At 63.4% G+C, this 56,434-nt stretch carries 49 protein-coding genes and 2 pseudogenes (2 of these 51 cut by a window edge); 36 read left to right on the top strand and 15 right to left on the bottom strand.

The genetic code is table 11. The features are described 5' to 3' along the window. A protein-coding gene (locus tag AC3ANQ_RS17060; RefSeq protein WP_488305359.1) for an amino acid permease crosses the window boundary here: on the bottom strand, window positions 1–271 show its start. It extends 1,160 nt beyond the left edge of the window; only the first 271 of its 1,431 coding nucleotides appear in the window; it begins with the start codon at window positions 269–271; its stop codon lies beyond the left edge, outside the window. A 219-nt stretch (window positions 272–490) separates the two neighbouring features. On the opposite strand from AC3ANQ_RS17060, the gene alr reads away from it, so the two are divergent. Together alr and AC3ANQ_RS17070 are read left to right on the top strand one after the other, a co-directional pair. Next, the gene (gene alr / locus AC3ANQ_RS17065; RefSeq protein ID WP_488302126.1) at window positions 491–1,726 is read left to right on the top strand and encodes an alanine racemase; all 1,236 of its coding nucleotides are present in this window, start codon (window positions 491–493) and stop codon (window positions 1,724–1,726) included. Continuing rightward, window positions 1,716–3,323, top strand: a complete 1,608-nt coding sequence (locus AC3ANQ_RS17070; RefSeq protein ID WP_488302127.1) for a PucR family transcriptional regulator — start codon at window positions 1,716–1,718, stop codon at window positions 3,321–3,323. The genes alr and AC3ANQ_RS17070 overlap by 11 nt, the downstream gene beginning before the upstream one ends. Here the strand turns inward: AC3ANQ_RS17070 and AC3ANQ_RS17075 are convergent. Continuing rightward, entirely contained in the window at window positions 3,320–4,114 is a 795-nt protein-coding gene (locus AC3ANQ_RS17075) for a nitrilase-related carbon-nitrogen hydrolase (protein WP_488302128.1), read from the bottom strand. The genes AC3ANQ_RS17070 and AC3ANQ_RS17075 overlap by 4 nt on opposite strands. Window positions 4,115–4,355: 241 nt before the next feature. Here AC3ANQ_RS17075 and AC3ANQ_RS17080 point away from each other — a divergent pair, with 241 nt between their 5' ends. The 10 genes from AC3ANQ_RS17080 (at window position 4,356) to AC3ANQ_RS17125 (ending at window position 17,322) form a co-directional block, all read left to right on the top strand. Continuing rightward, window positions 4,356–5,546 carry an ROK family transcriptional regulator gene (locus tag AC3ANQ_RS17080; protein WP_488302129.1) on the top strand — a complete coding sequence of 397 codons (1,191 nt, stop codon included), beginning with the start codon at window positions 4,356–4,358 and terminating at the stop codon, window positions 5,544–5,546. Between the two features lie 138 nt (window positions 5,547–5,684). Next, window positions 5,685–7,241, top strand: coding sequence for a multiple monosaccharide ABC transporter ATP-binding protein (gene mmsA, locus AC3ANQ_RS17085; protein WP_488302130.1), 1,557 nt, complete (start codon window positions 5,685–5,687; stop codon window positions 7,239–7,241). 44 nt (window positions 7,242–7,285) lie between these two features. Continuing rightward, window positions 7,286–8,554 carry a multiple monosaccharide ABC transporter permease gene (mmsB, locus tag AC3ANQ_RS17090; protein ID WP_488302131.1) on the top strand — a complete coding sequence of 423 codons (1,269 nt, stop codon included), beginning with the start codon at window positions 7,286–7,288 and terminating at the stop codon, window positions 8,552–8,554. 51 nt (window positions 8,555–8,605) lie between these two features. Continuing rightward, on the top strand, window positions 8,606–9,706 hold the full coding sequence (locus AC3ANQ_RS17095) for a substrate-binding domain-containing protein (protein WP_488302132.1): 1,101 nt from the start codon (window positions 8,606–8,608) through the stop codon (window positions 9,704–9,706). 201 nt (window positions 9,707–9,907) lie between these two features. Beyond that, window positions 9,908–11,320: an ABC transporter permease gene (locus AC3ANQ_RS17100; RefSeq protein WP_488302133.1), complete on the top strand. Its 1,413-nt coding sequence runs from the start codon at window positions 9,908–9,910 to the stop codon at window positions 11,318–11,320. Between the two features lie 2 nt (window positions 11,321–11,322). Beyond that, complete coding sequence (locus AC3ANQ_RS17105) at window positions 11,323–12,024, top strand: ABC transporter ATP-binding protein (RefSeq protein ID WP_488302134.1); 702 nt, start codon at window positions 11,323–11,325, stop codon at window positions 12,022–12,024. A 108-nt stretch (window positions 12,025–12,132) separates the two neighbouring features. Continuing rightward, a complete protein-coding gene (locus tag AC3ANQ_RS17110; RefSeq protein WP_488302135.1) occupies window positions 12,133–13,203 on the top strand; it encodes a Gfo/Idh/MocA family protein in 1,071 nt (356 codons plus the stop codon). 201 nt (window positions 13,204–13,404) lie between these two features. Further along, window positions 13,405–14,385: a hypothetical protein gene (locus AC3ANQ_RS17115; protein WP_488302136.1), complete on the top strand. Its 981-nt coding sequence runs from the start codon at window positions 13,405–13,407 to the stop codon at window positions 14,383–14,385. Window positions 14,386–14,504: 119 nt separating this feature from the next. Beyond that, the gene (locus AC3ANQ_RS17120) at window positions 14,505–15,740 is read left to right on the top strand and encodes a DUF320 domain-containing protein (RefSeq protein WP_488302137.1); all 1,236 of its coding nucleotides are present in this window, start codon (window positions 14,505–14,507) and stop codon (window positions 15,738–15,740) included. A gap of 1,075 nt (window positions 15,741–16,815) precedes the next feature. Then, window positions 16,816–17,322 (top strand): uracil-DNA glycosylase family protein, encoded by a 507-nt coding sequence (locus AC3ANQ_RS17125; protein WP_488305360.1) that lies wholly within the window; start codon window positions 16,816–16,818, stop codon window positions 17,320–17,322. On the opposite strand, the gene AC3ANQ_RS17130 is transcribed toward AC3ANQ_RS17125, so the two are convergent. Continuing rightward, a complete protein-coding gene (locus AC3ANQ_RS17130) occupies window positions 17,319–17,765 on the bottom strand; it encodes a DoxX family protein (RefSeq protein ID WP_488302138.1) in 447 nt (148 codons plus the stop codon). The genes AC3ANQ_RS17125 and AC3ANQ_RS17130 overlap by 4 nt on opposite strands. 228 nt (window positions 17,766–17,993) lie before the next feature. Here AC3ANQ_RS17130 and AC3ANQ_RS17135 point away from each other — a divergent pair. Both AC3ANQ_RS17135 and AC3ANQ_RS17140 read left to right on the top strand, forming a co-directional pair. Continuing rightward, a pseudogene (locus AC3ANQ_RS17135) lies at window positions 17,994–18,068 on the top strand (hypothetical protein); the annotation flags it as partial. A gap of 65 nt (window positions 18,069–18,133) precedes the next feature. Continuing rightward, a complete protein-coding gene (locus AC3ANQ_RS17140) occupies window positions 18,134–18,553 on the top strand; it encodes an FAD-dependent oxidoreductase (RefSeq protein ID WP_488302139.1) in 420 nt (139 codons plus the stop codon). 68 nt (window positions 18,554–18,621) lie between these two features. Here the strand turns inward: AC3ANQ_RS17140 and AC3ANQ_RS17145 are convergent, their stop codons facing one another. Beyond that, on the bottom strand, window positions 18,622–20,841 hold the full coding sequence (locus tag AC3ANQ_RS17145) for an NADP-dependent isocitrate dehydrogenase (RefSeq protein WP_488302140.1): 2,220 nt from the start codon (window positions 20,839–20,841) through the stop codon (window positions 18,622–18,624). A gap of 210 nt (window positions 20,842–21,051) precedes the next feature. Between AC3ANQ_RS17145 and AC3ANQ_RS17150 the strand changes: the two genes are divergently transcribed. Continuing rightward, window positions 21,052–22,044, top strand: coding sequence for a trypsin-like serine peptidase (locus tag AC3ANQ_RS17150; RefSeq protein WP_488302141.1), 993 nt, complete (start codon window positions 21,052–21,054; stop codon window positions 22,042–22,044). Window positions 22,045–22,205: 161 nt separating this feature from the next. On the opposite strand, the gene purH is transcribed toward AC3ANQ_RS17150, so the two are convergent. Next, window positions 22,206–23,876, bottom strand: coding sequence for a bifunctional phosphoribosylaminoimidazolecarboxamide formyltransferase/IMP cyclohydrolase (gene purH / locus AC3ANQ_RS17155; protein WP_488302142.1), 1,671 nt, complete (start codon window positions 23,874–23,876; stop codon window positions 22,206–22,208). A 120-nt stretch (window positions 23,877–23,996) separates the two neighbouring features. On the opposite strand from purH, the gene AC3ANQ_RS17160 reads away from it, so the two are divergent. The 3 genes and pseudogenes from AC3ANQ_RS17160 to AC3ANQ_RS17170 all read left to right on the top strand — a co-directional run. Further along, entirely contained in the window at window positions 23,997–24,923 is a 927-nt protein-coding gene (locus AC3ANQ_RS17160) for an N-acetylglucosamine kinase (RefSeq protein ID WP_488302143.1), read from the top strand. Continuing rightward, a complete protein-coding gene (gene murQ / locus AC3ANQ_RS17165) occupies window positions 24,907–25,863 on the top strand; it encodes an N-acetylmuramic acid 6-phosphate etherase (protein ID WP_488302144.1) in 957 nt (318 codons plus the stop codon). Before AC3ANQ_RS17160 ends, murQ begins: the two co-directional genes overlap by 17 nt. Window positions 25,864–25,883: 20 nt before the next feature. Then, window positions 25,884–26,063 (top strand): annotated as a pseudogene (locus tag AC3ANQ_RS17170) (MFS transporter); the annotation flags it as partial. 159 nt (window positions 26,064–26,222) lie between these two features. Here the strand turns inward: AC3ANQ_RS17170 and purN are convergent. Continuing rightward, window positions 26,223–26,795: a phosphoribosylglycinamide formyltransferase gene (purN, locus tag AC3ANQ_RS17175; protein WP_488302145.1), complete on the bottom strand. Its 573-nt coding sequence runs from the start codon at window positions 26,793–26,795 to the stop codon at window positions 26,223–26,225. A 38-nt stretch (window positions 26,796–26,833) separates the two neighbouring features. Between purN and AC3ANQ_RS17180 the strand changes: the two genes are divergently transcribed. Beyond that, window positions 26,834–27,256 carry a hypothetical protein gene (locus tag AC3ANQ_RS17180; protein ID WP_488302146.1) on the top strand — a complete coding sequence of 141 codons (423 nt, stop codon included), beginning with the start codon at window positions 26,834–26,836 and terminating at the stop codon, window positions 27,254–27,256. 30 nt (window positions 27,257–27,286) lie between these two features. Here AC3ANQ_RS17180 and AC3ANQ_RS17185 read toward each other — a convergent pair whose 3' ends face one another. Then, window positions 27,287–28,618, bottom strand: a complete 1,332-nt coding sequence (locus AC3ANQ_RS17185) for a cell division protein PerM (protein ID WP_488302147.1) — start codon at window positions 28,616–28,618, stop codon at window positions 27,287–27,289. Window positions 28,619–28,928: 310 nt separating this feature from the next. Here AC3ANQ_RS17185 and AC3ANQ_RS17190 point away from each other — a divergent pair, with 310 nt between their 5' ends. Continuing rightward, the gene (locus AC3ANQ_RS17190) at window positions 28,929–29,393 is read left to right on the top strand and encodes a DUF4383 domain-containing protein (protein WP_488302148.1); all 465 of its coding nucleotides are present in this window, start codon (window positions 28,929–28,931) and stop codon (window positions 29,391–29,393) included. Between the two features lie 156 nt (window positions 29,394–29,549). Here AC3ANQ_RS17190 and AC3ANQ_RS17195 read toward each other — a convergent pair whose 3' ends face one another. From AC3ANQ_RS17195 to AC3ANQ_RS17210, 4 genes are all read right to left on the bottom strand, one after another. Then, window positions 29,550–30,281 carry a maleylpyruvate isomerase family mycothiol-dependent enzyme gene (locus AC3ANQ_RS17195; protein WP_488302149.1) on the bottom strand — a complete coding sequence of 244 codons (732 nt, stop codon included), beginning with the start codon at window positions 30,279–30,281 and terminating at the stop codon, window positions 29,550–29,552. After that, on the bottom strand, window positions 30,281–31,117 hold the full coding sequence (locus AC3ANQ_RS17200) for a fumarylacetoacetate hydrolase family protein (RefSeq protein WP_488302150.1): 837 nt from the start codon (window positions 31,115–31,117) through the stop codon (window positions 30,281–30,283). The genes AC3ANQ_RS17195 and AC3ANQ_RS17200 overlap by 1 nt, the downstream gene beginning before the upstream one ends. Continuing rightward, window positions 31,114–32,244, bottom strand: a complete 1,131-nt coding sequence (locus AC3ANQ_RS17205) for a cupin domain-containing protein (protein WP_488302151.1) — start codon at window positions 32,242–32,244, stop codon at window positions 31,114–31,116. Before AC3ANQ_RS17205 ends, AC3ANQ_RS17200 begins: the two co-directional genes overlap by 4 nt. Before the next feature lie 171 nt (window positions 32,245–32,415). Continuing rightward, window positions 32,416–33,216: an IclR family transcriptional regulator gene (locus AC3ANQ_RS17210; RefSeq protein WP_488302152.1), complete on the bottom strand. Its 801-nt coding sequence runs from the start codon at window positions 33,214–33,216 to the stop codon at window positions 32,416–32,418. Between the two features lie 47 nt (window positions 33,217–33,263). Here AC3ANQ_RS17210 and AC3ANQ_RS17215 point away from each other — a divergent pair, with 47 nt between their 5' ends. From AC3ANQ_RS17215 to AC3ANQ_RS17230, 4 genes are all read left to right on the top strand, one after another. Beyond that, window positions 33,264–34,592 carry an MFS transporter gene (locus AC3ANQ_RS17215; RefSeq protein ID WP_488302153.1) on the top strand — a complete coding sequence of 443 codons (1,329 nt, stop codon included), beginning with the start codon at window positions 33,264–33,266 and terminating at the stop codon, window positions 34,590–34,592. Then, entirely contained in the window at window positions 34,585–35,910 is a 1,326-nt protein-coding gene (locus tag AC3ANQ_RS17220) for an FAD-dependent monooxygenase (protein WP_488302154.1), read from the top strand. The genes AC3ANQ_RS17215 and AC3ANQ_RS17220 overlap by 8 nt, the downstream gene beginning before the upstream one ends. Window positions 35,911–36,019: 109 nt before the next feature. Beyond that, window positions 36,020–37,456: a flotillin family protein gene (locus AC3ANQ_RS17225; protein ID WP_488302155.1), complete on the top strand. Its 1,437-nt coding sequence runs from the start codon at window positions 36,020–36,022 to the stop codon at window positions 37,454–37,456. Between the two features lie 8 nt (window positions 37,457–37,464). Then, entirely contained in the window at window positions 37,465–37,710 is a 246-nt protein-coding gene (locus AC3ANQ_RS17230) for a hypothetical protein (protein ID WP_488302156.1), read from the top strand. Between the two features lie 43 nt (window positions 37,711–37,753). Here the strand turns inward: AC3ANQ_RS17230 and AC3ANQ_RS17235 are convergent, their stop codons facing one another. Continuing rightward, window positions 37,754–38,461 (bottom strand): glycoside hydrolase family 25 domain-containing protein, encoded by a 708-nt coding sequence (locus tag AC3ANQ_RS17235; RefSeq protein ID WP_488302157.1) that lies wholly within the window; start codon window positions 38,459–38,461, stop codon window positions 37,754–37,756. Between the two features lie 425 nt (window positions 38,462–38,886). On the opposite strand from AC3ANQ_RS17235, the gene AC3ANQ_RS17240 reads away from it, so the two are divergent. From AC3ANQ_RS17240 to AC3ANQ_RS17250, 3 genes are all read left to right on the top strand, one after another. Next, window positions 38,887–40,146 (top strand): glycosyltransferase family 4 protein, encoded by a 1,260-nt coding sequence (locus AC3ANQ_RS17240; protein ID WP_488302158.1) that lies wholly within the window; start codon window positions 38,887–38,889, stop codon window positions 40,144–40,146. Then, entirely contained in the window at window positions 40,143–41,582 is a 1,440-nt protein-coding gene (locus AC3ANQ_RS17245; protein ID WP_488302159.1) for a UDP-glucose dehydrogenase family protein, read from the top strand. The genes AC3ANQ_RS17240 and AC3ANQ_RS17245 overlap by 4 nt, the downstream gene beginning before the upstream one ends. A 300-nt stretch (window positions 41,583–41,882) precedes the next feature. After that, window positions 41,883–42,305 (top strand): hypothetical protein, encoded by a 423-nt coding sequence (locus tag AC3ANQ_RS17250; protein ID WP_488302160.1) that lies wholly within the window; start codon window positions 41,883–41,885, stop codon window positions 42,303–42,305. 12 nt (window positions 42,306–42,317) lie between these two features. On the opposite strand, the gene AC3ANQ_RS17255 is transcribed toward AC3ANQ_RS17250, so the two are convergent. Then, window positions 42,318–44,642, bottom strand: a complete 2,325-nt coding sequence (locus tag AC3ANQ_RS17255) for a helix-turn-helix transcriptional regulator (RefSeq protein ID WP_488302161.1) — start codon at window positions 44,640–44,642, stop codon at window positions 42,318–42,320. 926 nt (window positions 44,643–45,568) lie between these two features. On the opposite strand from AC3ANQ_RS17255, the gene AC3ANQ_RS17260 reads away from it, so the two are divergent. Beyond that, window positions 45,569–46,165: an excalibur calcium-binding domain-containing protein gene (locus AC3ANQ_RS17260; protein WP_488302162.1), complete on the top strand. Its 597-nt coding sequence runs from the start codon at window positions 45,569–45,571 to the stop codon at window positions 46,163–46,165. Between the two features lie 54 nt (window positions 46,166–46,219). Here the strand turns inward: AC3ANQ_RS17260 and cspE are convergent, their stop codons facing one another. Further along, a complete protein-coding gene (gene cspE / locus AC3ANQ_RS17265; RefSeq protein ID WP_028266315.1) occupies window positions 46,220–46,423 on the bottom strand; it encodes a transcription antiterminator/RNA stability regulator CspE in 204 nt (67 codons plus the stop codon). Window positions 46,424–46,764: 341 nt separating this feature from the next. On the opposite strand from cspE, the gene AC3ANQ_RS17270 reads away from it, so the two are divergent. The 8 genes from AC3ANQ_RS17270 to AC3ANQ_RS17305 all read left to right on the top strand — a co-directional run bounded on the left by AC3ANQ_RS17270 (window position 46,765) and on the right by AC3ANQ_RS17305 (window position 56,245). Then, window positions 46,765–48,207, top strand: coding sequence for a DUF3375 domain-containing protein (locus tag AC3ANQ_RS17270; protein WP_488302163.1), 1,443 nt, complete (start codon window positions 46,765–46,767; stop codon window positions 48,205–48,207). Beyond that, complete coding sequence (locus AC3ANQ_RS17275; RefSeq protein ID WP_488302164.1) at window positions 48,204–48,830, top strand: DUF4194 domain-containing protein; 627 nt, start codon at window positions 48,204–48,206, stop codon at window positions 48,828–48,830. The genes AC3ANQ_RS17270 and AC3ANQ_RS17275 overlap by 4 nt, the downstream gene beginning before the upstream one ends. Next, complete coding sequence (locus AC3ANQ_RS17280) at window positions 48,827–52,234, top strand: ATP-binding protein (RefSeq protein ID WP_488302165.1); 3,408 nt, start codon at window positions 48,827–48,829, stop codon at window positions 52,232–52,234. The genes AC3ANQ_RS17275 and AC3ANQ_RS17280 overlap by 4 nt, the downstream gene beginning before the upstream one ends. Next, complete coding sequence (locus AC3ANQ_RS17285) at window positions 52,224–53,492, top strand: Wadjet anti-phage system protein JetD domain-containing protein (RefSeq protein WP_488302166.1); 1,269 nt, start codon at window positions 52,224–52,226, stop codon at window positions 53,490–53,492. The genes AC3ANQ_RS17280 and AC3ANQ_RS17285 overlap by 11 nt, the downstream gene beginning before the upstream one ends. Beyond that, complete coding sequence (locus tag AC3ANQ_RS17290; protein ID WP_488302167.1) at window positions 53,467–53,814, top strand: type II toxin-antitoxin system Phd/YefM family antitoxin; 348 nt, start codon at window positions 53,467–53,469, stop codon at window positions 53,812–53,814. The genes AC3ANQ_RS17285 and AC3ANQ_RS17290 overlap by 26 nt, the downstream gene beginning before the upstream one ends. Next, window positions 53,811–54,203 (top strand): type II toxin-antitoxin system VapC family toxin, encoded by a 393-nt coding sequence (locus tag AC3ANQ_RS17295; RefSeq protein ID WP_488302168.1) that lies wholly within the window; start codon window positions 53,811–53,813, stop codon window positions 54,201–54,203. Before AC3ANQ_RS17290 ends, AC3ANQ_RS17295 begins: the two co-directional genes overlap by 4 nt. 43 nt (window positions 54,204–54,246) lie before the next feature. Beyond that, window positions 54,247–55,011 (top strand): alpha/beta fold hydrolase, encoded by a 765-nt coding sequence (locus AC3ANQ_RS17300; protein ID WP_488302169.1) that lies wholly within the window; start codon window positions 54,247–54,249, stop codon window positions 55,009–55,011. Window positions 55,012–55,153: 142 nt separating this feature from the next. Then, window positions 55,154–56,245: a thioredoxin domain-containing protein gene (locus AC3ANQ_RS17305; RefSeq protein WP_488302170.1), complete on the top strand. Its 1,092-nt coding sequence runs from the start codon at window positions 55,154–55,156 to the stop codon at window positions 56,243–56,245. 14 nt (window positions 56,246–56,259) lie between these two features. On the opposite strand, the gene AC3ANQ_RS17310 is transcribed toward AC3ANQ_RS17305, so the two are convergent. After that, a protein-coding gene (locus tag AC3ANQ_RS17310; protein ID WP_488302171.1) for a MarR family winged helix-turn-helix transcriptional regulator crosses the window boundary here: on the bottom strand, window positions 56,260–56,434 show its final stretch. It continues 278 nt past the right edge of the window; 175 of the gene's 453 nt are visible here — the last part of the coding sequence; its start codon lies beyond the right edge, outside the window — the gene reads right to left on this strand; it ends in the stop codon at window positions 56,260–56,262.

The following is a 56,434-nucleotide window of genomic DNA, read 5'->3' on the forward strand; positions in this document are numbered from 1 at the left end:
CCATCGTGGCGTAGGAGTAGGAATAGCTGGAGCCGGCAACGGGCACCAGGCCCGCCATTTCGGCGTAGGACACGGCCGAGAACAGGGCAGCGAGGCCGGCCACCACGAAGGAAATCCAGACTGCGGGTCCGGCCAGTGGCACGGACTCGCCAAGGATCACCAGGATGCCCGTGCCCAGGGTGGCGCCGACACTGATCATCGTCAGTTGGAGGACACCGAAGCTGCGGACCAGCGGCGTGCCGCTTTCGCTGCTTCCGGCTTCGCTGACCATCTGTCCGATCGGCTTGCGGCGCAGGAGCTGAGACCCGAGCCCCGGGCGCCGGGCGGCGTTGCCGGCATCTGTATTCGTGGCGTGCGTTGGCTTGGTCTGGGTGGAGGTAGGCACAGTCACCGTTGACGTCCCTTCAGAGTAGTTGGCGGATTCCCCTGACCACCGTAAGCCTGTGAGCCAGCTCTCACGGCGGTGCAAAATGACCTATAGTGATCAACCATGAGACGTATTGCACAATCAGAAACGACGCCGGAAGCGGCGCTTTCCGGGCAGGTCAGCGTTGATCTGTCTGCGATTTCAGACAACATCAAAGCCCTCAAAAAGCGCACCGCCGCGCCACATTTCATGGCCGTCGTCAAGGGGAACGGCTACGGTCACGGCCTCGTGGATGTTGCCCGCACGGCGGTGGCTGCAGGAGCTGATTGGCTCGGAACCGCCCAGTTGAGCGAAGCCATCACCTTGCGTCAGGCGGGCATTACCGTGCCGGTTCTTTCGTGGCTATATCTGGCATCCCAGACCAGCGCAACCATCCGTGAGGCACTCGAGTACGACGTCGACGTTTCGCTCGGGAGCGTCGGCCAGCTTGAGGTCCTGGCGGGTATCGCGAGGCAGCTGGGGCGCCCCGCCGTCGTACATCTGGAACTGGACAGCGGCCTCAGCCGCGGCGGCGCGCGAAAGGAAGACTGGCCAGAGCTGGTGGCCCACGCGCGCAAGGCCGAACAAGACGGCACCGTGCTGGTCCGCGGCATCTGGACCCACCTGGCCTGGGCCGATGTTCCCGCGCACCCGGGCAACGCGGCCGCCGTGGCGGAATTCGAGGATGCCGTGCGCGAAGCGCGGGCCGCCGGACTGGACCCGCAACTACGGCACGTCTCCAGCTCGGCCAACATCCTGGACCGGCCCGAATTCCACTTCGACATGGTCCGTGCGGGCCTGGCCATCTACGGCCTGGCGCCCGCGGATCACCTGGATCCCGCCGACTTCGGACTGCGCCCCGCCCTGAGCGTCACCGCGCCGCTCGTCATGGTCAAGAAGGTCCCTGCCGGGACTGGCGTCAGTTACGAACACCAGGCCATCACGCATGAGCCGCGCTATCTCGGCCTGATTCCCTTGGGCTATGCCGACGGCATCCCCAAGGGAATCAGCGGCCGCAGCCTGGTCCAGATCGCCGGACGGAAAGTCCCCGTGATCGGCAAGGTATGCATGGACCAGTTCATGGTGGACCTGGGGCCCGATGCGTCCGGGATCGAGGTTGGTGACACGGCGGTCCTGTTCGGCGATCCGGCAGGAGGGGCTGCGAGCGCAGACGATTGGGGCGCCGCCATCGGAAGCCACGGGGACGAGATCATCAACCGGATTGCGCCGCGCCTCCCGCGCGTGTATGAGTCCAGCGCCTACCAGTGCCCCGATTACCAGGATCTCGCAGCCAGGGAGGCACCGAGCGATGTCGCCTGAGCCGAGCCAGGGCCGCCTGAGTTTTGTCACGCTCGATCAGTTCCTCAAGCAGCTGCCGCCCGAGTTGGAGATACTCCACGACGGCGGCAGCGGCGGGGAACTGCTGCGTTGGGTTGAGCCCAGCGAACTGGACGATCCCACGCCCTACCTCCCGGAGGGAGAGTTCCTGCTGACAGCGGGGCTCCCCTTCCTGGGCGACGGCGGCTCCCAGGAGAACGTTAACGCTTACGTGAAGCGGCTGGTGGGGGCCAAGGTGGCGGCCCTGGGGTTCGGGATCAGGCCGTATTTCGACGCCGTTCCGTCCGAGCTGCTGAAGGCTTGCCGCCGGCACAAGCTCACCCTAATTGAGATCCCGGAATCCATCCCGTTCGCCGCGATCGGGCTGGAGTTCTCCCAGCTCCTGGAATCGGACAACGCGAAGGTTTTCCGCCAACTCGCGGACACCAACAGGCAACTCATGCGGGCAGTTCTCTCCCCTCGGCCTGAACACGAGCTGCTCGCCGCGCTGGTCCTAAAGGCGCCTGTGTGGGCCCTACTGGTAGGCGCGGACGGGCGGATCCGTGCGCGCGCCCACGCCGCCGGCGGCAGCACCGGCGTCGAGCATTCACTTCTGGAGCCAATGCTGGAGCGGCTCCTTTCGGGCAGCGGGCCCCGCGTTGAGGTGGACGGCTTTGAGAAGCCGGGGTCCGCGATGGTTTTCGGCCACCCGCTGCGGAGCACCAAGGATGCCAACCTGGGCGCCCTGATTCTGGGCTCGGACGTTGCCCTGACTCCCGCCCAGAACAGCGTGGTGCAGTCCGTGGTGGGGCTGCTGGAGTTGCTGGTCCGGCAGCGGACCAGCGGCTCGCTCGCGCCGAGCCAGCTGGCCACCGCATTGCTCCTGCACCCGGAGAGCCTCGCCGCGGGCAGTACGCGGCACATCAACGGGCTCAAGGACCTCCTCGCGCAAAGCTTGTCCTCCACGCGCTCCGCTCCCCTGCGCGTCGTTCAGGGCATCAAGGTGGACTCTCCCGATTGGCCGGCCGGCGACAGCCCAGTGCGCGAGCTATTGCAATGGCGGCGCCTCTTCGACACCAAACTAGTGGAAATCACCGATTACGGATTCGCTGCGATCACGAGGCTCAAGGTTGATGACTCCCTGCTGGCGGACATCGAAAGACTCGGTTGGCGGCTGGTCATCGGGGATCCCACGGAATTGACAGGGCTCGCGGCAGCACATCAGCGCGTGACGTCGCTCCGCAGCCGCGTGCAATCGAGTGGCAGGAGCGCCCGGGTCGACGAGGTGACTTGGTCCGTGACCGGACTCCTTGGACGTGAGGCTGGGTCCATGTTGGCCGCGCGGCTGCTTGAACCGGTACTCGCCTTGGAGCCCGAACGGCGGGATCCGCTGTTGGCCGTGCTCCGGGGCTGGTTGAACGAGAACGGCAGCTGGGACGCCTCCGCCAAACTCTTGGGACTGCACCGCAACAGTGTGCGCCGTCAGATTGGTCTGCTCGCCGAGCTTCTTGATACCGACTTGAACCAGGCCCAGGTGCGCGCAGAACTTTGGATCGCGCTGCAGTACACGGATGAGTTGGTGCGTGGAGCGGACGGCTAACCTTCCCACTCGCGGTAAAGCTCAGGGCGGCGTTCGCGCAGGTACGGCACTTGTTCCCGGGCAGCCTTGACGCTTTCCGTGGAGATCTCAGCGAACAGCAGTGCTGCCCCGTCACCGGCGGCGGCCAGCAGTGAGCCGTCGGGACCGGCGACTACGCTTCCGCCGAGGAAGTCGCAGCCGTCCTCGTGCCCGCTGTGGTTGGCGTAGGCAACGTTCAGCTGGCTTTCCAGAGCGCGCGCACGGATCAGTACCTGGGGTACGGCCTCGAAGCCTGCGGACAGGGCGGTGGGAACCAGCAGAAGTTCGGCGCCCCGTGTTGCCGCGGCGCGGACGGCCTCCGGAAATTCGACGTCGTAGCAAATCAACAGCGACGCCTTGACGCCGTTGAAGTCGACGACGGCGGGAGCTGCTTGGGCGGCAGAGAACGCCTTGCGCTCCTCTTCGCCGAAGAGGTGCACCTTGTTGTAGTCCAGGAGAACGGTTCCGCGCGCGTCCAGGAGCGTGGCGGAGACATGCCAGCCGCCGTCGACGGCCGGGGCGGGGAGGCTGTAGACCAGTCCGATTGCGTGTGTGCGGGCGATATCCGCAAGGCGCGCCCGGATACCGGGCAGAGCCGCCGGGTCAAATTCGCTGTGGAGCCGCAGCGGCGCATAGCCCACGGGAAAGAGCTCCGGGGTCAACAGAAGGGCGGACCCGGCTGCGGCAGCGCGTTGTGCCGCCGCGTCGATTGCCTCCAGATTGGCGTCGATGTCCAGGACAACAGCGTTGGCCTGCAAGACAGACAGCAGCATCTTTACCACCTCAATAGCACCTTGCATCCCCCGGCAAGCATTCTTGGGAGACGTACCCGGGATACCTTCGTAATTCCAGCGTAGCCAGCAGCAGACCGCCCACGAAGGACAAATGGACCTGCGAAGGGCCGCGCGGGGATGGTTCGTACAAATCGGGCGCATAGCTCATGATGCCGACGCAACTTTGGGCCGTTGCGTTAACTTCTTGACTGCAACCGTGATTTGGGGCACGCTTCATGTCATGCCTGCAACATCGCGCTCGACGAAGAGCCACCGCAAAAACCCCGGCTCACAATCAGCGCTGCGCCACCTGAACCAACAGCGGCTCATCGAATGCCTGCTGAGCGGTCCATCCACCCAGGCCGAGCTCGCCAGGCAAACCGGCCTTTCCACGGCCACAGTGTCCAACATCGTCAAGATCATGCAGGGCGCCGGGCTTGTCTCCACCGAGCCGATCACCAGCTCCGGACGCCGGGCCTTGAACGTCAGGCTGAATAGCAACGGCGCCGTGGCTGTCGGAATCGATTTTGGCCGCCGCCACCTGCGGGTCGTCCTGGCGTCACTGGGCTATCACATCATCGTCGAGGAAACGGTCACCCTCCCCCTTGGCCACCACGCCGAACAGGGCATCAGCGCCGCCGTCGCGCTCCTTGACAAACTGCTATTGGAAAGCGGGGTGGACCGGAGCGCGGTAGTGGGCGCCGGCGCCGGCATCGCGGGCCCCATCGACCGCCGTTCCGGCACGGTAGCGCAGGGTGCCATCCTGCCCGAATGGGTGGGAATCCAGATTCTCGAACGGCTCGAGGAAGCCCTCAATCTGCCCGTGTACGTTGACAACGACGCCAATCTGGGGGCCCTGTCCGAGGTCACGTGGGGGCCGCACAGCGGGATCAGCAACCTCATGTTCCTCAAGATCGGTTCCGGCATCGGCGCGGGCCTCATCATCAATGGCGCGCCCTACTACGGGGCGGTCGGAATCACGGGAGAGATCGGCCATGCGACCATTCATGAATACGGGGCCATCTGCCGCTGCGGCAACCGGGGCTGCTTGGAAACCATGGCCTCCACCACCACCATGATCGAGCTGCTGGGCAAGGGTTCCGGCCTGCACCTCGAGCCTGAAGACATTGTTCGAAACGCCCTGGCCAGGGACCCCGCAACCCTCCGGGTGGTGGACGACGCCGGCCTCGCCGTCGGGCGTGCCCTTGGCAATGTGGCCAATCTCATAAACCCGGAAGTCATCGTTGTGGGCGGTCCGCTGGCCGGCCTGGGTGACATCCTCCTTGACCCGATCCGGCGCGGCCTCGTCCGCCATGCGGTGCCCGTGATCGGCGAAACAACGCACTTGGCCATGTCGTCGCTAGGCGCCCGGGCGGAGGCCCTCGGGGCAGCCGCTTTGGTGTTCCAGCACGCCGGCATCAAGCAGTCCTGAGCACTTCGTTATCACGCTGTTATCGCCGTCTTGCGTTAAAGTCTTGACGACAAGCGGTGTAATCCAGTTTACTTTCTCATCAGGTAGGCCCGCCATCTGCGGGCCGACAACGACGTCAAACATTGGAGGCGCAAGGGTATGTCGACCCCCATAACGCACCAGGACCCGGTCCTTCTCGAGATGCGGTCCATCACCAAGGAATTCCCCGGCGTGAAGGCGCTCTCGGAAGTTAGCCTCCGGGTCAAGGTGGGCGAGATCCACGCTATCTGCGGCGAAAACGGTGCAGGAAAGTCCACGTTGATGAAGGTGCTTTCAGGGGTCTACCCCTACGGCAGCTACGACGGCGACATCGTGTACCAGGCGGAGGTCCAGCAGTTCAAGGACATCCGGGCCAGCGAGCACGCTGGAATCGTGATCATCCACCAGGAACTCGCGCTCATCCCGGAACTGTCCATCACGGAGAACATCTTCCTCGGCAACGAGCCCGTCCGCCGCGGAATCATCGACTGGGCCGAGGCCCGCAAGCGGTCAGTTGAGCTCCTCGCCAGGGTTGGCTTGCGCGAGGATCCCGATACCCCCATCAAGGAAATCGGCGTCGGCAAGCAGCAGCTGGTGGAAATCGCCAAGGCCCTGAACAAGTCCGTCAAGCTGCTCATCCTCGACGAGCCCACCGCCGCCCTCAACGAATCTGACTCCCAGCACCTCCTGGACCTCATCCTCGGCCTCAAGGGCCGGGGCATCACGTCCATCATCATTTCCCACAAGCTCAATGAGATCGAGCAGATCGCGGACGAGATCACCATCATCCGCGATGGCAAGTCCATTGAGACGCTCAACGTCGTGGAAGACGGCGTCGACGAGGACCGGATCATCAAGGGCATGGTCGGGCGGACGCTCGAGTCCCGCTTCCCCGACCACACGCCGAAGATCGGCGAGGTGTTCTTCGAGGTCAAGGATTGGAACGTCGGGCATCCCCAGATCCAGGACCGCCTGGTCTGCAAGAACTCCAACTTCCATGTGCGTCGCGGTGAAATCGTCGGCTTTGCCGGCCTGATGGGCGCCGGACGCACCGAGCTTGCCCGCTCCGTTTTCGGCCACTCCTACGGACGGTTCATCTCGGGTCAGGTGTACAAGGACGGCAAACCGATCACCATGCGCAGCGTCCGCCAAGCGATCGACGCCGGTCTTGGCTACGTCACCGAGGACCGCAAGAGCCTGGGGCTGAACCTCCTGGACGACATCAAGACCACCACGGTGTCGGCCAACTTGAAGAAGGTCAGCCGGGGAATCATCGTGGACACCAACAAGGAATTCATGGTGGCCGAGCAGTACCGGAAGTCGCTGCGCACTAAGACTCCGTCGGTGGAAGAAGGCGTGTCGAAGCTCTCCGGCGGCAACCAGCAAAAGGTTGTGCTCGCCAAATGGATGTTCACCGATCCGGACCTTCTCATCCTGGATGAGCCCACCCGCGGAATCGACGTCGGGGCCAAGTACGAGATCTACGGAATCATCCAGCAGCTGGCCAGCCAGGGGAAGGGCGTGATTGTGATTTCCTCCGAACTCCCCGAGTTGCTAGGCCTCTCGGACCGCATCTACACCATCTTCGAAGGCTCCATCACTGGCGTACTGAACAAGGACGAAGCCAGCCAGGAGAGCCTCATGAAGCTCATGACATCCAGCCGTAAAGCCGCCTGACCCCGGTCATCTCCAGAACCACACGGACACAAGGACCCAAAACAATGAACGCGCTCAAGAAGCTATTCGGTGGCAACACCCGCCAATTCGGCATGATATTCGCCCTGGTTGCACTCGTCATCTTCTTCCAGATCTTCACCTCGGGCCGCACGCTAACCCCGGGCAACGTCATCAACCTCTTCAACGGCAACTCCTACATCCTGATCCTGGCCATCGGCATGGTCCTGGTGATCATCGCCGGCCACATCGACCTTTCCGTAGGTTCGGTTGCGGCCTTCGTCGGTATCTCGGTGGCACTGGCCATCAGGGACTGGCACCTACCTTGGTACGCAGCCGTGCTGTTCGGGCTCCTGCTCGGTGCCCTGATCGGAGCCTGGCAAGGATTCTGGACGGCTTACGTCGGCATCCCGGCGTTCATCGTGACCCTGGCGGGCATGCTGCTGTTCCGCGGTTTCAACCAGTTTGTCGGCAAGTCCAACACCGTTCCGGTCCCCGAAGACTTCCAGTATTTGGGATCTGGCTACCTGCCTGAGGTTGGGCCCAGTACAGGATTCAACAACCTGACGGTCCTCTTGGGACTCATTGCTGTTGCCTTCGTGATCATCAGTGAAATTCGTTCCCGCCGTACTGCCCAGGCGTTGGGTGCGGAGGTCCCTGAAGGCTGGGTGATGATCACCAAGCTCGTGCTCGTCAACGCAGCCATTCTCTACGCCACCTACCTCTTCGCCACTGGGCGCACTGGCACGTCGTTCCCCATCCCCGGCCTCATCCTGGCCGTCCTGGTCCTGATCTATGGCTTCATTTCCGCCAAGACGGTCATTGGCCGCCACATCTACGCAGTCGGCGGCAACCGCCACGCGGCCGAGCTATCCGGGGTTCAGTCCAAGAAGGTCAATTTCATGGTCATGATGAACATGTCCATCCTGGCCGGACTCGCCGGCATGATCTTCGTCGGTCGCTCCACCGCTTCAGGTCCGTTCGACGGCGTCGGTTGGGAACTGGACGCCATCGCCGCAGTCTTCATCGGTGGTGCGGCAGTCACCGGTGGCGTGGGCACCGTGATCGGCTCCATCGTCGGTGGCCTGGTCATGGCTGTCCTCAATAACGGCCTCCAACTCCTCGGCGTCGGCGCGGACCTCACCCAGATCATCAAGGGGCTCGTGCTGCTCGCCGCAGTCGCCTTCGACGTCTACAACAAGACCCAGGGCAAGAAATCGATCATCGGAATGATGATGAAGAACTTCGGCCGGAGCAGCGAAATCGCGCCGGACGAGACGACCTCCACCAAGGAAGTCATCGCCAAGGAAGCCTAAACGGCTTCTAGACGACTTGTTCCATCCACAACAAAGAAAGCGAACCAAGTTATGCGAATGTTTGGTAAAGCAGGAAAGGCAGCAGCAGTAGCTGCGATCGCGGCACTGGCGCTGACGGCCTGCGGCCGTACGGACAGCGGCACCTCCAGTGGTTCCTCAAGCGGCGGTGAGGCATTCCCCAAAGGTTCCTCGATCGGCGTCGCGCTCCCCCAGAAAACCAGCGAGAACTGGGTCCTCGCAGAGAAGCTGTTCAACGACGGGCTCACGAGCGCAGGTTTCAAGCCGGATGTGCAGTTCGCCAACGGCGGCGTTTCGGAGCAGCAGAACCAGATCAGCGCCATGGTCACCAAGGGTGACAAGGTCATCATCGTCGGTGCGATCGACGGCGCACAGCTTGGTACACAGCTCAAGCAGGCCAAGGACGCCGGCGCCACGATCATTGCCTACGACCGCCTCCTGCTGAACACCGCCAACGTGGACTACTACGTGGCGTATGACAACTTCAAGGTCGGCGTGCTGCAGGGTCAGGCCCTGCTGGACGGGCTGAAGGGCAAGAAGGCGAGCGGCCCCTACAACGTCGAACTGTTTGCAGGCTCCCCCGATGACGCCAATGCGAAGGTCTTCTTCGACGGCGCAATGAGCATCCTGCAGCCAAAGATCGACGACGGGACCCTCAAGGTAGTTTCCGGACAGAAGTCGTTCGAACAGGCCGTGACCCAGGGCTGGAAGGCAGAGAACGCCCAGAAGCGCATGGACACCCTGCTTGCAGGCACGTACACCAGCGCCTCCCTGGACGGTGTGCTGTCCCCGAACGACACCCTGGCCCGCGCCGTCCTGACCTCGGTCAAGGCCGCAGGCAAGCCGCTGCCGATCGTGACCGGCCAGGACTCGGAAGTTGAGTCGGTCAAGTCCATCCTTGCAGGTGAGCAGTACTCCACCATCAACAAGGACACCCGCAAGCTCGTTGAGCACGCGATCACCATGGTCCAGGGTCTGCAGGCCGGCAAGCAGCTGGAGATCAACGACACCAAGTCCTACAACAATGGCGTCAAGACCGTTCCGGCATACCTGCTGCCTCCGGTTATCGTGACCAAGGACAACGTGAAGACGGCCTACGTGGACGATCCGATCCTCGGCCCGCTCACCAAGTAGCACTACCGCTTCAAGCACCACAACGACGGCGGCCATCCCCACTGAGGGGGTGGCCGCCGTCGTCGCGTCCGGATCCGGCCGCCGCTCTGGCAAGGCTTCACAGGCGCCGCATAGCAACAGCAGCACAACCGCACAGCCGCGGTGAGCACTGTTAGGTGAGAAGGCGCGCCGCTGGGGCGGGCCAGGTCCAAAAGGAGAAACGTGAGCGTCCTCGCCCGGAGTGTAGGCAATGCCTTCCGAAACAAGATAAGAACCGCGGCTGTGGTTGCAGTGCTCGCCGTCGCGATCGGGCTGGCACTGGCCATGCTCGTGGCAAACCAAGCCGTTGGCGGCAAAGTCGAGGAGCTTAACGCCTCCGTAGGCACGGTCCTGACCGTGAACCCCGCCGGCGCGCAGGGCTTTGACGGCGGCGGCGAGCCGCTCACTACTGCCCAGACTGCGACGGCGGCCGCCGTACCGAACGTTGTTTCCGTGGTGGGCACCAAGGCGCTGCGGCTGGAGACCGCAACAGCAGCGTCAAGCTCAACCACGGGCACAACGACGCAACAGGCCGGACCGGGAGGCGGGCCTGGCGGCGGCACGAGCGTCACGACAAACCTCCAGGCAGCCGTCGACGCCGGAACGCTAGGCAATCGCAACAACGCCAGCGGCAGCACCGGCACGGGTACTACTGGAACCGCGCCGACGTTCTCGCTGCCCATCACTGCCACCGGTATCGGCGCCGAGGTGGACACGGCGGGAAAGGCCCTGAACATCACCAGCGGCACAGGACTGGGCGACTACACCGTGGCCAGCACCAAGGCCCTTGTCGGTACAACTCTCGCGGAGAAGAACAGCCTCAAGGCCGGCTCAACATTTGCTATCTCCGGCCAGACGTTCACCGTGGCCGGTATCTTCGATGCGGGCACCACCTTCGGCAACAACGCCGTCTACACGACCCTGGCAGAGGCCCAGACCCTCGCCGCGACCCCGGGCGAACTTTCCAGCATGGTGGTGACGGTTAACAGCATGGAGAACGTGGACGCTGCCAAGACTGCGCTGCAGGCCGCGCTGGGATCAGGAAAGGCCGACGTGACCCAAGGCCAGCGAAACCTCCAGACCGCCGTCAGTTCACTGGACAGCGTCAAGAACATTTCACTGGTGGCCTTCATCGCCGCCCTCGGCACGGCGGGCCTGATCATCCTGCTCATCATGGTCATGCTGGTCCGGGAGCGCCGTCGCGAGATCGGAGTCCTGAAGGCCATCGGCGCCCGCAACCGGACCATCGGCTTGCAGTTCGTGCTCGAAGCACTGGTCCTCGTGGCGCTCGGCAGCGTCGTGGGTGCTGCCATCGCCTCCTTCGCCAGCGGCGGCATCGCCTCTGCGCTGATCAGTTCCAACAGCACGACGGCGACAACGGGCCAGCGCGGACCCGGTGGCGGAGGCTTCGGCGGGCCCGGGGGGAACCCCTTCGGCGGAGCCTCACAGTTGCTCACCTCCGTCACCGCAAGCGCCTCCCCCGGCGTCATCGCCGCCGGCGTCGCCGCGGTCTTCGGTGTCGCCGTCGTGGGCGCCCTGGTACCAGCGCTCCTCACTGCCCGCATCCGCCCCATCGAAGTCCTCCGAGGAGAATAGCCATGATTGAAGTCAAAGACCTGGTCCGCCAATTCAAGTCCGGCGACCGCACCATCAAGCCTGTCAATGGCGTCAGCTTCGAACTCGAAAAAGGCACCCTCGCCTCGATTGTGGGTAAGAGCGGCAGCGGCAAGAGCACGTTGCTCTCCCTGCTGGGCGCCCTGGACAAGCCCACCAGCGGGGACGTGGTGGTGGATGGAGTCAGCCTGGCCGGGCTGCCCGCCGGCAAGCTCACCGAGTACCGCCGCCGTGACATCGGCTTCGTTTTCCAGCAGTTCAACCTCATTCCCAACCTCTCGGCGGTGGACAACGTAATGCTGCCCATGGAGTTCGCTGGAATGCGGAAGGCTGCCCGGTTGGAGCGGGCACGATCCCTCCTGGAACAGGTGCAGCTGGACCCGGAGAAGCAGTCCCGCCGCATCAACAAGCTTTCGGGTGGCGAGCAGCAGCGGGTTGCCATTGCCCGGGCGCTGGCCAATGAGCCCAAGCTCATCCTGGCCGACGAGCCCACCGGAAATCTCGATGAGCAGACCGGCGAGCACATCATCGAACTGCTGAGTTCCTTGAGCCGGGATCACAACACCACCATTCTGGTGGTCACGCACGACCGGAGCCTGGCCCAGAAAACCGAGCGCCGCTTCAGGCTCCAGCAAGGCAAACTGAGCGAGGAAACTGTGCGTCCGAAGGTCGCCACAGGGGCCTGATCACCTTTCTCAAAACAACGGAAAAGGGCCGGGAATCGAATGGTTCCCGGCCCCTGCCCGGCTGGGCGCCCTGTATAGAGCGCGCGGCGGAATGAGAAGATAGGGCGCATGAGTCCGCATATCGCCAAGCCGTGGCTGTTCAGCCAGCCGAACCAGGATCCTCGCGCAGCCACCGGCAAGGCTCTGAACTGGGGCATTGTCGCCACAGGAGGGATCGCCAGAACCGTGAGCGGCGACCTCGCCCAGCTCGAGGACGCAAACCTTTACGCCGTGAGTTCCCGGCGCCAGGAATCCGCGGATGCCTTTGCCGCCGCGCACGGGGTCACGAAGTCCTACGGGGACGGCGGCGGTGTGCCCGGCTACCGGCGGCTACTCGCCGATGACGCCGTCGACGTGGTCTACGTGGCCACCCCGCACGCCCAACATTTCGAAATCGTCAGGGATGCCCTCAACGCGGGCAAGCACGTCCTGTGCGAGAAAGCTCTGACCATCAACGGCCGCGAAGCGGCGGAGCTGGTCAGCCTCGCAAGGGAACGGAAATTGTTCCTGATGGAGGCGGTATGGAGCCGCTTCCTGCCCAGCATCCAGAGGGCATTCGCCATCGCCGCGTCGGGCGAACTAGGCGAAATCAAGTGGGTCAGCGCCGACTTGGGATTCCCGGCCCCCTACGACCCCTCGGCCCGGATCTGGGCCCCGGCAGACGGCGGTGGAGCTCTTTTGGACCTCACCGTGTATGCGCTGCTGTGGCCTCTGGGCACCCTTGGTTTCCCGCAGTCAGTCAGCGCAGTAGGCACTTTGACGGACGACGGCGTCGACTCCCAGAATGCGCTCACGCTGGCTTACGACGGCGGTGCCATCGCCCAGCTGACCTCTTCCTTGCTGGCCCATGGGCCGCGCTCGGCGTCAGTTGCGGGCTCCAAGGGCTTCCTCCAGACGCAAGGGTCCATCAACAATCCCCGTGAGCTACTGATACGAACTGGCTGGGACGAGCCCCGGACCGAGCGCTTTGACGCGATCGGGATCGGCTACACCTACGAACTGCGCGAAGTCACACGCTGCATCCAGCAAGGGCTGACTGAGAGCCCGGTGATGCCCCTGGACGATTCACTGAACACGATGCGCCTCTTCGACGGGGTGCGCTCCCAGCTCGGAGTCCGGTACCCGAACGACGCGCGGTGAACACGAAATCGTCGTCCGCGGGAACAGTTTCCATACCGTCGGTTGGTTATTGTCATGTTCCCCTGTCTGCGTGACAGTTGCGGTCACTATCCGTGCGACCTCTGGACTAAATAAGCCCGTCTTGCGTCTGGACTAATTAACTAGTCCGGTCCTACGATGGGAGCGATCGTCAATCCAAGCGGACGCTGGGGGGGTGTCGAGATGGAAGCTGTGCGAGGTAAGCCGCGCGTTCTTCATGTTCTCCGCTCCGTCATGCTCGCTGGCGCCGGAGCCGTCGTTTGGCTGGCCCTCTCCTCCACAGCTGCCAATGCTGATTCCGGTAGCGCCACCAACCACACGCTTCTGGGCGGCGCAGAATCGGCCGTGATAGACGTTGTGCACAGCGCGACCGCCGGAATTACCGGAACCCACGGCAACCCCGTTTCGGCGAGTGGCGTATCCGTACCGGCTCCGGCAGTGGCTTCAGTTCCGGTTCCGGTTCCGGTTCCGGTGGTACAACTACCAGTCGTCCAGGTACCAGCGTCCGTTGTACGCGAACTACCGCAACTGACTCAGGCAATCGACCAGAGTGCGGCCAGTACGCCCATCGTCAACGCCATCATCCCTGAAGGCACCGTTGTCGCCGTGACCGCACCTGTTTTGTCTCCGGCGGCCAGTGCGGCCGGTGGGATTGGGCCAGGCGTCGGCGCCTTGGTTGGCGACGCTCTTTCCCCCGCGTTGGGCGCCGTCGGCTCCACCGTGGACGCGCTTCCAATCGGCAACCTGCCGGTAACCATCCCCGGTAACCTCGGGACTGGTGCAACTCCTTCCGAGCAACCCTCGGGCCCCACGATCGCGCCGCCTGCGCAGGCCGTCGCGGTTCCGCTGGTCGGCCTCTCTGGAACCTATGGCCCCGCTGACCTGCGTAAGGCACCTTGGAACGCTACCGTCCAATACGTCGGTTACGGGAATCCTGCAGTGCCGGCATCTCAGTATGCCGGGATATTCCCGGACGGCACTCCAGGCAGTAGCGACGCCGGAAACGGCTCGGCGGCCCTTCCAGGCAATCCTTCGGGAGCGGCTACCGCGTGGCTCCCGAGCATGAGTCTGTTTTATCCACTTGCCGGGATCCTCGTGTCCATGGCTGCTGCCGGTAGAGTTCCGGCTCCGGTGTCGTTTGACCCGGGTTCTTCTCCCGACTAGTTCCGAGCTCCAGCCGCTTTTCCAGAGCAGATTCTGGACGGCGGCAGATGGCCAATCCGGGCGTACATGCAGGCTCCTGCGGACGCCTCAAGGAACTACTCGTTCAGGAGAGAAACAATATGCACAGCATTATTCGCAAGGGGCTGCTTGGCACCCTCTTTGCCGGTGGACTAATAGCCCTCGGCGCAACTGCCGCGAATGCGGCAGATACCACAACAAGCGCACAAGGCACCGCCTCAGGCACTCAAGTCGTTGCACCGGCGACCGTTCGGGTGAGCCTCGGGTCGACGTCGCTCACGCTGCTTGGAACTGAGGGCGCCACAACCACCACCCCTGCACTCGCCCCGGCTGCGGCCGCGGCGACCAATTCCGGCGGACCAGCTGTCCCGTCCGGAACCCAGGCGGTGGCTCCGATATCGGTCCCTGTTAATATTGGAGCCACCTCTCTGGCCGTTCTTGGCAATTCCACCCCTGGGACCGCCTCTGGCACCCAAGTCACGGCACCGGTGACCGCTCCGATCACGGTCGGCGACACCTCCGTCAGCCTCCTCGGGACCACCCCGGCAGGCACCACCACCGGCACCGGCGCCACCGCACCGGTGACCGCGCCGATCACCGTCGGCGACACCTCCGTCAGCCTCCTCGGGACCACCCCGGCAGGCACCGCCGGAGACCTCAGATCCCTCTTGGGTACCGGACTCACCGCACCCCTGGGCTTGATCGGCACCACCACCGGCACCGGCGTCACCGCACCGGTAACCGCTCCGATCACCGTCGGTGACACCTCCGTCAGCCTCCTCGGGACCGCCCCGGCAGGCACCACCGGAGACCTCGGATCCCTCTTGGGTACCGGACTCACCGCACCCCTGGGCTTGATCGGCACCACCACCGGCACCGGCGTCACCGCACCGGTAACCGCTCCGATCACCGTTGGTAACACCTCCGTCAGCCTCCTCGGGACCGCCCCGGCAGGCACCACCGGAGACCTCGGATCCCCCTTGGGTACCGGACTCACCCCACCTCTGGGCCTGCCAATTCCGCTCGGCGTCGCATCGGTTGACCTGGGCTCGCCCTCCAACGTCGTGAACCCGGCTGTAGTCACGCCGCCCGTCATGAACGCACCGGTCGACGCTCAAGGCTTCGCCGACCCGGCTGCCGCCGTTCCTTCAACAGGAACTGCAACGCAAGCCGGCGTGGCGGTTGCTACTACAGCAGCCATTGTTGGTGCGGGAACCGCGGTTCTCGCTAGCACTGGCTTCAATGGCCTGTGGTTGCTGTTCGCGGCGGCCCTGCTGCTAGGCGGACTCATCGTGATGGTGGACGGCCGGAAGATCCGAGCCACCATTCCTGCATAATCGCCGGCGAGGGCTGTTCCACCGCACTGGATCGCAGCCCGATCATCGGCTCCTCCGCAGGGCACACAGCCCCGCGGAGGAGCTGATGCGTGGCATCACCAAGGCCTTGGGGAGTTGGCAAAACACCCCAGGCGTTCCGTTCCCAGGCACATGTTGACCCCGGCGGCTGCGAAGGCGTCAAAAAAGACTTGAGCATCCCTGAATAGGGGAACGACGTCGGGGGCAGTGGATGATGCTCACGTCATGAACTCTTTTCGTCCATTCCACCCACCCTCTCGCGTCTCTACGCACGCCCTCGGCGGCGCGTGCGCGTGATATTCGACGCATCGCGCCACCTTCAAGCCCCGGGGATGCGCCACATACCGTGTCAAATGAACGGCGGAAGTACACCGGACCACCGTTCGATTGCTAAGATCTAAAGGCTCAACCGGCAACCCGGAGAGCCTCCCCATCAACTGGCCCGGAACGGACGTGCCCCACGCGCCCGGTACCGGCCCCTGCCCGACCCGAGGAGACCCCCACCCTCATGACCGCATTGGCCAAACCGGACTATTTCGAGGACTACGACGAGGATTACCGCAGCGAACTGGACTCTCGGTACGAGGAAGGTTTCGGGCACGGCCCCGAACTCGACGACGACTACGGCAGCGCCTACGACGAACTCGACAAGCTCTTCGATGGTTTGTTCGACGGCGAGGATGACTCCGACGCCCCGGCCAAGGCCGAAAAGAAGGCTCCGGCCAGAAAAGACACTTCGAAGGCCGCTGCACGCGTGGCCGCTCCCGCGATTGAGGTCCCCTTTGCCGACGCCGCCGAAGAGGGCCCTGTCGAAGCTCCCGTTGCCCAAGAGCCGTCCGCAACTGCGGCTCCCGTCGCCAAAAACACGCCGTCCGAGACCGTCGTCGAAAGGACCGTCGTCGAACCGGCAAGCTTCGAAGAGGCTCCCGCCGAAGAAGCCGAAGCTCCCGCGGTTCCGGACAACCCCTTCTTCGCCCCTCACATCGCCCCGGTCAACGAGCATGTGGAGTTCCTCCGCAAGCTCCGCCCGGGCTTCGAGGTCCCCTATGTGGATCCGATGCACTCGGTTGAGGACTGCCGGATTGTCACCCTGTTCTCCAACACGAGCGAGGCCTCCACGCGGGGGGTTGTCTGGGCCGGCGACGACGCCGCAGCCACCCGGCTACTAGGCCTTCAGTTCCAGCTCGGCCTGCGCCCGGAGTGGATGATGCCTTGGAATGCCCACCCGTGGTTCACCCTTGGTGAGGCGAACGGAAAGCTGACTCCAGAGCAGGTCGGCGCCGGCCTCAAACCGCTGATCGGTTTCCTCAAACTCGTTCCGCGTGCCTCGGCGATCGTCGCCCACGGAACGGAAGCCAACCGCCTGGCGCAGATGCTCCTCAAGACTGACAACCCGCTGATCTGGCGCCGCGGCCTGAAGGTCTACAAGGCCCGATCGCTGCACGGGCGCGCCTTCGCCGGTTCCAAGGAACGCCAGACCGAATGGCTGATCGACATGGGCCGATCCTACGCGGACGCCATGGCCCGTGCGGGTCTCCAGGCCGGACGGCGCCAGGGCGCCTAGCGCCGTGGCTTCCGGGCAGGCTTCCCGGCAAACAGTTTCCGGTCCAGCGAGGCCGCCCCGGAACCGATGAAGGCAAACGCCAACGCCAACGCGATATACAGAATGAGCAGCTCAGCGTTGATTCCGGGACTGTCGCTCAACAAGGGCTTGCCTGATTCGGTGACAAACCAGATCCCCGTGTACATCAGAGCGGCCAGGAAACCGGCCACCCTGGTCAGGCCTCCGAGCACCAAAAGTGTACCCAACCCGGTCTCACCCCAGATGACCAGCCAGGACATCAGCTCCGCTTTTTGAACCCCCATCGCGGCGATGGTTGCCTCAAACGCCGGCTGCCCAGCCAGCAACTTCTGGACTCCATGAAGCAGCAAAAGGCCGCCGAACACGACCCGCAGAAACGCTATGCCACGCGAGGATGAGGTCTGCGAAGGAAGGAGGAATTTCACTCGGTCCAATCTTCCATGCCAACGGCACAGCTCAAAACGGCGGCCCTTGGCCGGAAGCGGCTCCGCGACATCTCGGTACCCAAGCCGTCGCTGCGGCGCTTGCCCTTCTGACCTTGGGCGTCAGCTGGTGGACGCAGAATGGAAGCTGCAGTGGGCCTCGCTGGGAGGCCCGGACAGGATAGGTGAATCCGGATGGATGTTGACGTCGTCGTGGTCGGCGGAGGCGCAATGGGATCGGCTGCCGCGTGGCAGCTCGCTCTCCGAGGGCTATCGGTGATTCTCCTCGAACAGTTCGAAGAGGGGCACCATGTGGGCGCTTCCCACGGCGCGACGCGCCAGCCAGGGAAGCGGGAGAGCGCTGGCAGGGCATGGTGTTCCGAAGCGATGTCCTCTTCGTGCCTGAATCGGGCCGTGTTCGTGCAGCTGAGGCACTCAGGGCCCTGCGCACATCGGCCGAGGCCCATGGTGCACGGTTCGAGTATTCAACCCCCGTTCGCGACATCCGCGTTCTCGGCGAAGATCGCGCCGTCGTCGTGACTGATTCAGAAGAGATCACGGCGCGCCGGATAGTCGTTACGGCCGGTGCCTGGACCAGCAAGCTCGTCGGGACGCACGTACCTCTCCCCCGATTGGTACAGCCCCGTCTACGTAATGCTCACGCCGGGCGGGCTTCTCCGGGCACGGCTTCAAATTCACCCCGGCAATCGGACGGGTGCTTGCCGATCTTGTCGACGGGATCGACGCGCCCCGCCGTTTCTCCGCCCGAAGCCGCGCCTAGACGCAACTAACCCGCAGTTGTTGTCGCTATGGGCTCTCTCAACGACAACAACTGCGGGTTAGTTGGTGAGGCACGACGCTAGTTCAGCGTCGCGACTACCTCGTTCAGCTTTGCGGAGGGACGCATCACGGCCTCTGCCTTCGCGGCGTCGGGGCGGTAGTAGCCTCCGATGTCGACGGGCGAGCCCTGGACACTGAGCAACTCGGCGATGATGGTTTCCTCGTTGGACGTCAGGGCCTTGGCAACGGCAGAGAACGCCGCGGCGAGCTCGACGTCGTCGCTCTGCTGCGCCAGTTCCTGGGCCCAGTACTTGGCGAGGTAGTAATGGCTGCCTCGGTTATCGAGTTCGCCGACCCTGCGCTTCGGGGACTTGTTGTCCAGCAGGAACGTCCCCGTTGCCCGGTCAAGCGTGTCGGCGAGGACCTGTGCACGGGCGTTGCCGGTTGTGGTGGCAAGGTGCTCGAAGCTAACGGCCAGCGCAAGGAATTCACCCAAGCTGTCCCAGCGCAAGTGGTTTTCCTGCAGGAGTTGCTGGACGTGCTTCGGGGCCGATCCGCCGGCACCGGTCTCAAAGAGGCCGCCACCATTGATCAGCGGGACCACGGAGAGCATCTTGGCGCTGGTGCCGAGTTCGAGGATCGGGAACAGGTCCGTGAGGTAGTCGCGGAGCACATTGCCGGTCACGGAGATGGTGTCCTCGCCCTTGCGGATCCGTTCCAGAGTGAACGCGGTGGCCTTCTCCGGGGACATGATTTCGATCTGCAGGCCCTCGGTGTCGTAGTCCTTCAGGTATTCCCTGACCTTGCCGATCAGTTGGGCGTCGTGGGCGCGGGTTTCGTCGAGCCAGAAAACAGTCGGCATCTTGGACGCGCGGGCACGCGTGACGGCCAGCTTGACCCAGTCGCGGATCGGCACGTCCTTGGTCTGGCAAGCGCGCCAGATGTCGCCCGGGGAGACCTGGTGCTCAATCAGCACGGTTCCGGAGGAGTCCACAACCTGCATGGTTCCGGCGTTCACGACTTCGAAGGTCTTGTTGTGGCTGCCGTATTCCTCGGCCGCCTGGGCCATGAGGCCGACGTTCGGAACCGTACCCATGGTGGTGGGATCGAAGGCGCCGTGGGCACGGCAATCATCGATGACCACCTGGTAGACATCTGCATAGCAGCTGTCCGGGATGACGGCGAGGGTATCGGCTTCCTTGCCGTCCGGTCCCCACATGTGGCCGGAGCTGCGGATCATTGCCGGCATCGAAGCGTCAACAATGATGTCGCTCGGTACGTGAAGGTTGGTGATGCCCTTGTCGGAATCGACCATGGCCAGCGCCGGGCCGTCTTCCAAGCCCTTCTTGATGGCCGCCTTGATGCCTTCGCGGACGTCTTCGGGGAGTTCGTCAAGGCCGTTGAGGATGGAAGCCAAGCCGTTGTTCGCGCTCAGTCCGGCAGCGGCGATCTGCTTGCCATAGGTGTCGAACAGCTCGGAGAAGTATGCCTTGACGACGTGGCCGAAGATGATGGGGTCGGAGATCTTCATCATGGTGGCCTTCAGGTGTGCGGAGAACAGCACGCCTTCTTCCTTGGCGCGGATCACTTGGGCAGCCAAGAACTCGTCCAAGGCCGCGGCGCGCAACACGGTGCCGTCCACTACTTCGCCGGCGAGGACGGGGAAGGCCGGCTTGAGGACCTTGACCGTGCCGTCTTCGCGGACAATCTGGATCTTGATGGCGTCATCGGCGCGGATGACCACGGACTTCTCGTTGGAGCGGAAGTCGTTCGCCGTCATGTGGGCAACGTTGGTTTTGGAGTCGGCGCTCCAGGCACCCATGGAGTGCGGGTTCTGGCGGGCGTAATTCTTCACCGACAGAGGCGCGCGGCGGTCCGAGTTGCCTTCACGCAGGACGGGGTTGACGGCCGAGCCCTTGATCTTGTCGTAACGGGACCGGATGTCCGTCTCTTCGTCAGAGGAAGGGTTGTCCGGGTAGTCCGGAAGCGCGTAGCCCTTGCCCTGCAGTTCGGCAATAGCTGCCTTGAGTTGGGGGACGGAAGCGCTGATGTTGGGGAGCTTGATGATGTTGGCCTCGGGCTTCTTTGCCAGCTCACCCAGTTCAGCCAGGGCGTCGCTGATCCGCTGCTCATCAGTCAGGTAGTCACCGAAGACTGCGATGATTCGGCCAGCCAGCGAGATGTCGCGTGTCTCGACCTCCACGCCAGCCGTCGAGGCGAAAGCTTCCACAATCGGCAGGAGCGAGTAAGTCGCCAGCATCGGCGCTTCATCAGTGTGGGTATAGATAATCTTTGCCATTGGCGGGGCATCTCCCTGAAAGTCTGCAGATTTCAACATCTCTAACTTACCTGAGGGCACCGTGTTGGCGCCTACTGGCATGGCTTCGCGGCGTCGACGCAACGTCATAAGCAGCCAAACCTTATGTACCAACAGGCTGAATCGGAGTAGGTTCAATGGGTCAACTGTGGCCGAGAACAGATGGCTACATCATCGATTGGCAGGACAATCATGACAAAGAAATCACTCCCCATCACCGGTCTCCTGAGCCTCCTTACCTCCGCCGTTTTGACCCTCTGTGCCGCTGGAGGGGCGGCAGCCGCAACGCCTTTTAGTGCGGTTTCGAGCTTCGCAGCGACTGGGACGCCGCAGCTCGTCAGCTTGGCAGCAACAAACACCGACCCCACGGGGTACTGGACTCCAGAGCGGATGCGAACAGCAATCCCGGGCGATGTCCTCGCCGGTATTGCCCTCGCACGGGCCGCAGCCTCCGGGGCGATCAGCGGCACCGTCGAATCGGGCCCGCCCGTGAAAATCGCCAGCTCCAAGGGTGGCGTCCCGAGCCTTCACCAAAACGAAGACCCCATTGACCACGTCGGCAAGGTCTTCTTCACCATGGGAGCCTTCGCCTACGTCTGCTCCGGCAACGTCGTCGTATCGGATAACGACAGCACAGTGGCGACCGCGGGCCACTGTGTCAACGAGGGTCCAGGTGCATTCGTCCGGAACTTTGTTTTCGTTCCGGCTTATCTCAACGGCACGGCTCCTTACGGCATCTGGCCAGCCAAAGCCCTTTACACCACCACTCAGTGGCGCACCGCTGGCGATATCCGCTATGACACCGGCTTCGCGGTCACTGCCACGGTGAACGGCAAGCACCTGGCCGACGTCGTTGGCGCGTCCGGGGTAGAGTTCAACATTGACCGGGGCCTGAGTTACCAGGCGTTTGGCTACCCTGCCGCCCCACCGTTTGACGGCCAATCATTGAAGAGTTGCTCGGGTGACGCCACCAAGGATCCCATCAATCCACAGTTCAAGGCGCAGGGAATCCCGTGCGATATGACCGGAGGATCATCTGGAGGCCCGTGGATGGTCGACTCTGATGACGACTCGTTCCAAAACTCCATTACGAGCTACGGCTACCTTGGCGGCCCGGCCGTGATCTATGGGCCTTACTGGGGTTCCGTCATCCGGGATGCCTACGAGCTGGCGTCCACATCCTAGCGTTCACATCCTAGCGTTCACGGCACCGTAGCCACGGACATGTCCCCCCGCTAGCTCGCAGGACTGGACATATAGCCACTTTGCCCAGTCCTGACCCCAAAAAATGGACATGTCCTCCCGGCAAGGGAGGGCATGTCCATTTTTTGGTGGAGCGAGTGGACTTAGTGGAAGAAGTGGCGTGCACCCGTGAAGTACATCGTGATCCCGGCAGCGTTGGCCGCGGCGATGACCTCCTCGTCGCGAACTGAACCGCCAGGCTGCACGACGGCGCGGACGCCGGCGTCGATCAGGATCTGCAGGCCGTCGGCGAACGGGAAGAACGCGTCGGAAGCAGCCACGGCACCGCGGGCGCGTTCAGGTGCGCTGCTCGCGTCGGCATTGGAGGCACCGCCGGCGCCGTCGACGTCGGACTCCACCTGAACGCCCAAGGTGTTGGCGCGCTCAACGGCCAGCTTGCAGGAATCCAGGCGGTTCACCTGGCCCATGCCGATGCCGACAGCTGCACCGTTGTTGGCGAGGAGGATCGCGTTGGACTTGGCGGCACGGCAAGCGGTCCAAGCGAACGCGAGGTCGGCAAACGTGGCGTCGTCGGCGGCTTCACCGGCGGCGAGGGTCCAGTTGGCGGGGTTGTCGCCGTCGGCGTCCACCTTGTCGGCTTGCTGGACGAGGACGCCGCCCGAGACCTGGCGGATCTCCGTCGGATAGCGGCCGTAGCCGTCCGGCAGCGCCAGGAGGCGGATGTTCTTCTTCTTGGACAGGATTTCAATAGCTTCCGGTTCGAAGCCCGGGGCGATGACAACCTCGGTGAAGATTCCGGCCACGGTTTGGGCCATTCCCGCGGTGACAATGCTGTTGGCAGCGATAACGCCGCCGAAAGCGGATACGGGATCGCACGCGTGGGCCTTGGCGTGGGCGTCTGCGATGGGGTCGGCGGCATCTGCGGAACCGACGGCCACGCCGCAAGGGTTGGCGTGCTTGATGATGGCGACAGCCGGCTCAGAGAAGTCGAACGCGGCGCGGAGGGCGGCGTCGGCGTCGACGAAGTTGTTGTAGCTCATGGCCTTGCCGTGCAGTTGGTCGGCCTGGGCGATACCAGCGGGCGCGGCCTTGTCCACGTAGAGGGCGGCCTGCTGGTGCGGGTTCTCGCCATAGCGCAGCACCTCGGAGCGTTCCAGGGCCAGGCCGGCGTAAGCAGGCCAGTCGATGACGCCGTCGCCGTCTTCGTCGAGGAACTGGCTGGCGGTCCAGGTGGCAACGGCAGTGTCATACGCTGCGGTGTGCGCAAAAGCCTTCGCAGCGAGACGGCGGCGGGTCTTCAGGTCGAAGCCACCCGCAGCGGCGGCTTCCACCACGGCGCCATAAAAGTTGGGGTCAACCACGATCGCGACGGCGGCATGGTTCTTGGCCGCCGAACGCACCATGGCGGGGCCTCCGATGTCGATCTGCTCGACCACGTCGTCCTGGGCTGCGCCGGAGCGGACGGTTTCCACGAACGGGTAGAGGTTGACCACCACAAGGTCGAACGGCTCGATCTCCATCTTGGCGAGCGTTTCCATGTGGGCAGGAACCCGGCGATCGGCCAGGATGCCGCCGTGCACGCGCGGGTGCAGGGTCTTGACGCGGCCATCGAGCATCTCCGGAGACCCGGTGACTTCTTCGACTTCCTTGACCGGAATACCGGCTGCGGCAATCCGTTTCGCGGTGGAGCCGGTGGAGACGATGGCGACTCCTGCTGCGTGCAGGCCCTTCGCGAGTTCCTCCAGCCCCGTCTTGTCGTAAACCGAGATCAGTGCACGGCGGATGGGAACACGGTCAAGCTGCGTCAAGCTCACAAAAGTCTCCGTCTTATATCGCGGGATTCCGCGGTTGCTGGGGATACGGACGAGTTTATCGTGTTGTGGCTCCTGTTCGTTTTTTCAGACGTGCCGCCGCCCGCAACATAAGGTTGGGCCATGGAATCCGCAGAAGTGATTTTGGTGGCCGACGTCGGCAAGAGCCGATGCAGGATTGAACTCAGGCAGGGCGACAAGGTGTTGGGCTCAGCGGACCAGCAAGGCTTCCCCGGTTTGGGCATGGACAACGGAGCCCGGTTCGCCTTCGAGCTCCTAGCGGACACTGCGGCCATGCTGCCCGGAGGGCTTCCAACTGGCTCCTTGCGGGGAATCGGCGCCGCTGTGGCCGGGGTTGAGGCCTCCGCGGCGAACTCCCAGGAACTCGCCGTCCTGCTTTCCGAACGCTTCAAAGTCCCAGCCGCTGTCCTCTCCGATGCCACTGCGGCCCAGCTTGGAGCCCTGAAGGGCGCTCCCGGGACGGTGTTGATTGTGGGCACCGGGGCCGTTGCCTTCCGCTTTGACGACGCCGGAACCCTCCACCGCGCCGACGGTTGGGGACCGTTATTGGGCGATCGCGGAAGCGGCCGCTGGATCGGACAGCGGGGCCTGCAGTCCGCACTGCAAGCGCACGACGGCGGACCGGCCACTTCGTTGCTCGACGCGGCCGCCGCACTGGTTAGCTCGCCCGAGCAGCTCCCGGCGTGGCTCGCCGAGTCCGATAACCCGGCCCGGACGATGGCGCGCTTCACGCCCGTGGTGCTGCGTGAAGCGGAGGCGGGGGACGCCGTCGCACGCGGAATTGTGGACGAAGCGTGCAGGCTTCTCGTGAACACCGTCTCCCTCGCTTCGGGCGAGACCAAGCGGGTGGCCCTTCTTGGCGGCGTGGTGAAATCGGAGTTCTTCGGCGGGGTCTTGCAGAACGCCCTCGCTTCGGCTGGGATTGAGGTGGTTGCGGCGCTCGGCGATGGAATGGACGGGGCCGCCCTCGCTGCGAACCGCCGCGGGCTCCTTCAGGAAAGGTACATCCACCGTGACGGAACAATCTGACGCAGCTTCCCTCAGTGGCGAGGGGCTCGCGGAACTCCGCTCCGAACTCGCAGGCCTGCAAACCGAAGCGGCATCGCCCACGCTCGGCGATCTGGACACGATGGGCACGGCCGAGCTCGTCGCAGCCATGAACGAGCAGAACCGCGGGGTCCCGGCCGCCGTCGAGCAAGCCAGCGAGCAGATCGCCGTAGTGGTCGACGCCGTAGCGGAACGCCTCGCGCGCGGAGGCCGACTGCTCTACGTCGGTGCCGGAACGGCCGGGCGGCTCGGGGTACTGGACGCGAGCGAATGCCCACCCACCTTCGGCACTCCCCCGGGACTCGTCGTCGGGATCATCGCGGGCGGCACCCAGGCTATCCAGAAACCGGTGGAATACGCCGAGGACAACGCCACGGCCGGGGCCCGCGACCTGCACGATATCAGCGTGACCGAGGCGGACGCCGTCGTCGGGATTTCGGCTTCGGGACGCACGCCATACGTGATCGGCGCCCTCGAAGAAGCGCGGAGCCGCGGGGCATTCACCGCGTCGCTCGCCTGCAATCATGATTCACCCATCAGCAAGCTGGCGGACGTGGCGATCGACGTGGTGGTCGGTCCCGAGTTCGTTGCCGGTTCCACTCGGCTGAAAGCCGGCACGGCGCAAAAACTCGTCCTCAATATGCTCAGCACGCTCGCCATGGTCAAGCTCGGCAAGACCTACGGCAACCTCATGGTGGACCTGCGCGCCACCAACAACAAACTGCTCGCGAGGTCCCAGCGGACCATTCAACATGCCACGGGCGTGGACGCGGAGACGGCGATTCGGGCCTTGAATTCCGTGGGTGGTTCCGTCAAGGCGGCCATCCTGGTGGTGCTGACGGGCATCGATCCCGGGGAAGCGAAGAGTGCTTTGGACGAGGCCGGGGGCTTCCTGCGAAAGGCGATCCAGAACCACGGATAGAGTTTTCCCCAGGAGGGGAAATGAATACTTATACAACCGTCCTGACTGGCGAGCAGGTGGTCCAGGGGCTTCCATAGCGGCGGAAGGTCCAGGGCCGGATTTTCCTGATCGGCGGCCTCGGCTTCATGTTCGATGCCTGGGACGTCACCCTCAACGGCATTCTCATTCCGCTGCTTTCCAAACACTGGTCGCTGCAACCCGACCTCGACTGAGCATGCCCCCTGTCAGTTGTTAGGGATGGACATAGCAGTAATATGTCCATCCGCCGCGGCCAACGGTGGACATGTCCCATGGGAACCTGGGCGCATGTCCATTCCTGGCAGACAACAGTGGGCATGTCCCCCCGGAGTGCCCAGGACTTAGGCGTGCTTCCCGGCCGCGAGCTCTGCGAGGGTCCGGACCAGGAGCCTGCGCTCCACCACCTTGATGCGTTCGTGCAAGGTGTCTTCGGTGTCGTCCGCGGCGATTTCGACCGCTTCCTGGGCAATGATGGGCCCGGTGTCCACGCCGGCGTCGGCCCAGTGGACGGTGCAACCTGTGACCTTCACCCCGTAAGCCATGGCATCGCGGACTCCGTGGGCGCCGGGGAAGGCGGGCAGCAGTGCGGGGTGCGTGTTGAGGTACTTGCCATCAAAGGCATCGATGAACTCCGGGCTGACAATCCGCATGAACCCCGAGGAAACCACCACATCCGGGTTGTACGAGGCAACCGCCTTGGTGAGCGCGGCGTTCCAGTCTGCCCGGTCTGCGTAATCCTTGAAGTCCACCACGAAGGTCTCGAGTCCGGCCTCCGCGGAGCGCTCCACCCCGTAGGTACCCGGCCTGTCGGCACCAACGGCTGCAATCTCAACGTCGAGCTCGCCTACCTTCACGGCATCAATAACTGCTTGGAGATTGGAACCGGTGCCGGAGACGAGGACAACAATGCGCATTGCACTAGCTTATGGGTGGCTCGCGTAGGCTGGAAAACATGAATTCCGGCGTTGGACCCAGCCCTCAGCAGCATCCACAGAGCGAGGCTGCCAAATCAGCGCTTGCAGTTACCCAAACGCTTTTCAGGTCATTCCTGCTAACGGTGCTCGGCGCCGTCTTCGTCTACATCCTGAATGTCAGCTACGTCTGGCTCAGTGGCATCCTCACGGTCATCGCGGGGGTACTTGGCGTGGTGGTCCTCGTCCGGACCATCAGGTTCAAGCAGTCCCGACTGGTACTGTTCGGCACCATCTCCGGGCTGGTGGTCACGGCCATTATGTGCCTGCTGGTTCTGACGGCTGTCGTCTTTTTCCAACAGATCCGCACCTTGCAGGACTGCGCGCGGAACGCACTGACCATCCAAGCCCAAGACTCCTGCCAGGTGGACTTCCAGAAGTCGGTTCCTTCCGAGCTGCCTTAGCCGGACGCAAGCTAAGGCGAGCCGGACAGCTTAGCTGTGGTCGCCGTCGTACACGGAAGCGTCAAGGTCCGCCTCGCGGAGTTTCTGCCGCCGCTCCAGCCATGGCCCCACCGAATAGCCGATCACGACGCCGATCGCCACCTCCGCGGCGATCCAGACGGCCGTCCACAGCGGATCCGGGCCGATCTCGGTGAGGCGCCCGATTCCAGCGGAACCGCTCGCCAGCCAAGCCAGCCCCCCGGCGAAGGCTCCGGCGACAGTTCCGACGAGTGCGCCCAGGAACAGCGTGGAAACTGGCGCCGTGAACCAACGCGCCTTGATCTTGATGGAGAGCCATTCGTCGAAGTGGTTCTCCCCTTCGCGCAGGAACCACCAGCCTGCCAGCAGCCCGGCGAGCACCGGAAGGCCAAGGGCCGCTGCCCCAAGGTCGAGGTGCCCGGTGGGCAGCGCACCGAAGATAGGGATAGCAGGCAAAGGCCCGACGGCGGTACCCAGGGGACCGGCGTGTGAGCCGACGCCGAGGGAGAACCCAGCGCCGGAGGACCAAGCCAAGGTGAACACTGCGAGATTGGGCAGGTAGCCGAGCTGGGCGATGGTCAAAACGCCGCCGCCCAGAGCACCGGCTTTCAGGCCCTCGTACACGGCGATGATGTCCGTCCAGTGCACTACAAGGACGACGGCGAGCAGCAGGGCAGCAAGTGTGAGTGCCGCCATGATCGCCACGAAGCCGGCCTTGATGGCGGAGCCAAAGTAGGACCCGGCCCATCGGGAGTGTTGGCTGGCGCGCGCGAGCCAATCCACGGCGTCGACGCCAATCAATCTGCTCCATGAGCCGGACTCCCGCCGGGCACCAAGCACCATGCCGAGGCCGAACGGGATAAGCGGCAGGAACGCGGCGAACCAAATGTTGATGACCACGTCCTGGGTGCGGCAGATGAAGCCGGTAGCCGCGCCGAATGCCCCGTAGACAAGCAGTGCACCGAAGAACGCCTGCCAAAGCTGGTCCGTGTAAGACGCCCTGGCCAAGCGGCGCCCCGCGCGCCACGCAAGAAGGAAGGGCACCAGGGTCAGCCCGAGCGGGATAAGGGACAGCATCCCTGAGCCGGGCAGTCCTGCGGTACCTAGGTTCACCGTGGCAAGCTGCAAAGGCACGCCCTGAACCAGCAGCCAGGCTTGGCCGGCCAATCGTGCCAGGAAGTCGATGCTGCGGTTCTGGAATCCGTCAGTTGCCCAGACGGCGACGAGCGGCAGGACCACCACGAGCGCCGAGATGATAGCGGCCTGGGCCGACTCAAGGGCACCCTGCAGCCACAAGGGCATGGGCAGGCCACGGTTACCGGTCTGATCAGCGCGCAGTTTCATCGTGTCCTATCGTGCCACGGTGTGCCTCGCTCCCCCGGCAGGCACCCTCAGATCCCGCCAAACCTCCAACGCTCGCTCACCTATGGCGCCCGAAAGCCAGACGCTCCTGCACATCCACCGTCCCGCCGTCGTACAAGTGCACGAGGGTCGCCCGAAAACCCCCCAGAAGTGAGCGGGCGTCGGGGAAAATCGCCCCAAAGGTGAGCGGGCGTCGGGGCTGTTCAAGGGGCCGCGTGCCCACCGTTCCAGCGCTTTTTGGATAAAGCAGACGTAAAATTGGAGTGTTCGCAATAGGTGGATGGAGGGCATAATGACTACCGCAACCCCACATGCACACGGTGTTCACTTCGGACGCACGGACATCCAGAACATCGGCATGGGTGTAGGTATTCTGATGGCGCTGGTGGGCCTTCTCGGATTCATTCCGGGCATCACCATGCGGTACGGGGAATTGCAGTTCTTCGGGCCAAATTCGCACGCAATGCTCCTGGGTGTGTTCCAAGTGTCCCTGCTGCTCAACATTGTGCAGCTGGCCATCGGTGGAACCAGCTGGGCGATGTCCCGCTCGGGCGGCCATAGCGCACGCAATATCCTGATGAGCTTCGGTGCCTTGTACATCGTGCTCAGTGTGTACGGACTGAGTGTCGGGGTTGATTCGGCGGCCAACTTCCTGTCGCTGAACGCTGTCGACAACTGGACGTTCATGGTTCTGGGCATTCTGATGGCCGCCGCTGGCTGGATGTTTTCACGGCATCTGGCTGACGACGCAAAATAGGCCTATTCACAAGCCCGGATTGAGTTAGCCCGGGATTACAGGAGCCGCCAATGGGTAGCATCTACAGCTAAATCTGAATAGTCATACAAGCGGTTGGTGCAGTTCTTCCGGTGAAGAAGCCGGAAGCTGTGCCAACCTTCTTTGTGCCCGACGCCGTCAGATCCACTTGGGTGCCGCAGGCACCGGCCCAGCGCCCGCAGTCACGCCGTCAGTCCCCCGCCCGGTGGCCCATTGGGCGACGCCGGCCAGCGTGCCAGTGACCACGACGGCGGCCTCCGGGTCCCCGAAGACGAGGTCCGTGCCCGCGACCTTGACCAAGAGCCCCTTATCGGTGCCGCGAGTGGACCATGCGCCGGTGATATCGCGAAGCAACCGTTCCAGGACAGACACCGGGATGTCCGCGAAGCTCGCCCCGTTGTCCAGGTCCACGGCATGCACCCAGACTTCGCGGGTCCGCATCCACACGGTCTCTGACGCCGGAACGATGCGGCCTTGGGCGGTGCGGACTTCGTGACTCCACGCGTCCTCCGGCAGGTCCCGCCACTCCACGCTCAAGTGCACGGCGGAGTGGTCAAAGAGGTTCCGCAACGCGATAGGAGACAGGGTGGCGCCGAAGGATATCTCCTCATCCCGCACCGAGACCGAGGGATACATGGGAGTCTCCACCCCGGTCCCGGCCCACTCCACGAGCCGCGCGATGGCCCGGGCGTTGTAGCCGACGTGTGCTACAACGTGACGCCGGCTCCACGCCGGCAGCAGTGAACCGCCGTCGAGCTCCGCGTCGCTGAGTTCGTTGAGCTTCCGGGCGAAGAACGCGGTCCCCCGCCGGGCCTGCAGCAATTGTTCCTGCAGGCCCGGATCGGTGGTGAGGTCCTTGCGGGCAACCATCAGGCTTCCTTGACCACGCGGTTCGTCAGCTGGCCAAGGCCTTCAATGGTGGTAACCAGGACCTGGCCTTCCTGCAGGTAGCGCTTCGGGTTCTGGGCGTGGCCCACCCCGCCGGGCGTGCCGGTCGCGATGACGTCGCCCGGGTTCAGCGTGATGATCGTGGAGATGTAGGACACCAGGAATTCCGGGGTGAACACGAGGTCCCCGGTGGGGGTCTGCTGCTGGATCTCGCCGTCCACCGCGGAGGTCATCAGTGGGCCGACCGTGAACTCGTCCTTGGTCACCAGTGCCGGCCCGAACGGGGTGCTGTTCTCCCAGGTCTTGCCTTGCAGCCACTGGACGGTGCGGAACTGGTAGTCACGCATGCTGATGTCGTTCAGCACCGAGTACCCGGCGATGTGGTCCGCCGCGTCGGCTTCGCTGATCCGCCGCCCCTTCTTGCCAATCACGACGGCGAGCTCGGCCTCCCAGTCAACACTGTCAGACTCCTGCGGCAACGCCAGATCGTCGTTGGGACCAATCAGCGATTCCTGGTACTTCGCGAAGAGCGTGGGGTACTCGGGGATGTCCCGGCCCATCTCCTTGATGTGGTTGCGGTAGTTGTGCCCCACGCAGATGATCTTCCCCGGTGAGGGTACGACGGCGGCGAGGTCCGCGCCGTCGAGCGCGTGCGTTGCGCCGCTGGCCGCCTCCGCGATGGCCGCCCAGGCGGGGTCCTGCAGGAGGGCACCGACGTCGGAGAACCCGTCGATCTCGGTCAGGGTGTCGCCGTCCTGGCGGACGGCCACGGTACCTTTGCCGGCGCCGGTCTCGGTGCGGAGTGTCAGGAGTTTCATTTGTTGCGTCCTTCGATGTACGTGCGGTTGAAGTTCAGGCGTTCGAAAATGGGGGCATCGCTGAAGCGGAAGAGGTCGAACTCGCTCTCAGCCTCAAGGGACCACAGGGCCCAGGACGGGACCACGAACAGATCGCCCTTCGCCAAAGCCTTAGACTCCCCGTTCAACACCACCGTGCCGGTCCCTTCGAAAACCTGCCACACGCTGGAGCCGACCTCGCGCAAGGCCTCGGTGGAGGCGCCTGCCCGCAGGCGGTGGAACTCTGCCCGGATGGTCGGCATCACGTCCCCGCCCGTGGTCGGGTTGGTGTACCGGACGGCGGCGTGGCCCTGGCTGACGGTGGCCGGGTGGCCTTCATCTTCGAGAAGCAACTGCTCGCGGAGGGCGGCGTCGGTGTGCTCCCAACGGTAGGCCGCGATGGGCGAGTTGGTGGTGTCATCCAGTCCGGAGAGCGGGCGCAGGCCCGGGTGGGCCCAGAGCCGCTCGGAGCGTGAGATGTCCGGGGTGGCCTCGTCCGTGACGCGCTCGGTGCCGAACTCGAAGAACCCGGCGTCCGCGTAGTGCACAAACGGGATGTCCAGCCCGTCGATCCAAGCCATCGGCTGATCGGTGTCATTGTGGTGGCCGTGGAAGTTCCAGCCCGGGGTCAGCAGGAAGTCGCCGCGGCGCATGGCCACCGGATCCCCGTTCACCACCGTCCAGACGCCTTCGCCCTCGACGACGAAGCGGAACGCGTTCTGAGAGTGGCGGTGCTCCGGGGCTGTTTCATGCGCGCCCAGATACTGGATGGCAGCCCACAGAGTCGGCGTCGCATACGGCGTGCCGGCAAGGCCCGGGTTGGCGAGCGCGATGGCACGGCGCTCCCCACCGCGGCCCACCGGCACCAGGTCCCCGGCCCGGGCGGCCAGCGGGTACAAGTCGTTCCAACGCCACACATGCGGCACGGCCTTCGGGGACGGCACCATCGGCATCAGGTCAGCGATCTCGGTCCACAGCGGAATCAGGTTCCCGGCTTCGAAGTCGCGGTACAACTGCGCCAGCTGGGCAGCTTCCTCCGGCGTCGGCTCCGGAACCGCGTGCGCGGCGGCAACAGATTCGTGCGTTGTGCTATCGGCGCTGATGGACACAGTGGGCCTCCTCGAGAGTACGGAACGGTTTAGGCGTACTCCAGACCCTAGAGAGACCGATCAGTGATCTCCACGATATTCTGCTAGCCAGAAACCGCTAGCCCAACTGACTGGCAGTAAGTGTCGTTTTGGGCCCTCAAAACGACATTAACTGCGGGCCAGTTGGGTGGGCTACGGCTCGGGCTCCGCCGGATTGGCTGCAATGTCGATCTCCAGCTGGCGTTGCGTTTCCCGCATGATGCCCACGAGTCCAGCATCGAATAGCCTACGGAACCTTGCCACAGGCGTCGCCACGCTCAGCGCACCCACCGCGACGCCGTCCTTGTTGTGAAGGGCCACTCCCAGGGCGCTGATCCCTTCCTCGGTGCCCTCGAAGTTGGCGGCAAATCCGTTGTTCCGAATGGTCTCCAACTCTCGGAGAAAGGCTGGATATTCGGCATCGGGAATGCTGTCCCCGCCGATTTCCGCGTTGTGGCTGCGGAACAATTGCTCAATCATGGCGGGCTCCAGCTCGGCCAGCAGAGCCTTGCCTCCCGAGGCCTTGTTGGCGGGGAGCACGGTTCCCTGCCTATCACCCACGCGTAAGGCGTTGGTGCCCTCAACCGTGGCAAGGAACCTGACCTTGGTCCCCACGCGAACCATGAGATTGACTGTCTCGTTGATCCGCCCGCTTAGGAGTTCCATGTGCGGCTGCGCCACCGTGCGCAACAGACGGGTCCAACTGAGGCCGGCCGGACCAACTCCCATGGCCGGCCCAGGTACGTACCTGCGGGTCTCGTCCTGGACCGCGAACCCCCGGTACACCAGCATGGCCAGCAGTCGGTGGGCGGTGGAGGGGGCAACGCCCAACTCCTCAGCCGCATCCTTGAGCCGGAGAGTACCGCCGTCGCGCAAGAGCTGAAGGAGTTGCAGGGCGTTGTCCACGGCCTCAATGGAATAGGCCGGCTTCTTGCGGGCTGGAAGGTTCTGCACCACAGAATTCTATTGGGCTACTCCGACGGCGGCCACACAGTGGTGGGATGAATCACACACCTTCCGCTGCAGCGCCGGAGCGGACCCAACAAGGCGTTCACCACTCCGCTGATACCTCTCCCAAGGCCTACACCCGATTCTCCAAGCGTTCCGCAGCAGCAGTGCTGGTCTGCTGGTTGCTGGTGGTTTTCGACGGTTATGACCTCATCGTCTACGGCACCGTGCAGGGCTCCCTCATCACGGACACAGGCTGGGGGCTCACCAAAGCCACCGCCGGAACGCTTGGCTCCATGGCGTTCCTGGGCATGATGATCGGAGCGATCTTCGCCGGCAGGATGTCGGACAGTTGGGGCCGACGCCGCACCATCATCTCTTGCGCCGCGCTGTTTTCAATCTTCACCATCCTGTGCGCCTTCGCCCCAAACGCGGCAGTTTTCGGGGGCCTGCGCTTGCTGGCCGGCGTTGGCCTCGGCGGGCTGGTTCCCTCGGCAAATGCCCTGGTTGCCGAACTGGTCCCGGCCAAATGGCGCTCCACGATTGCCACGTTGATGATGTCCGGCGTCCCGATCGGCGGCTCGGTTGCCGCCTTGGCAGGCATTCCCCTGATTCCCGCTTTCGGCTGGCCGGTCATGTTCCTGGTGGCCGCCGTCGCACTGCTTGTGGTGGTCCCGCTGGGCATGCGCTTCCTACCGGAAACCCTCCCGGCCGCAAAGAATGCGAAACAAACAGTGGGCTTCCGGTCCCTGCTCCGGGCTCCGTACCTCGGGATGAGCCTCCTTTTCGCGATCTCCACGCTGGTGACGCTCTTTGCCTGGTATGGCCTCGGAACGTGGCTGCCGAACCTCATGCAACTGGCCGGCTACAACCTTGGATCGGCACTGACGTTCGCCCTGGCACTCAACCTCGGTGCCGTCGTCGGCTCGGTTGCCACTGCTTGGGCGGGCACCCGCTTCGGTCCAATCCCGACGGCGATAGCGGCAGCCGCCGTCGCCGCCGTCGCGCTCGGGGTACTGGTGGCGGGCCCGCCGGTGGGGCTCGTTTACGTCATGTTGGTACTGGCAGGGGTCGGCACCCACGGAACCCAGTGCCTCATCATCGCAGCGGTGGCCAGCCACTATCCCGCACATTTGCGGGGCACAGCGCTCGGCTGGGCCCTCGGCGTCGGCCGCATTGGCGCGGTCGCCGCACCGCAAGCCGGCGGGCTGCTCCTGGCGGCCGGACTGGGCGTCAACTCAAACTTCCTGGCGTTTGCCGGGGCCGCCGCCGTCGCCGCGGTCCTGCTCGGCGCCATCGGCACAAAGATAAAGACCGCCAGGATCAAGACCGCCAACATCAATTCCGAAAACACCACCCCTGTAGGAGCTAGCAATGTCTGACCGCGAACCGTCCACTCAAGTACTCGTCGTCGGCGGAGGGATGGCCGGCCTCGCCGGCGCCTTGGCCCTCCGTGCGAACGGTGCCGAGGTGACGTTGGTTGAGCGGGCCCCCGAATTCGGCGAGGTCGGCGCCGGCCTGCAGATGGCCCCCAACGCCTCGCGCGTCCTGAAGCGTTGGGGCCTCCTCGAAAAGGCGCTTGAGATCGGCGTCCGGCCGAAGCACTTGGTGTTCCGCGACGCCCTGACCGGCGAGGAACTCACCCGGCAGACCCTCAGTGGCGACTTCGAGCAACGGTACGGCGCTCCGTATGTGGTGATCCACCGCAGTGACCTCCACCGAATCCTGCTGGAAGCCTGCCAGGACGCCGGCGTCCGGTTGGTGAACGACGTCCTCGTCGAGAGGGTTGAGACCGTGAACGCCCGCGGTGTGGCACACGCAGTGAGCGGAGACGTTTACGAGGCCGACGTCGTGATCGGCGCGGACGGCCTCAAGTCGACGCTCCGCTCCGCCGTCGCGCAAGACGGCCTGGTGTCGTCGTCGTACGTCGCCTATCGCGGAACGGTGCCCATCACAGCGGAAACCCCGGCGGCTGATCTTGAGGACGTGATCGTCTACCTCGGGCCGGACTGCCACCTCGTGCAGTACCCGCTGCGCAAGGGCGAACTGTTGAACACGGTGGCTGTATTCAAGTCGCGGTCGTTCGAGCGCGGAGAAGAGCAATACGGCGGCGTGGACGAACTTGAGGCGGCCTACAAAGACTGCGTGCCCGCGGTCCAGGCGGCCCTGCGGAACCTTGGGACCAGCATCCGCTGGCCCATGTACGATCGCGATCCCATCGAGAACTGGATCGACGGCCGCCTGGTGCTGATGGGCGACGCCGCCCATCCGATGCTCCAGTATTTGGCTCAGGGAGCCTGCCAAGCGCTTGAAGACGCCGCGGTGCTCCAGGACTCCACCGTAGGATCCGTGTTTACCGACGACGGCGTGGACACCGCGGCTTGGGACCGCGCCATCAGCGAATTCAACTCAGCCCGGGCAGCCCGCACGGCCCGCGTCCAGCGTACGGCGCGCGTCTGGGGCGAGTCCTGGCACGTCTCCGGCGTCGCACGGGTATTGCGGAACCTGCTGTTCAAGAGCCGCAAGGACGGCGACTTCCAGTACAACGACTGGCTTTACGGACAAGCCGCCGACGGCGCCCCGGTGGTCCCAGCGGAAGTTGCGGGGGGTGCCGCAACCGGTCCCGCTAGCGAGTTCCGCACGAGGCCTGAGGCGAGGACTGAGGCGAGGAAGGAATCGCTGGCGGGAACGAGCGCTTAGGAGCATCCGTTGTGTCAAATGTAAGCAAACAAATTGCTGGACTACTGGAGCGGACCAAAGCAGACTGACTACACGAGCCGCTTGAGTGCTTGCCGTTGAAAGGACAGTCATGTTCGACCTCGTTGCTTATCTCCCCATTCTTGTCACCGTATTGGGGGTAGTCGTCGCCGTTGCAGTCATTAGGCTGCTCATCACATTGATGTGGAAGGTGGCTGAACCAAACGAGGCATTGATCATTTCCGGACTGACCCGTGGAAGTTTGGACACCCGGGACGGAATGGATTTCAAAATTGTCACCGGCAAGGGTGCCTTGGTGGTTCCCGGGCTCCAAACAGTGAGGACGTTGTCGCTGACGCTGAATGAAACAGAACTGCAGGTCAACTGCGTGACCTCGCAAGGTATCCAAGTGATTGTGGAGGGTGTGGTTATTTACAAGATCGGCGACGCCGCGCCATTCATTGCGAACGCCGCGAGGAGGTTTCTCGGCCAGCAGCCCAAAATGGAAAGCCAGGTCTACAACGTCTTTGAAGGACACCTGCGCTCAATCATTGGCAGCATGACCATGGAAGAGATCATCCGCGAGCGGGACAAACTCGCTTCTTTGGTCCGCAGTGCCAGTGGTATTGAAATGGAAAAGCTTGGCCTGGTAGTTGATTCCCTGCAAATAAAGGACCTTCAGGATCCCACGGGCTACATCCAGAACCTGGCCAAGCCGCATATTGCCCAGGTCAAAATGGAGGCCCGCATAGCGGAAGCCACCAGGAACCGCGAGGCAGCTGAGAAGGAAGCTGAGGCAGCTGCCCAGATTGCCGACGCCCAGAGCATCTCGGCGATCAAGCAATCGGCGGCCCAAGCCAACGCCGAGACTGCTCGGGCCAACGCGGCACAGGCAGGTCCGTTGGCCGATGCCACGGCGCGCCAGCAGGTGGTGGTCCAGGAAACCGAGGTGGCCAAGCTGGAAGCGGACCGCGAGGAGCAAAAACTCCAGACGTCCATCCGCAAGCCAGCCGATGCCAAGGCCTACGCCCAGCGCACCGAGGCAGAAGCCCAAAAGGCAGCGGACATCAGCGCGTCCGAGGCGCGGGCGCGGCGTACGGAACTTGAAGCCCAGGCGAACGCCCGCAAGGTGGAAGTCGAAGCGCAGGCCAACGCCACGGCTGCGGCAGCGATTGCGGGAGCCACAAAGATCACCGGCGAAGCCGAAGCGGCAGCCACGAAGGCCCGCGGTGATGCTGCAGCTTCCGCCATCAAGGCCAAGTCCTTGGCGGAAGCGGACGGCATCAAGGCCCGTGCGGAGGCACTCGGCACCAACCAAGAGGCCGTCATCTCCCAGCAGCTCGCGGAGAACATGCCTGCGATCGTGGCAGCCGCGGCTGAACCGTTTGCCCACGTAGGTAACCTGACGGTCCTCAACGGTGGCGAGGGCCTCAACAGCATGGTGGGTGGGATCCTGTCCCAGGTGGGCAACTACCTGCCATCGATCACGGCTGCCCTCAAGAACGGCCAAGTACCTCCCAAACGGCCCACCAAAGCCCCTGATGCATAGCGAAACCGATGCACAAAGAGGTTGATCGGAGCCTGACCGGCAAAATCGGTAGGGTCACGGGGCGAATCGGGCCGGGCACCGTGGGGGAAGTCATGCTGCCGTTCCACGGCGGGACGAGCGCCTTCCACGCGCATCCCTTCGACAAGACCAGTGTTTTCAACGTCGGCGATGAGGTGCTTGTCATCTACTACGAGCCACCCGGGACAGTATTCGTTGACGAGCTGCCGGAGGTCCTGCGGGCGGGCAAGAAATAGCTGAGGGCGGCTAAATGAATAGCCGCCCCCATGACGTTTGAGGCTACTGCAGGAAGGTGGCGTCGAAGGAGTCGAGGTCGACGACGACGCCGTTGAGGCTTTGGTTGAATTTCTGCTGGACCCCTACGCGCATGTTCGCCGGTGTGTTCCAGCCCCCGTAGGAAACCGGGGTGGGCGAGAGATAATTGGCAGTCCAACGTGAATAGTTGACCGCCTTGGCGTCCGTATCCCACAGCGGCACGTCGGCGAAATCAGTGCTGTTGTTCATCATCTGCGGCCACATACGGGAACCGGTGTAGATGACGGGGCGCACACCCATGTTTTTGACCCCGTTGACCATGTCCCGGGTGACAGGGGTCCCGCCTGTCTCGATGTCCAGAGCGAAGAACTGGAGCTGCGCCTGATACGGTCCTGCGGCTGTGATGCCTCCCTGCCAGCAGTTCGGATCACGTGTGTAGACGGCGATCTTCAAGCCGGCGTCGAGGGCCATTTTTAGTTGCGTCTGGGTCCCGCTCCACGGGTTGCATGTCCCCCAGGCCGTTGAGTGCATCACGTACAGACGGAATCCGGCATTGTAGGCCTTGGTGAACCAGGCCGGATCGGTGATGGTATTCGCGGAGTCCAGGACTTTCACGGACGCGTGCCCAGTGACAGCGGGTGGTTTCGGCGCTGAGTATGCCGCCGGAGCGGCAGCTACGCCCAGAAGGGTGAGCACTGCCGCCATGATGAGTACAAGATTCTTAGGACGCATACCGGACTCCCATTTTTCGATAGACCGTCAGCCGCGACGGCGATGAAATGTAGTTGCACGACAGTGCTTTTCATTGACGGCCGCGACCGATTCAGGCACCGGTTTCCCGGCGCGGTACTGGGCTATGCAGGCGTGGTCAAACCTTGCGCAGGCACCTCTGTGCCGACCAGAACGCGGCAAAGCCGCGCAGTTGTCCTCGCCCATCGCGTGCCCAGTCCACGACACCTTGCTCTGACGTCAACGGCTTGTAGCGGCGAGCCTATGGGCAAGGAGACCTACATGAATGAGTGGCTGCCACTCGTTGTGCGTCCCACGGCACTCATCCACCACTCGTGACTACTAGGGGATCGTTTGTTAACCAAACCTTCCCCCCAGCGTCACGCCCATTCCCCCGCTTCGCCAACCGACGGGCACACCGTGGAGGGGTGAGGATCGCGATCATTGCCGAATCATTCCTGCCGCTCATGAACGGGGTTACCCACTCCATCCTGCGGGTGCTGGAGCATCTGCAAGAGCGCGGCGACGAAGTCATGGTGATTGCGCCGTCGACGTCGGACACTGCTGTCTCGGACGTCGTGAACGGCGCATTTGTCCACCGCCTTCCTTCCGTGCCGCTGGCTGGATACACAAATGTGCGGGTGGCGTTGGGCGGTGTGAGCCGGGTCAAGAGAATCCTTGCCGACTACGCACCGGACGTCGTCCACCTTGCATCCCCTTTCGTCCTCGGTTGGCGGGCTGTGCAGGCCGCGCACCAGCTCGGCATCCCCACGGTTGCCATCTACCAAACCGAGGTCCCCAGTTACGCCGCACGGTATCGCGTGCCCATCCTGGAAAACTGGGCATGGAACCGGGTGGACAACATCCATCTCCTTGCGGACCGCACACTGGTCCCGTCCACGTTCGCGCTCAACCAGTTGCGCGGCCGCGGGATCCTGAGGGTGGGCATGTGGCGGCGCGGTGTGGATACCGCGCGGTTCTCCCCCACGAAGCGCTCGACGGCGTGGCGGGCCTCCGTGGCGCCCGACGGCGAACGCATCATCGGCTACGTCGGCCGCCTCGCGATCGAAAAGCAGGTGGAAGACCTTGCGGTGTTGGCGGATCTGCCGGGAACCCGGGTGGTCATCGTGGGCGACGGGCCGCAGCGCGCTGCCCTCGAAGCGGCCCTGCCAAACGCCGTCTTCACCGGGTTCCTGGGTGGCGACGAACTGGCCCAGGTTGTTGCGGGCTTTGATCTCTTCGTACATCCTGGCGAGTTCGAAACGTTCTGCCAGACCATCCAGGAGGCCATGGCATCGGGGGTCCCCGTGGTGGCCACCGGCCGCGGCGGCCCCCTCGACCTCGTCGAAAACTCGCGTACCGGCTGGCTCTACGAGCCGAGTGACCTCGCCCAGATGCGCGGTTACGTCCAGGACTTGGTGGGCGACGACGCCAAGCGCCGTGCGTTCGGTAAGGCAGCACTCGCTTCGGTCCAAGGACGGACGTGGCCGGTGTTGAGCGCCCAACTGGTACAGCACTATCAGGCAGTGATCGCCGGTGATGCGCTGGTTGAGCCACCTACTGCACCCATCCACCCGGCCGAGCTTCAGGTGGCCGAGCTTCAGGCGGCCGAACTTCAGGCGGCCGAACTTCAAGCGGCAGAGCCCGCCACCATTTCCGTGACTTCCAGCAAAGGACTCTCAGCATGAAAATCTCCGTTGTCGGCTGCGGCTACCTAGGCGCAGTACACGCCGCAACGCTCGCGTCGATGGGCCACACCGTGGTGGGCATCGACGTCGACGCCCAGAAGGTGGCCGACCTGAACAAGGGCTTCGCCCCTTTCCACGAACCTGGCCTTGACGAGCTTCTCCGGGACGGCTTCGCCACCAAACGGCTCACGTTCTCCACCGACTTTGCCGATGCCGCCGACGCCCAGACGCACTTCCTCTGTGTGGGCACCCCGCAGTCGAAAACGTCGGACATCGCGGACCTCTCCTACGTGATCGCAGCTACGAAGAGCCTCCTCCCCCATCTGGCGAGGGGCGCCGCCGTCGTCGGCAAATCCACCGTCCCCGTGGGAACGGTGGACATGCTCCGCGGCATCCTTGCCCGCAGGCCTGATGTCCTGCTCGGCTGGAACCCCGAGTTCCTGCGCCAGGGCACGGCTGTGAAGGATTCTTTGGTACCGGACCGGCTGGTGTACGGCGTACCGGGCGGCAAGGATTCTGCGGCGGGCGTACCCGTGACGGCCGCGCTCGACGCCGTCTACGAACCGCTGATTTCCGCCGGTATCCCGCGGTTGGTCTGCAACTTCGCGACCGCCGAGCTCATCAAATCCGCCTCCAACGCGTACCTCGCCACCAAGCTCAGCTTCATCAACGCCATGGCCGAACTTTGCGACGCTTCGGGTGCCGATGTCACTGAACTCAGCGAGGCGATGGGCCTGGATCCGCGCATTGGCAGCCGGTACTTGCACGCCGGCCTGGGCTTCGGCGGCGGCTGCCTGCCGAAGGACGTCCGTTCCTTCCGGGCGCAGGCACAAGCGCTGTCTGTGCCTTCCGTTGACGAGTGGATGAACGTGGTCGATTCCATCAATCTGGGCCAGCGCGCCCGCGCCGTGAAAGTGGCGCGTGACATGTGCAAGGGCTTCCTGTCCGGCCGCACCGTCACCATACTGGGCGCTGCCTTCAAGCCGGACACTGACGACATCCGTGACTCCCCCGCACTGGACGTCGCACTCCAGCTCGCCGCGGCGGGTGCCCACGTGACCGTGACCGACCCCAAGGCCATCAACAACGCCTGGATGCGCTACCCCCAGCTCCGCTTCGAAGCGTCCACCACGCGCGCATTGGAAGGCGCAGAGTTAGTGCTCCTGCTGACCGAATGGGACGAATACCGCACCCTCTCACCCGCCGCTGCCGGTTCACTCGTACGACGCCGGATGGTGCTGGACGCGCGGAACGTCCTGGACGCTGGGGCGTGGAAAGCGCAAGGTTGGACTGTTCGTGGGCTTGGAACTGGATCCCAGGCTGAGCCTGAGGAGACCGTTGCGGTGGCAAAGGCGGTTGTCCTCCCGGTCGAACCGGTCAACACCCGGCCCTTTATCGTGGGCTCGCCTACCAAGGCGTCGACGACGCGACGGTGAGCTTCCGATCTAGGTGTCCTCCGTCCCGCGCACACCTAGACGGGCCTGCACGACCACCTAGATTCAGCAATTTCACACCTAGAAACCGCTCAGGCGCACGGTTTTTTGCCTCATTGACCACCTAGACGCTCTATTTCATGGAGAGAATCTGAACCGTGGATGGCTCCTCTTAGGAGGATGCCACCACTCTTCAAGGCCAGCTTTGCGTTGGCCGGTGATCTCGAGAAATGGAGTTGAAGTGGAATCAGTAATGAGGAGAGCGGCTGGGCTTCACGCTGGGACTGCTGTTGCCGTGGCTTCATGACTGCTCGGCTTTACGGACGTCTTCCGCGGGTCCTCGGCTTCATGGTTGCCGGCCTCTCCAGCATTTCCGCCGCCCTCATTTGGAGCTTCCCAGCGCCGGAGAGCCTCCGCAACCTTGATCCTCTCGCCCTCAGGAATACGATGGTCGTCATCCTCCTTGTGTTCGGCATGGCTGCACCACTTGCTGTTGTCTTCGCCCGTGCCCCAAAATGGTTGGTCCCCAAAGCCGCGATATTCGCTGCCGCTGGGTTTTCTCATGCAGCGGCACTTGGCCCGGAGATCCGTGTCCCGTTCCAAGGAGCGACGTCGGCAATCGCGGCCGTCTGCTCGCTCGGTCTGGCGGTCCTTACCCTGGCGGCCTTCATGGACTCGGTCCAGGAGAAGCATCGGCAGGGAGGCGTATCCGAGAAACGTGGCTGAGCGGTTCTGTTCCTAGCGGAAGGGAGACGTATCCCGGACCAGGTCAAATAAGGCAGCGCGCGTTGGACTGCCGGTCTTTCGTAGCGCGTTGGAAATGTGGTTTTCCACGGTCCTGATACTGATTCCCAGGTGCTCGGCGATCTCGGGATTGGAACGATGACCGGCCAAGGCTGCTATTTCAATTTCCCGGACTGTCAGAGGCGAGTAGCTTCCGGAATTGAATGCCATGGGCTCATCTGCCGACGGGAATCGAGTCGCAAAAATGGAGTACGCGCGCTCCATCTCGGCCGCCCCCACGGTGTCGTCCACGAAGGCATACCGCTTGAACGCACCTCTGAGCAGCATCCGAACTTGGTAGAGATCGGAGTCGGGCTCGTAGTTCTCGAGCAGGACGCCGAGCAATTGGTGGTCTTGTTCCACCACCGCTCCCGCAATTGCCACAAGCTGATCGTGTGAAATGCAGGCATGTTCCTTCAAGGTCTGCCGAAGAATCTCAAGAACCTTCCGACCAGGAAGAAGGCAAGTGAAGAAGAGTGCAGCGTACGTCGCTTCCAGAACGTAGCCACGTTCCAGCTGCCGTCGAATGAGGCGGGCGGCTTTCCTGTCGAATACTGCGGGGATTAAGGGCCGTCCGGCGACGAGCTCGTAGACTCCCTTTGCGATTCCCGGAAGCGGGCCGACGTCTTCGGCCTCGCGCCGCGCCTGCGTTGCAAGGGTCGCGGTGGGCAAGATGGCCGACGTCGCAGCCCTCAGCCCGGCGAGCCGCAGCATGGCGTCATGGAGGGAATCCACTAGAAAGCCTGGCCGTCCCATGGCGAAGACGCTACCCATCAGGTACTCTGCCTCGTCGATATGGCCGCGGTAGACGAGTGCTTGGGCAGCGACGTAGGTGTTCGACACCAACCCGAATTGATCCAGGTTTCGGCGGGCTTCCGCGCGGTGGTCGAGCGCAAAGACAATTGCTTCCTCGATCCGCCCCGAGGTGAACAATGCCAGTCCTTGGATGAAAGGTCCGATGCGGGGAAAGCCCTTGAATCCGTTTGAGGAGTCGATGGCATTGAGTGCCGCGGAAGGGTTGAGGCGGTAGAGTTCCAGCATCCCCCGGACGCAGGCCAGAACGCCGCTTTCAGGGTGCCGATCGTGTAGACGCGCCAAGGCGTCGTCGAGATTCTGAGGCATTCGGTCGTATGACGCTACGAGGAAGAGTTCTACCGATTCAACTTCGGCCGCCCATTCAGGGTGCTCCTCCCCAAAGTTCCTCAGGGCGTGGGCCGCATATTCCAGCCCTTTGCCAGAGTGGATAGCCCAAAGCGCTTTGGCAACTGCCAGGAACAGGAGTTCGTACGTATCTCCTTCCGAGCTCACGGTCTCGGAAAGCACGCGCTCAATTCTCGATGCGTCAGCCGGCGAGCCCCAGTAAACGCTCAGGAGTGCCACGGCGTTCGATACCGATTTTTCGGCATCCCACCGGTCATAGCGGCGACGCTCTAGAACCGAGATCCTCTCATGAAAATGGCGCGCCGTAGCCGCGTCGTCTGTACTCCGTTCAAGGCGCACCGCGGCCAGGACTCCCACCAACGAATCGCCCGGCGTGACGTCAACATGGGGTTCCTGTGGCGAGACGCTCAAGGTCCGGGCGATTCGATCCTGCAGGACCCGCCGGCTCGTGAGCACCCGTTGGCCACGGAAATAGTCGGCTAGCACCGGTGGTGTGATCGAAGCGCAAATGTTGTTGTGTGGATCCTCCATGACGGAAATCAAGCCGTGTTGTTCGAGCCGGTCCAGAACGTCGGCGTCGACTACCCGTTGCAGCACATCGATGGGCACCGTACCGGCGATGGCCATGGTCTGAAGGCCTGTGAGCTCGTTGGACTCGAGTCCTTCTAGGAGAGATTCCACAGTGCCCTGCAGGTGCTCATTCCACAGCGTGTCGCCTGTCATGTGCCATTGGCCGTTGCTAAGGGCAAGCAAATCGCTGAGTGAGGCTGTTTCCGCGATTCGGGCCACAAGCCTGGGGTTCCCCGCAGATTTCGTGAGGATGCGCGCAGTGGTATCAGCGTCCGCTGGAGCGCCCAAAACATCCGTGATGAGCTCGCTCACGTGCTCATAGCGAAGCGGATTCAGGTGGACCCTCGCTTCAGGGCCAGGACTCAGAACGGCGGGCCGCCCCTTCGCGTAAAGGGAAGACTCACCCATTGTCACGATCATGGGTCGCTTCGTCCTGAGCCTGACGGCATCCAGCACCGCCAAGGTCTCCGTGTCGACGAATTCGAGGTCATCGACAACAAGCACACGCTCCCCTGGCCTGGCGAGCCGTCCAGCCAGTGTGTCAACCACGCCCAGCACGCCTAATTGGCCTATTCGAATATCAAGTCCCAGGCCATATATTCCACCAAACGGTATTTCGCGATGTGAGCGAAGGGCCGAAATAGAGTAAACCGTAGCTCCGGTCTTCTCAAGCTCGGCGATAGTTTTTTGCGCGACACTCGTGCGTCCGCTTCCGGGCACACCGACAATTCGAACCATAACGCCGCGAGCAACGTAGTCCAGCGTTCGCCGAACTTCCTGTTCGAACACTCGCGATCCAACTTTCTCTAATGCTCTAATCGGCACGCTCCGGGCCCTGGAGGTGCTACGTCCATCCGATTCGACTGCTTCCTGTCCAAAAACAGGCATTAGCTGGTGGATTCCCAGGCAACCGGACAGGATCCCCCAAGGCTCTTCCACGAACCGCTTTCCAAGGGAACCGTAGATTCCGAAACCGGCGTCTAGGTGGTGCAATGCCGAAACTCCGTGTGCCCCGGGAGCCGTCTAGGTGTGCCGACCTGCGGTTTTGTTCCGCATCTGAGTGTGCGCCAGCGACGCCTAGGTGTTCGCCCGGGACTACCAAGGTGAGGGTTGGCGGTGACGGTTTCTCCATGATTCTCCTGTCGGTGTCCTCTTGTCTGAGACGCTACGGGGACTTCGCGGCCGTCTCTAGACCAAACCTCGCACATGTGGATATTTATTCGAATCAATATTCTCTCGCCCGAATAAATGTTCGAAAGCAGTGTCCGCTGCCCCTATTTTGAGACCGTGTCAAGATGCCTTTTCGCGCATGTGGAAAACTCTTCCTTTTCTCGCATTTTGGATGCTAGGATCTGCGGACATTCGCGTCAAAAACTGAATCATGGGGGCAATAAATGAACATTCGCGCGCCTAAAAAGCACGGGACAATAAAGCACGCGTCGCATGACTTTTCGAACCCTCGGAAAGCTAGCTTCATGGTCTTTGCCATCGTCACGTCAACAGCCGCAGCGCTCTCCCTCGCCGCGTGCGGCGGAGCCAGCAGCCCACCAATTTCGCAAGCCGGCGCCACGCAGTCGGCTTCAGCTTCGGCTTCCGCATCGCCAACCCCCACGCCAACGCCAACGCCCACACCTACCGCGCCGAAATCAGTGTCCTGCGTAACGGAGAACGCAACAGAGAACTACCCGCCTAAGGAATTCATTTGCACGAAGTCCGATGCGGGAGTCCTGCTCTGGATGGAACGCTCAGAGTCCAAGAAAGTCACGGACGCGCGTGCCGCAGCGGCGGCGGCGAAGGCCGTGGAAGAAAGGGCAGCCGCAGACAAAGCGGCAGCAGACGCCGCAGCGGCCCAAGCAGCGGCCCAAGCGAAGGCAGACACCGACGCCGCAGCCGCGAAGGCCCAACAAGACCAAGCCCAGGCTCGGCTGGTGCAGCCGCCGGCGCCGTCGCCCGTTTACTATGCGAACTGTACGGCCGCCCGGGCCGCCGGCGCCGCGCCTATCTATCGCGGCCAGCCAGGTTACCGGCCTGCGCTGGATAGGGATAACGACGGAATCGCCTGCGAGAAATAGGCATAAAAAAGCAGGGCCGGTCATTGACCGGCCCTGCTTTTTGAAATCCGAAGCTTAGAGAGCCTGGATGTTTACTGCCTGGGGACCCTTGGGGCCCTGCTCGACGTCGAAGGAAACCTTCTGGTTCTCTTCGAGGGAGCGGTAGCCGCCCGAGTTAATAGCCGAGTAGTGAGCGAAAACGTCCTGGCTGCCATCTTCCGGGGAGATGAAGCCGAAGCCCTTTTCGGAGTTGAACCACTTGACGATACCTGTAGCCATTTTTTCAGTTTCCTTACTGAAGGTGGAGGTTGTCCCGACTGTCGGGCCTCCGGTGTGGGGTGTTCTCCACCGTTACTTCAGAAGGTCGCGGTTGATGAACCGCGGGAACTGCCTGAACTACCAAATGCCAAACACAACAACAGCTACAAGCATACAGGGCTTTGGGCGGATCGCTACTATTTGTCAAAACTCTTCATCTGTCGCGCTCCGCCGACCGTCGCCGCCAACGCGGGCTGACCCGAAAATTGTCCGAGATCTCGCTTAGCCTAGAAGCACCGATGAAGCCGCTGAAATGCACCCGAATATCAACGCGGCCGGCGTGACTGGAACCAGAGGAGCAGATGGACTACTACGCAATAAATTCACTGCGTGAAAGCCATGCGGGATGGGCGTTGCTTCGCGCCCAGAACGCTCCCCTGGCCGTGTACTTCTTCATGGCAGCATTTACCGGTCCCAACCAACGAAACATCGGCCGCCAACAGCTCATCGACGTCCTGGATGATGTCCTTTTCGGCGTCCGGGAATCTTTCGGAGAAGACAAGTTCCCTCGCCCGGCGTCAGACTACCTCGACGATTGGGCCGGTCCAGAGCGGGCCTGGCTGCGGAAATACTACGTTCCCGGCCAGGACGAACCGCATTACGATCTCACCGCCGCCGCGGAGGACGTAGTGCGTTGGGTTGAGAGCCTTCGCGGTAGGGATTTCGTCGCCACTCAATCGCGACTGACCAGCATCTTCGCAGTCCTTAAAACGCTGGTCCAGCAATCTGAGACGGACCCTGACGTGCGGTTGGCCGAACTCCAGCGCCAGCGCGACGGGATTGACGCCGAAATGCAGCGCCTGCGCGACGGTAACATCAAGGTCATGAGCGCTCCGGAAGCTCTGGACCACTTCCAGCAGTTGACCACACTGGCCAAAGACTTGCTTTCCGACTTCCGCGAAGTCGAACAAAACTTCCGAAGGCTGGACCGTCAGGTGCGGGAGCAGATCGCCACGTGGGACGGGAGCCAAGGAGAACTTCTCGACTCAATCTTCGCCAACCAGCAGGATATTGGCAGTTCCCTGCAAGGCCGCACGTTCCAGGGTTTCTGGGACTACCTGATGTCCCCACAGCTTCGGACCGAGCTACGGGAGCTGTTGCAGCGCGCAACACAGATCGAAGCACTGTCACGCATGGACAATCTCCATGCCGTGGCCAACCTCCATCAGGACTGGTTGCCCGCCGTCGAGCAGACCCAGGCCACTGTCCGCCAACTGTCCCAGCAAATGCGCAGGCTGCTGGACGACAAGGTCTTCCTGGAGAACAAGCGGATCATGCAACTGATCCGAAGCGTCGAGTCCAGCGCCCTCACTATGCGGGACCACCCGCCGTCGGGCATTTTCATGGAGATCGACGCACCGTCGGTGGATGTCTCGCTTCCGTTTGAGCGCCCCTTGTACGAGCCAGGGAGCCGGGTCCTTGTCATGGACGACGTCGTGGCCGCCGACGACGCGGATGTTGACGCGGGTGCCCTGTTTAGTCAGTTCTACGTGGACAAGGAGCGCCTCAAGTCCTCCATCGAAGCTGTGCTGGAGGACGCAGACCAGGCCACCTTGGCGGACATCGCCGCCGCCTATCCGCTGTCGCAGGGACTCGCCGAGCTGGTTGCCTATTATCAGCTTGCCGCCGAGTCTGACTGGGCGAGTATCAACCCCGAGGCAACCCAGCAGCTGACATGGTCAGTACCCGACGGCAGCATCCGCGAAGCGACAATCGATCAAATCATCTTTGTGAGGCCTGCATGAGCACCACGACCGAACCAGCCGCACGCGCTCCGGAGGAACTTCCCGGCGTTGTCACCAGGCTCTTCAAAGGAGTGATCTATGCGGAAACGGACGAGAAAATCTGGCAGTCGCTGATCGCGCTAGCCTCCCACGTCCGGGACTATGTCGCGGTCCTCGGGTTGGACCTGATCCTCGACGAGTCAGAGGGCTACGCCTTCCTCAAGTCACGGGAGGACCCGGATGGCACTCTCCCCCGGCTTATCCCCAGGCGTCAATTGACCTTCGATGTTAGCCTGCTCCTGGCCCTCCTGCGTGGCCGGATGCTGGAGTTCGACACCAACAGCAGCGAACTCCGCCTCATCATGACGGAACAGGAGATTACCGACATGGTTTCGGTGTTCCTACCCGAATCCAGCAATGAAGCCCGGGTCCTGGACAAGCTAAGTGCCAACATCAAGAAGGTGGTTGAGCTTGGATTCCTGCGGAAACTGCGCGGCGAAACTGGCACGTATGAGGTGGCGCGCATCCTGAAGGCATACGTGGACGCACAGTGGCTGGAAGAGTTCGACGCGCGGCTGGCAGACTATCGCCGCTCGCTCACAGGGCAACAGACCGCGCCCTCAGCAGAAACGGAAGACGCATGACCACCGAGCTGCAGGACGGCCTTTTCAGCTTGGACGAGCTCCCTGCCGGGCAAAAGGACGACGACGGCGCCGCCCCGGGCTTCCGGCTGCACCGTTTGGAACTACTGAACTGGGGGACGTTCCACGGCGGCATCCGCACGTTCCGTTTGGACGGCGCCAACAGCCTGCTGACCGGGGACATCGGTTCGGGAAAGTCCACTGTGGTGGACGCGATCACCACGCTCCTGCTCCCGGCCAACCGGATCGACTACAACAAGGCCGCGGGTGCGCAGAAGCGCGAACGCACGCTGATGTCATACGTGCGCGGCTTCCACAAGAGCACGCGCAGCACAGGCGGCGAGTATTCCAAACCCGTGGCGCTGCGAGCGCCGGGAGCCCTCACGGTAGTCCTCGGCGTCTTCCACAACGCTGTCCTCAACAAGTCGGTCACGCTGGCCATCACGCTCTGGACCATGCAGGAAGCAGGCCAGCCCAGCCGTTTCTACTCCTTGGCCGAAACCGAGCAGTCCATCGCGGAGGACTTCGCGAACTTCGGACAGGATCCGGGCAAGCTGAAGAAGAAGCTACGTGCCGGGGGCGCGGCCGTCCATGACACCTTCGACCCCTACGCTGCAGCTTTCAAGCGCCACTTCGGCATCAGCGGCAACCAGGCCATGGATCTGTTCCACCGCACGGTCTCCATGAAGCAGGTGGAGAACATCACCCACTTCGTGCGGACCAACATGCTCGAGGACGATGACGTGAAATCGCGCATCGACAACCTCATCCACCACTTTGACGATCTCAAGAAAGCCCACGAGGCAGTTCTGAGGGCGAAGGACCAGATCGGGTCGCTGAAGCCAATCCGAGACGGTGCCGCAGCGCATCAGCAACTGAGTGCTGAGGACGCGCTGGCCCGCAAGCAGCGCGACCAGCTGCATCCATGGTTCACCGATCAGCAGCTGACTTTGAGCCTGGAACACCAGAGGGAGCTGGAAAACGCGGGAGTCAAACTGCTGGAGGACAGCACCCAGCTCACGGCAGATATTTCGCGGTTGCGCCACGAACTCTCAGTGGTCCAGGAGGACATCCGCACCAACGGTGGAGGACGGCTCGCCGCAATCGACGCCGACATCGCGCGGCTCGAAGAGGAGTCGCGCTCCCAACGGAAGCGCTTCGAGCAGTACTCGGCTGCCGCCGTCGAACTCGGTTTGAGCGTGCCGGAAGACCGTGTACTCTTCGACGCGAACCGGACCCGTCTCGGCGAGGTGGAAACAAGGCTCAAAACCGAGAACACCGACCTCCAGAACCAGCGGACGCAGCTGAGCGTGGAGCACACGGACCTGATGGCGCGCGGGAAGGACATCGACGCCGAGCTGGTGAGCCTGCAGTCCCGCCAGACCCTGCTGCCGCTCGCCCAACTGGAGCTCCGCCGTCGTCTGTGCGAGGGAATAGGCGTCGCGGAAACCGCGCTTCCCTATGCTGGCGAACTGCTGCGTGTACGGGACGGCGAGTCGGAATGGGAGGGTGCAGCCGAACGAACCCTGCGCGGTTTCGCCCTGTCCCTGCTGGTCTCGGCCGAGCACTACCCGGCAGTGAGCAGTTGGGTAGATTCCAATAATCTCCGGGCCAGGTTGGTCTACCTGAGGGTCGGCGATTCGCTTGCTGCGCGGCCTGCCGAAGCGGGGACGCTCGCTGCGAAGATCGCCATCAAGCAAGGCACCCCCTTCCGCAGCTTCCTGCTGGACGAACTCAGCACCCGGTTCGACTACGTGTGTTGCGACACCATGGAGGACTTCCGCCGCTACCCCAAGGCCCTGACGGTCAACGGCCAGCTCAAGGGCGGCCGGGGCCGGCACGAGAAGGATGATCGCCGTGACCTCGCGGACCGGCGCAACTACGTCCTCGGCTGGGACAACCACGACAAGATCGCCCGCTTCCTCGCCGAGCGCGACGACGTCAAAGGCAAGCTTCGCAGTGTCGAGACGCGGCTGGGCAAGGTGGACGCCTCCTTGGGCGCTCTCGGACGTCAGAATCAACAGCTGGGCACAATCCGTTCAGCGGGCGATTTCGCCGACATCGGTTGGCAGCTGACCGTGCGCAGGATCCAGGAACTCAAGAATGAGAAGAGCCAACTCCAGTCGGCCAGCAGCGTGCTGCAGCAGTTGGCGGTGAGGCAGGCTGAGATGTCCCGGGCGCTTGAGCGCCTCGAAAAAAAGTCGGACAAGGTTCGAGAGCGAGTTGGCGAAAACAACAACGAAACCAAAAACATCGTGCTGGCTATAGATAAATGTCGCCAAATTCTGAATGGGCAGCCCCTTGCAGATGACGATTCCGTTGTGAAGGCCATCGGGCAACTTGCTGCGGAGAAACTAGGAACCAAGGCCCTCACCTACAACAACACAAGTGACGTGGAAAGCGATGTAAGGTCCGATCTCACAGACAGAATCGAGTCGCTGTCCGGACGTATGCGTCGAGTTGAAGTAAACATCACCGGACAGATGAGGGACTTCCGGAACAGATACCCCAACGAAACTACGGACATCGATGCCTCGCTGGAAGCAGCCGGAGAATTCGATCGACTGCTGGAGCAGCTGGAGAAGGACGATCTTCCGCGCTTCGAGGCGCGTTTCAAGGAGTCGCTGACCCAGAACACTATCCACGAGGTGGTGGCGTTCAACGCTTTCCTCGACAGCCGGCGCCAGGACATTGTGAATCGGATCGGTGAAATCAACCTGTCCCTTGCGGCGATCGAATACAACCCGGGCAGGCATATCCAGCTGGAGCACCAGAGCTCGACAGACTTGGACGTCCGCCAATTCGGGATCGACCTGCGGGCCTGCTCGGAAGGGACTATTGGGGATGAGGATCAGTACTCGGAACAGAAGTACCTACAGGTGGAGAGGCTCATCGAGCGTTTCCGGGGACGGGAGGGCTACACGGCGCTCGACGAGCGTTGGACCGCCAAGGTAACGGACGTGCGGAACTGGTTCACATTCTCGGCCTCCGAAAAGTGGACCGAGACCGGGGAGGAATTCGAGCACTTCACGGACTCGGGCGGGAAGTCAGGCGGTCAGAAGGAAAAGCTGGCCTATACGATCCTTGCGGCGGCGTTGGCTTTCCAGTTCGGACTTGCTTCCGGAGAAAATTCGGGAAAGGGCGCAGGGAAGGGCCGCAGCTTCCGGTTTGTGGTTATTGACGAAGCTTTCGGCCGCGGCTCGGACGAGTCCGCGCGTTACGGCCTGGAACTCTTCCAGCGTATGAAACTCCAATTGCTGATCGTCACACCGCTACAGAAGATCCACGTCATCGAGCCTTTTGTAGCACACGTGGGCTTCGTAGCGAACACCAATGGCAATGACTCCCAGCTCCGCAACATGACCATTACGGAATACCGCGAGGAGCGGGATCGCCGTGCCGGCTAAAAATACCGGTGGAGCTTCGCGAAACTGGACCACGCTGGCGGGGCTACGCTCGCTGTCCTCTGCGGCGTGGGAGCGCGGGCAACTGCTGCGCGAGGCGCTGGAACCAACGGAAGCCTACCCCCGGCGTCGTGCGCTCAAGCGGCCCTCGGCCACTGAACTGCGTGACGACTATGCCGCCGCACGGGAGTGGGCGGCCGGGTTGTTCGCCTCGGTGGGGACGTACACCTTGGAAACGGTCGACGTCGGCCGCACCACGATCGGTTCGAACCGACTCCCGGCTGCGGCGGTATTTGCGAGGGTGGAGGACGAGGCGGCCTTCGTTGGCAAGACTCGGGATCTAGCCCGGTTCCGTTCGTTGGCCGATGCGTTGGCGGCTCTCGACCCCGCGTTGCGGACCTGGGCACTGAAGCGCCCGCTGCAGCTCCTGGCTTTGGGTGAGGCGGCCCTGACCGCTGCCCGTGTGGCGTTGTGGCTGCGGGAGAATCCCGGGCCGGGTATTTACGTACGGCAGTTGAGCCTGCCAGGAGTCCATACCAAATTCCTCGAGACCCACCGGCGGGTGATTGATGAAATGGCGGCGGGGTTGGAGGCGACGTCGCTTGAAGATGATCTGCCGGAGGCTGGTGCCACCGCAGACGGTGACGAGGCACTGCTTGTCAGCCCGGTCGCACGTACCCCAGCTGCCCGCTTCGCCGAGCGTCACGGCTTTCTTCATCCCCCTGAGCTCGTCCGCTTTCGGCTGCTGGACCCGGCAATTCCGCTGCTGGGCGATGCCCGTGACGTCATGGTCACCGCGGAGGCGTTCAGGAGCCTGCGGCTTCCGGTTGAGTCCGTGATCGCCACCGAGAATCTCGTGAACTACCTTTCCCTTCCGGATCGTCCGCGGTCCCTGGCGCTGTTTGGCGCGGGCTATGGCTTTTCCAGTTTGCGCGATGCGGGGTGGCTGGAGGATTGCGAGGTCTTGTACTGGGGAGACTTGGATACCCATGGCTTCCGCATCCTGGACCAACTCCGCGCCGTCCACCCTCACGTCTCCAGCGTGCTCATGGACGAAGCGACGCTGCTTGCCCATCGGGACGCATGGGGTGTGGAGACTTCGCCGTCGCGAGCCCTCTTGACGAGGCTGACCGCCCGGGAGGCAGATGTCTACGAAGCGCTGGGAAACAACCGATACGGAAACGGTGTTCGCCTGGAACAGGAACTGATCCGTTGGGACTGGGCGTTGGAACGGATTGCTGAAAAGCCGCTGGGCGGTTGAGCCCGCCAAACCAACCGCGCACCGCGAAAGTGCTACGATTGCTACGGAGGCAATGATGACCACGATTCCACACCGGGAACTCCGGAACAACAGCAGCAAGATTCTGGAGCGCGTGAAAAATGGCGAAACAATTGACGTGACCAATAACGGGGAAATTGCAGCAACGCTCATACCGCCCTCCGCGTCGCCGTTCGAACGGCTGTTGCAGTCAGGCGGCGTCCGCCGTGCTGCCGAGAGTCCCGTGGATTTCAGGCTTGTGCCCCGCATCAAGAGTGAGATGGGCACGCCAGACATTCTGGCCGATCTGCGTGGCGATCGGTGATCACCTATGTAGACACCTCAGCGGTCCTGAAGCTTCTGGTCGACGAACCGGAATCCGCTGCCCTCGCTGATTATCTTTCTACTGCTGCCGCAAGCGGACACCGCCTTGTCGCGTCGATGCTCCTCTACACCGAGCTCCACTGCGCGGCGCGTCGGCGGGGCCTGGACCCGGGACCGGTGAATACCGTACTCGGTGGCGTCAATCTGGTGGACGTAGCCCGCTCCGACCTGATGTACGCGGCAGCCCTTCCTGGCGGGCTGCGGAGTGCGGACGCGATCCATCTCGCAACAGCGATCGGGCTCCAAGCGGATCTGATGATCGCTTACGACGTCGAACTTCTCGCAGCCGCCGCTGATGCCGGCGTCACCGTCCTCTCGCCCGGAAAATAGCCCATCTCCCCACCCCAACCCCCAACCGGCGTAGAGTTCGGCCATGGAGCCGATTCGGGTGGTCCTTCTTCCGGGGAGCGTTCTTCCCGCCCAACCCGCTTATGGCGCGCTGATCGAAGCGCTGGGGCCCGACGTCGACGCCGTCGCGAAGGACCTTGAACTGTACGACGGCGATGAGCCGCCACCGGGCTGGAGTCTGGACACCGAGATCGACGGCGTGCTCCGCGAGGCCGAAGCCCGCGGCTGGGAGACGTTCCACCTACTCGGATATTCGGGAGGCGGAGCCGCCTCTTTGGCGTTCGCTGCCAAGCACCCCGAGCGGCTGCTTAGCCTCACGCTTCTGGAGCCCGCCTGGGCTGGCAGTTGGGACTGGAGCCCGGCGCACGCTCAGCTCTGGAAGGAATACGAGGCGCTGGAGACTCTGCCGCCTGCACAGTTCATGGCCGCGTTCATGAGGCTGGGAGTAAAGCCCGACGTCGTCCTTCCGCCTCCACCCGAAGGCGCACCGCCGCCGTGGATGGCCAAGCGGCCGGCCGGGATCCGGGCGTTCCTGCGGGACTTCAAGATTTACGAACTGGACCGGGCTCGGTTGGCTGCGTTCGATCGGCCGGTGTTCTTCGTCCTCGGCGGCCTGAGCAATCCGGACGACTATGGCGAGGTTGCCGAGCGGCTGTCCACGGTGTTCCCGGATTTCCGCCTTCAGGTGTTCCCTGACCGCCACCACTTCGATCCCCCGCACCGGATCGAACCCGACCGGCTTGGCGGGTTGCTGCGCGAGCACTGGGAACGGGCGGATCGGGTTGTCTGAGGCGGGTCAGGTGAGCGCTGGCAAGTTGCCCGGCACCTGAACAAACGGCCGCCGGACCCTGCCGCGTGCACCGTGCGTGGCGCTATGCTCTGACCATTGGGGGGGGCGCGGTTGCTCCTGCACACCAGAAGGAGCACTGCGGATGAGTGACTACCAGCCCGAGCAACGCCCGTGGCCGCCCCAGCCAACCGCGCACTACCAGACAAACCCCAGCCCCTGGCCCGATCCGCGGCAGGGCTATCCCCCACCGTCTCTGCGCACCGAACCGTTGGCCATCGCATCCCTCGTTTGCTCTTTCGTGATCAGCGTGCTCGGCATCATCTTTGGGCATATCGCGCTCGCGCGGATCAGGCGGAGCGGCGACGGCGGCCGGGGTCTCGCCGTTGCAGGTCTGGTGGTCGGATACGCAGGCCTTGCGGCTGGCACGCTCGCGGCAGTGCTCGCACTGACGCTCGTGTCCACCGGGTTGACCATGACCGCCGGGCAGTGGATCGGAAGCGGCCCCTCGGCCACTCCCCTACTCCAACTCCCCGATCGGGGGCCCAGCCCGGCAAACATGAACGCCAACGGCGGGATCATCTTGGCTGCGGGAAACAAAGTGGTGCCCGTCGCGGCGTCCACCGTCGACACCAACACGCTCCCGTCGCCTGATCCGCTCGCGACGCCGAACGGGCAGCCCGCGCATGCGCCAGGCGTCGAGGCCGCGCCGAAAGGACAGCCGGCCAAGGTGGTGGTGTACTTGGACTTCATGTGCCCGTACTGCGCCGACTTTCACAGCTCCTACGGGCCCAGTCTCGACCGCCTGCGCAACGAGGGAAAGATCACCGTGGAATACCGTCCCGTCGCCTACCTCGACCGCCAGTCCACCAATAGGTACTCGTCACGTGCGGCCGCCGCGGCGGCATGCGTCGCCGATGCCCACCCGGACAGGTATGCGGACTTCCTCTCCCAGTTGTTTGCCCACCAGCCGGCCCAAGGGTCCTCGGGCCTGAGCAACCAGGAGCTGAAGTCCCTCGTGGCGGCGGCGGGCGCCGATGCGGCCAAGTGCATCGATAGTGGCACGTTCCTTGCATGGGCGCGGTACTCCAACAGGCTCGCCGTGGACAGCGGGATCAACAGCATCCCGACGGCGTTCGTCGATGGCAAGCAGTGGGGCGGCGGCACGTCTACCGGATTGGACTTTATCCAATTCCTCCAGGTCAATCTCAACGCCCGCGGAGGCGCCGGTACCTAGCGGGGACTTCCTTTCTATTGGCCGGTTGGTTGCAGGGAGGCGACGCACGTCCTCAACATGTCTTGAAGCTGTTTCTGTTCGTCGTCAGTGAGGCCCGAGCGCATAGTGTCCTCCACCGCCTTGACTGCAGCACTGGCGGCTTCAAGCTGCTGGCGGCCATGCGCCGTCAGTTCAGTCGGCAGTATTCGG

This window comes from Arthrobacter sp. DMZ02-1R (assembly GCF_057747935.1).

Bases quoted from the DNA above. Each gene is read 5' to 3' on its own strand.
- alr (WP_488302126.1), top strand. From the start codon at position 491: ATGAGACGTATTGCACAATCAGAAACGACGCCGGAAGCGGCGCTTTCC.
- AC3ANQ_RS17070 (WP_488302127.1), top strand. From the start codon at position 1,716: ATGTCGCCTGAGCCGAGCCAGGGCCGCCTGAGTTTTGTCACGCTCGAT.
- AC3ANQ_RS17075 (WP_488302128.1), bottom strand. From the start codon at position 4,114: ATGCTGCTGTCTGTCTTGCAGGCCAACGCTGTTGTCCTGGACATCGAC.
- AC3ANQ_RS17080 (WP_488302129.1), top strand. From the start codon at position 4,356: ATGCCTGCAACATCGCGCTCGACGAAGAGCCACCGCAAAAACCCCGGC.
- mmsA (WP_488302130.1), top strand. From the start codon at position 5,685: ATGTCGACCCCCATAACGCACCAGGACCCGGTCCTTCTCGAGATGCGG.
- mmsB (WP_488302131.1), top strand. From the start codon at position 7,286: ATGAACGCGCTCAAGAAGCTATTCGGTGGCAACACCCGCCAATTCGGC.
- AC3ANQ_RS17095 (WP_488302132.1), top strand. From the start codon at position 8,606: ATGCGAATGTTTGGTAAAGCAGGAAAGGCAGCAGCAGTAGCTGCGATC.
- AC3ANQ_RS17105 (WP_488302134.1), top strand. From the start codon at position 11,323: ATGATTGAAGTCAAAGACCTGGTCCGCCAATTCAAGTCCGGCGACCGC.
- AC3ANQ_RS17110 (WP_488302135.1), top strand. From the start codon at position 12,133: ATGAGTCCGCATATCGCCAAGCCGTGGCTGTTCAGCCAGCCGAACCAG.
- AC3ANQ_RS17115 (WP_488302136.1), top strand. From the start codon at position 13,405: ATGGAAGCTGTGCGAGGTAAGCCGCGCGTTCTTCATGTTCTCCGCTCC.
- AC3ANQ_RS17120 (WP_488302137.1), top strand. From the start codon at position 14,505: ATGCACAGCATTATTCGCAAGGGGCTGCTTGGCACCCTCTTTGCCGGT.
- AC3ANQ_RS17125 (WP_488305360.1), top strand. From the start codon at position 16,816: ATGCACTCGGTTGAGGACTGCCGGATTGTCACCCTGTTCTCCAACACG.
- AC3ANQ_RS17140 (WP_488302139.1), top strand. From the start codon at position 18,134: ATGGTGTTCCGAAGCGATGTCCTCTTCGTGCCTGAATCGGGCCGTGTT.
- AC3ANQ_RS17145 (WP_488302140.1), bottom strand. From the start codon at position 20,841: ATGGCAAAGATTATCTATACCCACACTGATGAAGCGCCGATGCTGGCG.
- AC3ANQ_RS17150 (WP_488302141.1), top strand. From the start codon at position 21,052: ATGACAAAGAAATCACTCCCCATCACCGGTCTCCTGAGCCTCCTTACC.
- AC3ANQ_RS17160 (WP_488302143.1), top strand. From the start codon at position 23,997: ATGGAATCCGCAGAAGTGATTTTGGTGGCCGACGTCGGCAAGAGCCGA.
- purN (WP_488302145.1), bottom strand. From the start codon at position 26,795: ATGCGCATTGTTGTCCTCGTCTCCGGCACCGGTTCCAATCTCCAAGCA.
- AC3ANQ_RS17180 (WP_488302146.1), top strand. From the start codon at position 26,834: ATGAATTCCGGCGTTGGACCCAGCCCTCAGCAGCATCCACAGAGCGAG.
- AC3ANQ_RS17185 (WP_488302147.1), bottom strand. From the start codon at position 28,618: ATGAAACTGCGCGCTGATCAGACCGGTAACCGTGGCCTGCCCATGCCC.
- AC3ANQ_RS17190 (WP_488302148.1), top strand. From the start codon at position 28,929: ATGACTACCGCAACCCCACATGCACACGGTGTTCACTTCGGACGCACG.
- AC3ANQ_RS17195 (WP_488302149.1), bottom strand. From the start codon at position 30,281: ATGGTTGCCCGCAAGGACCTCACCACCGATCCGGGCCTGCAGGAACAA.
- AC3ANQ_RS17200 (WP_488302150.1), bottom strand. From the start codon at position 31,117: ATGAAACTCCTGACACTCCGCACCGAGACCGGCGCCGGCAAAGGTACC.
- AC3ANQ_RS17215 (WP_488302153.1), top strand. From the start codon at position 33,264: ATGAATCACACACCTTCCGCTGCAGCGCCGGAGCGGACCCAACAAGGC.
- AC3ANQ_RS17220 (WP_488302154.1), top strand. From the start codon at position 34,585: ATGTCTGACCGCGAACCGTCCACTCAAGTACTCGTCGTCGGCGGAGGG.
- AC3ANQ_RS17225 (WP_488302155.1), top strand. From the start codon at position 36,020: ATGTTCGACCTCGTTGCTTATCTCCCCATTCTTGTCACCGTATTGGGG.
- AC3ANQ_RS17230 (WP_488302156.1), top strand. From the start codon at position 37,465: ATGCACAAAGAGGTTGATCGGAGCCTGACCGGCAAAATCGGTAGGGTC.
- AC3ANQ_RS17235 (WP_488302157.1), bottom strand. From the start codon at position 38,461: ATGCGTCCTAAGAATCTTGTACTCATCATGGCGGCAGTGCTCACCCTT.
- AC3ANQ_RS17245 (WP_488302159.1), top strand. From the start codon at position 40,143: ATGAAAATCTCCGTTGTCGGCTGCGGCTACCTAGGCGCAGTACACGCC.
- AC3ANQ_RS17250 (WP_488302160.1), top strand. From the start codon at position 41,883: ATGACTGCTCGGCTTTACGGACGTCTTCCGCGGGTCCTCGGCTTCATG.
- AC3ANQ_RS17260 (WP_488302162.1), top strand. From the start codon at position 45,569: ATGGTCTTTGCCATCGTCACGTCAACAGCCGCAGCGCTCTCCCTCGCC.
- cspE (WP_028266315.1), bottom strand. From the start codon at position 46,423: ATGGCTACAGGTATCGTCAAGTGGTTCAACTCCGAAAAGGGCTTCGGC.
- AC3ANQ_RS17270 (WP_488302163.1), top strand. From the start codon at position 46,765: ATGGACTACTACGCAATAAATTCACTGCGTGAAAGCCATGCGGGATGG.
- AC3ANQ_RS17275 (WP_488302164.1), top strand. From the start codon at position 48,204: ATGAGCACCACGACCGAACCAGCCGCACGCGCTCCGGAGGAACTTCCC.
- AC3ANQ_RS17280 (WP_488302165.1), top strand. From the start codon at position 48,827: ATGACCACCGAGCTGCAGGACGGCCTTTTCAGCTTGGACGAGCTCCCT.
- AC3ANQ_RS17300 (WP_488302169.1), top strand. From the start codon at position 54,247: ATGGAGCCGATTCGGGTGGTCCTTCTTCCGGGGAGCGTTCTTCCCGCC.
- AC3ANQ_RS17305 (WP_488302170.1), top strand. From the start codon at position 55,154: ATGAGTGACTACCAGCCCGAGCAACGCCCGTGGCCGCCCCAGCCAACC.